Genomic DNA, 54835 nt, shown 5'->3' with positions numbered 1-54835 from the left:
GACCTGCCTGGCTGCCCCGACACAAATTACCGAATCTGAGAATCGCAGAGCTATCTTTATTATGATCCTCTCCGATATCTTTGATACCGTCTGACCATTTCCGGGCAGGCGGAATCCGCCACCTTTCCGGGCAGGCGGGTTCGACAGTCAACAAACGTTGACACTGGTTTGGTAACGCCTTCCCCGTCATCTCTGACGGACGGGCGATTTCGGCGGTGCTCGCTGCTCCGCCATGGCGACACGATCATACTCCCCAGCGATGGCTCGTCGCTATTCTTCTCGAACGATCAGCCACACCGCCAGCGTCAGCGCGGTCGCCTCGAAGGCCGCCAGCATCAGGAACACCGTCGTCTGGGTGCCGTAGGTCAGCGCGGCCCCCGCCAGCGACGCGCCGAGCGCGCCGATCCCGAAGATCGCAAGATAGGTGTAGCCGAACGACAGCCCACGGTAGTCGGGCGGCGAGTATTTTGCAATCGTCGCCTGACTCAGCGGCTGGAGGCCGAACAGCGCGAAGCCGAGGGCGGCACTCACCGCCAGCAACGTCGGCAGCGACCCCGAGGCGGGGACGAACAGCAACGCGATTACAACGAGCAGGGTCAACATCCCCGCCAGCCCGCGCTCGGGCTCGATAGCGTCGGTCAACCGCCCACCGACGTACTGGCCGGCAACGCCGACCGCCAGCAGCCCCGCGAAGAGGTACCGCGAGAGGTCGAACTCACTGGCCGCCGGCGTGTCGGCAATGGGGTCGATGATAGCCGCAGGATCGACCGCCAACAAGGGATCGAGGAAGTCACTCAGCAGTCCCGGCAGAAAGGTCAACATCCCGCGGTAGTACAGCCCGTTGAACAACACGAGGATGAACACGGTGAGAAAGCCGGCGGTGAACAGGCCACGCGAGGCGGTGATGAACTCTCCCAGCGAGTCGACATCCGGCGATTTCGTGTCGCCGTCGTCGCCATCGTCGCCGTCGACCGCCGCGGTTTCGTCGAACTCGACGGTCAGGCCGACGACCCCGGCGACAAACGCCGGAACAGCGAGCAGCACCACCGCGAGCTGCCATTCGACGACGACCAATAGCAATGCGGTGAGAAACGGCCCGCCGGCGATGCCGACGTTGGCGGCCATCCCGTGGTAGGCGAAGGCCGCCCCGCGCTGGTCGGCTCCCTTGCTGATCAGCGTCAACCCGGCGGGGTGGTAGACGCTGGCAGCCAGCCCCCAGACCGCGAGGGCGACGGCGATGCCGGCGACGCCGGGCAGCAGGCCCAACAGGACGAACGCCGCGCCCATCCCAAAGAGGCAGGCGACGATCAGCCGCCGGGAGCCGAAGCGATCGACCAGTATCCCGCCGGGGAGCGCGCCGACGCCGAACAGGCCGTAGCCGACGGCGACGACGCTGCCGAGCGTCGCCGAGGTGACCGAAAACTCCACCAGCCAGACGGTCAGCAAGATGGGGACGGCCAACTCGTAGGTATGCACCATCGCGTGGCCGGCCATCGTGAACCCGGTGATCGCCCGATCGTTGGCGTTCATGTGTTACTGAATCCAGCCCGCGTCGTCACCGACAACTGACGAGGATCTACTATCCTCAACTGACCCGTCGATCATGAAGATGGCTGTTGGGCGCGTCGCCGGTTCAGGATCGACGTTGAGCCTGGCTTCGTGTGAGCAACAGTCACACAAACCGTGGTTTGAGTCTCCCGCGCGTATAACTCATGGCTCCTGGTAGATTCACTCTGCGGCCAGGTCGGGGCGTGTGCCACCGACAGCAGCCGGATGACGTATCGGTCAATGAGACAACAACCGCAGGAAGACGAAGGTTCACACGCATGACGAACTCGCAGACACGGCCGAACCGACGGACGGTGCTGGCAACGCTTGGAACAACCCTTGCTGTCGGCAGTGCTGGCTGCAGCGGTGGTGATCAGACCGCGGACGAGGAGACATCGCTCTCGCTGCCATCAGTCGTCACGACAGGCGAACTACCGGACGGCGACGTGGTACTCGTCCCCGACGACACGGTCACGCTGCTCAATTTCTTCGCAACGTGGTGTAAGCCGTGTGTCGACGAGATGCCGGCGTTCCGCCGACTCCGCAGTGAGTACGATCCCGAAACACTTCACATGGTTTCGATCACGCCCGAGGTCGACGAGGAGCTCATCGCGGCGTTTTGGGAGAAACACGACGGCACGTGGCCGGTCGTCAACGACCCCGCGCTGAAAGCGACCGACAGGTGGGACGCCAACAGCTATCCGACGAACCTCCTGTTCGATCAGGATGGCACGCAGGTCAGCGACGGCCACGGCATCCTCGCACGGGAGTTCGAGGCACTGAACGCGAAAATCAAACCACTGGTCGAGGAGCAATGACGACGCTCGATACCGTCTCGCTGCTGTCGCTGTCGTTTTCGGCAGGGACGGCGACGTTTTTCGCGCCGTGTGCGTTCCCGCTGTTGCCCGGCTACCTTTCGTATTTCCTCAGCGACACCGCGTCGGCAGCCGCCGTCGACGAGCCGAGCGATGGCACACTCGTTGCGCGACTCACCAGCCCGCTGGCGCGGGCGGGGGTCGTCAGCATCGCCGCCGCCCTCGGGATGACGCTCGTCTACGTCGGCTTGGCCGGCACAACGATCACGCTCGGTGCGGCAGCCCTCGCCGATATCGCGGTACTTGAGTTGGTCGTTGGCTCGGTGTTCATCCTCGGCGGGGGTGCGATGGCACTTGGCTGGAAGGTGGATCGCTCGCTTGTCCGACTGCCGGAGCGTCGCCGCTCGCTTGGCGGCTTTTTCGTCTTCGGCGTTCTGTACGCGGCGGCGGCCGCCGGCTGTACCGCACCGCTGTTCATCGCGGTCGTGGCACGCGGAATCGCCGCCGGGCCATCGGTCGGCGTCGGGCTGGCACTCGCCTACGCCCTCGGGATGAGCGTCGTCTTGATCGTCGTGACGGTCGGCTCCGCGCTCGGCGGGGCGTCGCTCGTGTCGACGATCAGCCGGCACACGAACACGATCTACCGGCTCTCCGGCGGCCTACTGGTCGTTTCTGGGATCGCGGAGATATACTACTACTTCTACGGCTTTCCGGCGGTGGTTTCGCTATGAGCGCGCGCCGTGTGGGAGCCGTACTGGTCGTCTGTCTCCTCCTTGCAGGGTGTGTGGGCCAGACAGCGTCGACACCGACACCACCTGGGATCACGACCGACGGCGTTGCCGACACGTCAGCCTTGATCGACGCCCATACCGAGGCTCTCCAATCGACTTCGTTCACCGTCACCTCAACGCGAACGATGCGAAGCACCGATCCCGAGTTTTCGGTGACAACGAACCGAACATGGCGACTGAACGGGAGCACTCCGGTGGGAGGGCGTTCGGTGCAAACGATCTCCGCCTCGAATACCGCCCCCGAACAGTACAGGGCTGGCCCGAGCCGGATCGAAGCCTACCGGAACGGTTCGATGGCGGTCGAGCGCGTGACGACCCCCAACGGCAGTAGCATCCGGCACGTCGATCTTCTCAATTCGTCGGTACGGTTGAACCCAGCCCTGCACCGATCTACGATCAACGAACTGACGACCAGCACGAACGTGAGCGTTGACCCCGTCTCACAGAACGGAACGACGCTGTACCGGGTTTCCGCGGACTTGGCGGACACCGGAATCCGGTCGAACGCGTCACTGACGCTGTTGGTGACGCCGGAAGGAGTCGTTGAAGAACTCCGAACCGCCCGGACGGTTCGCTACCGGTCGGGGCCGCGTCGGATCACCCAACGAGTTTGGATCTCCGAGGTCGGCACGACGACTGTCGAGCGACCGCAGTGGGCGTCGGTGACCGCCGACCCGATAGGATGACAGCCATGCTCCGTGAGCGGTCGCGTCTGCCGTGCGTCTGACATCTCCAGTACAGCTTTAAGAATACAGACAACATACATTCGACAATGGGTTCCTTTGATGACGTTCTTGCGGACATCATGGCGGATATCGACAGCGTGTTCCTCTTTTCGCCCAACGGGGCGTTCTACGAACGGTTTGCCGACGAAGAGAACGTTGTCGTGGTCGCCGGAGAGAACACGGTTGATGCCGAGACGTTCGTCGAACTCCCCATCGAGTTCACCGATATCAAAGATCGGATCCGGTTCGGCATCGAGGGCGCGATGGATCAGGATCTCGTCGAGGAAGGCAACACCGTCGCCTGCTTCGGCTCGATCTTCAACGGCGAGGTCGATTCGGCGGTCAGAGTGCGGGTCAGCGAAGACCTCCGCTCGGGGCTGTACGACCTCTTTACGAACTCCCGGGCCGATCCCAACGTCATCCGCGACGTGTTCGATGTCGCCCTCGAACTCGGCCGCAAAGGTCAGAAGGGCAGCCCGGTCGGCGCGCTGTTTGTCGTCGGCGACGCGGGCAAGGTGATGAACAAATCCCGCCCGCTGAGCTACAACCCCTTCGAGAAATCTCACGTCCACGTCGGCGACCCCATCGTCAACGTGATGCTGAAGGAGTTTTCGCGCTTGGATGGTGCGTTCGTCATCTCCGATTCCGGCAAGATCGTCTCGGCCTACCGCTATCTCGAACCGAGCGCGGAGGGCATCGACATCCCGAAAGGCCTCGGTGCCCGCCACATGGCCGGCGGCGCGATCACCCGCGACACGAACGCGACGGCGATCGTCCTCTCGGAGTCCGATGGGCTCGTCAGAGCGTTCAAGGGCGGCGAGCTAATACTCGAACTCGATCCAGAGGAGCACTGAACAGATGTCGGCCCTGCAATTCGCAGTCCCCGAGTGGCTGGCGGTCGTCTCACCGCGCTGGTGGATCGCTGTCGGCATCGTCCTCCTGGGGATCGGTCTCGGCTATCTGACGATGCGTCTCGGTCGGCGGCTGCTCCACCGACTCGGCATCAACGAGGCCGTCGAGGGGACGGCCGTCGAGCGGGCCGCCGGCGAGTACGGCACCTCGACGGTCGGCCTGCTCACCAAGCTGGCCGGCTACTTCGTGATCCTCCTCTCGGTGTTTATCGCCGGCACGTTCACCAACATCCAGTTTGCTGACCTCTTCCTGCGGGCGGCGGCGGTGTTCCTCCCACAGCTCGCTGTCGCGTTGCTCATCCTCGTCGTCGGTATCATCATCGGCGACAAGATCGAGGTGTTGGTCGCCGAACGCCTTCGTGGGATCAAGCTCCCCGAGATCGGCGTCATCCCAGCCACCGCCCGTTACAGCGTGTTGTTCGTCGCCACGCTGATCGCCCTCGGCCAAGTCGGCGTCGCCACCACCGCGTTGATCGTCCTGCTCGGTGCCTACGCCGTCGCGTTGATCGTCTTCACCGCGATCGCCACCCAGGAGCTACTGGCCTCGGGGGCGGTCGGCGTCTATCTGTTGCTCACTGAACCGTACAGCATCGGCGACGAGGTGGCTGTCGCCGGTCAACGCGGGATCGTCCAGGAGATTGACCTCTTCGTAACGCGGATCGACACCGACGACGAAGAACACATCATTCCGAACCGAACGGTGCTTCGGGACGGGATCGTTCGAATACACTAATCGAATTTCTGCCGCTGGTTCCTCCCCTCAGAGCACCGACTGTGCCAACCCAAGGAAGATGAAAAAGCCGAGCACGTCGGTCGCCGTCGTGATGAAGATCGTCGCCGACGTGGCGGGATCCTTGCCGACCCGCTCCAAAACGAGCGGGATGAGCGTCCCGAAGAAGCCGGCGATAATGAGGTTCAACACCATCGAGACGCCAAGGACGAGCCCCAACAGCGGGCTCTGATTGAACACCGACGCGATCGCGGCGACGAGCAAACCGGTGATAAAACCGTTCGCGGCTCCGGCGATGATCTCGTTGCGGATCGCCCGACCTCCCGTCGTCAGTGAGATCTGTTCGAGAGCGAGACCGCGCACCGTCACCGCCATCGACTGGGTGCCGGCGTTGCCACCCATCCCGGCGACGACGGGCATGTACACCGCAAGCAGCGTGAACGCGGCGATCGTATCCTCGAAGAAGCCGACCATCCCGGCGGCCAAAAACGCCGTCCCGAGGTTGATGATCAGCCACTTGTAACGGTACCGAACCTTCGAGAGCGGGCCGTCGAGGATGCTCTCCTCCTCCCGAACACCCGTAAACTCATACAGCGTTTCGCCGGCCTGCTCGTCGATCACCCGCAGGAGATCCTCGGCGTGGATGATCCCCATAATCGAGTTGTCGTCGTCAAGGACGGCGACCACGCCTTCGGGGTGTTCGCGGAACACGGTGGCGACTGCGTCGTCGTCGGTATCGTAGGCGACCGCCGGAATCTCCGTGACGTGTTCACGGAGATCAACGGCGTCGGTCTCGCCCATCCCCAACACCTGTCCGGGAAGTTCGCCGAGCAGGTCGTCGTCCTCGGTGACGAGGATCGTCGGTACCTCACCCGTTTTCGCTTCATATTGCTGGACGCGGTCGGCGACAGTGGCTAGATCGCGGTCGACGCCGACGGTGACGTAGTTGAGCCGCATCAACCCCGCCGCACTCTCGGGGCCGAAATCAAGCAGGAATTCGGCCTTCTCCCGGCGGTTTGTGTCCAGCTGTTCGAGGGCGGCTTGTCGCCGGTCGTCGTCGACGAGGCCAAGCACGTCGGCGACCTCGTCGGGATCGAGTCGGCGGACGAACCGCTGGAGCCCCTCGTCGTCCATATCCGCCAGCAACGTTTCTCGCAGCGATTCCGGCAACAGGAAAAACACCTGTCGTCGCTGGCCGGGCGAGAGCGCGTCGAACTCGGCGGCTGGCGTCGGCGACGACGCGATCGACTGTTGGGCGGTTTCGAGTGCCGCGTCCATACCCGGCGGACAGCCGGAATCGCTAAAATAGTTCGGTCACCGGGCGCAAACCGGAACCTACTCGGTGTTTTCGCCGAGCAGCTGTTTCGAGGCTGCCTCGGCATCACCCTTCCCGATCGCGGAGTTCGCCAGCAGCCGGCCGCCGATCTCGGCGGGGCTGATGACGCGATCCGCGCCGGCATGCCGGAGTTTGGCGACGTTCTCTCGTTGCATGGCGGCCGCAAGGATGGTCAGGTCGTCGTTGAGCTGTTTGGCGGTCAGGATCGACAGCGCGTCCTGGGCGTCGTTTTCGGTGGCGGCGATGGCCGCCCGGGCATCGCTGATCCCGACCTGTTTCAGTGGGGATTCGTCGCTCGGTTCGGCGGTCAGGACAGGAATATCACGGTCGGCGAGTCGTCGGGCCGCGCTTTCGTTGGTCGTGACGACGGCGAACCCCGTGTCGTCGCCGAGATTTTCGATGATCGGTTCGGTCAGATCCCCGTAGCCGAGAAGGATCACGTGGTCGTCGAGGAGGTTGAACTGGCTTTCTGTCATACGTCCGAGTGCTTTCGAGAGTTGGGCTTCGATCGCGGGCGTCAGCAGGACACCAAGGGCGACTGCGAAGGCAGCGACGTTGATCAACAGCACCGAGATCGAAAACAGCTTGCCGAGCTCGGTGCTGGCGGTCACGTCGCCGTAGCCGACGGTGCTGGCGGTGACGATGGTGTAGTAGAAGGCGTCGGTGAGCGTGGCGATACCGTTGAACTCATCGCGGAGCGCGTAGGAGCCGAACGTGCCGTAGGCGATCGCCGTCACGAGGGCAACCCCGGCGGCCAACTGCGTCGGCGATGGCGAAAACGAGCGGTCGAACCGCTTGCGATTGAACACCAACGCGGGCACCGAGATAATCGAGACGGCGACCAGCGGCAGCGAAAACGCCGAGACCTGCAACAGGCCCTGAACTACCGTGATCGGCAGCAACACCACCGTCGCATACCAGCCGACACGAAACCGCTGTTTCAGCGCGTACGCGCTGCCGAGCATCGTAAACCCGGTCAGCGTTCCCGTGAAACCGACCGTCCGTCGCACCGCCGGCGGCACGATGGCGACGAGCTCGCTGTCGACGCCGCCGGTCGTGATGTGGACGAGGCCGACGATGATCGACAGGATGGCGACCGCGAACGTCAGCAGGATCGACGCCCTGACGGTCACCCACTCCCGTGTCTCGTTCATCGGAGTTGCCTCGGGCGGCGGGCTACTAATACACCAGGGATCGGGATGGGGCACACGGCGACCGGGGGAGACGAACGATTTAACCAAACACGATGGCATACCTCGGCAATGACCGCGCTTCCGTTCGATATCCTGCTGGGGATCTATCTTGGCGTCCTGACGGGGATCATCCCCGCCCTCGTCTCCGGCGTTCTCGGCTTTCTGTTCAAATACGTCACCGACGTGTCGATCCCCGGGCTGGGTGTCGTCGTCCTCGCCTTGGCTATCGCCGGCATCAACGGCGGCCTGCTCGCGCTCAACGATCCGACGATCCGCTCCTCGGAGAACGCCGCCTCGATCCTCACCGCGATCATCGTCGTGTTGATGCTTGCACTCTACGCCCACGCACAGGGCGACAAGCTCGGCGCGGCCGCGCCCAAGCGGCTGACGATCAAATCCTTGCGGGATCGAACGCTGAACACCGACGTGATCGAACTTGTCGGTGGCCGAAACCAGGTGCGGCTCACCGTACTCGGCGAGCCAAGCGACATCGAGGGCTACCCGCCGCTGCCGGCCGACCTCCGCCAGGAGATCGCCGACGGCGAGTGGACGTTCCCCGCTGATCTCCCGATCGCGGAGCTGGAAACCCGGTTTGCCGACCGCCTGCAGTCGGAGTTCGATCTCGCCGACGTGACCGTCGATCTCGACGAGGCCGCTCGTGCCAGAGTGGCGGCCGCGCCGCCGATGGGCAGCACCTCCCGCCGCGTTCCCGCTGGCAAGCGTGCCGTCTCGCTGTCGGCGTTGGTGCCGACCGGGATCGCCCGCGGCGAGTCGGTACGGATCGTCACCCCGGAGACGAACGTGACCGGGACGGTGATCGCCGCCCGCTCGGGGACGCCACCCGGCGGTACGACAGCCGCCGCGGCGACACCCGCGGGCGACGATGATACGCTGGCGACCGATGGCGGCGAGGAGCCGCCGGCTCCGCTGCCCGCGGCCGCGACGACCACCGGCGGCGAGGGCCGGATCACGGTCGCCGTAAGTCGATCAGAAGCGACGACGTTGCTGTCGGCGACCGATCCACAGGTCGTCGTCTGCTCCCGCGGGACGCGCCGGGAGTTCGAGTTGGTATCGCTGCTGCGTCGCTCCGGCGTCCAGTTCAAGAAGGTGACCGTCGCCGCCGGCGGCCCGCTGGACGGCCACACGATCGGCGAGGTCGGCGTTCGGGACAGCTACAACATCCTCATTCTTGCGGCCAAACACGAGAAATGGCAGGTCGCCCCGCGCGGCGAGCAGCCGTTGTCGGCCGGCGATCAGCTGTACGTCATCGGGACGAGTGAGTCGCTGGATCGGTTTGCGGAGGCCGCAACATGACCGCAAGTAACACGCTGCGGGAGGCGTTCACGGCCGGCCCGCCGTCGCCGGTCACCTTCGAGGCACCCACTGCGGCGCTGATCAATCTCCTCGTCTACGCCGTGTTGTCGGTCATCACCACCGGCGGGCTCGCGGTCGCCTACCGCTGGTATTTCAAACAGACCGTCCCGGAGGGCGTCTCCGGCTTCGTCGGCGTCTCTGCCGTCGCGCTCTACATCAACACAACCTCGCTTGGCGTCGCCGTCAGCGACATCTCCGTTGATCTCTTCGAGCCGGGCGTGGTCGTCTTCAACGTCGTCGCGTTGAGCATCGCGGCGGTCGCCGCGCCGGTCGGCCGCCGGCTGGGTGATGCGGCCAGCAGCAACCTGTTTTCGCTGGCCGGGCTCCGGGAGTTCGACGGCGAGGTCGGGGCTGTGGTTCGCTCGGCCGGCCGGGTGACCACGCTGACGCTGCCCGAGGAGATCGCCGACATGGAGAGTTACGATCCCGTCACAGCGGAGACCAAGGCCGAACTCGCCGGGAAGACGCTGGTGTTCCCGCGGCGACTCACCGTCGAGGAACTCCGGAGTCGACTGATCGAGCGACTGAAGGAGGATTACGAGGTCGGCTACGTCGATGTTGATCTCACGGCCGCGGCGGACGTGGAGTTCCTCGCAGTCGGCTCTCGAGCTGCCGGGATCGGCGCGACGATCGCCCCCGGCACCGTCGCCGTGGCGATCCGTGCCGACCCGCCGAACAACGCCTCGCCGGGTGATACGGTGCAGGTGTGGACGACAACCGAGGAGCCGAAACGCCTGGTGACGGGCGAACTCCGCGGTGTCGCCGGCGACACGGTGACGCTTGCTATCGACGACGAGGATGCGACGCTGCTGTCGCCGACCGAGGCCTATCGGCTGCTGACGCTGCCCGCCGAACCGCAGGCCGACCGCGAGTTTGCGACGCTGTTGCGGAGCGTCGATGAGACGATGGGGACAGTGACGATCGAGGCCGGTAGCGAACTCGTCGGGTTGACGCCGCGCGCGCTGACGGCGACGGTCGTCGCAGTCCGGCCCGACGGCGGGAAGCTGACGGCACTCCCGGATCGGGATCGCGGCTTCGAGGTCGGCGAGACGATCTATGGGCTCGGCCGGCCGGACGTGCTTCGGGGACTCGAAGAACGGGCGAAAGCACCTCCAACTGAGGAACCTCCAGCAGCGACCGAGAACGACGAACCGAACGAGACCGAGGAGCAAGCGACGTAACCACGCTCTCACGCGTCGGTATCCGCCGACCTATCACGTGTCAGAACCGGCCGCATCATCATCGTGCGCATCGTCATCGTGCGCGTCGTCGGAGTCGGTCGCGCTATCGCCGCGGTCAACGACCGCCGCCGGCACGCCCGCGACGGTCGCGTCGGCCGGCACATCACGCGTCACCAGCGAGTTGGCTGCGACCTGCGCGCCGTCGCCGATCTCGACGCCAGGCAGCACCGTCGCACCCGCGCCGATCATCGCCCGCTCGCCGACGACGACCGCGCCCGTTCGGTACTCCTCTTGGAGAAATTCGTGACAGAGCAGCGTCGCGTCGTAGCCGATGATCGCGTGGTCGCCGATCGAAATCAACTCCGGCCAGAACACGTCCGGCGTCGCCTCCAGGCCGAAGGCAACCCCGGTGCCGACGGTTGCACCCAACCGCCGCAGCAGCCAGTTTTTCAGCCGCAGGCTCGGCGAGAGCCGGATCAGCCAGACGACAAGGTAGTTGCGGACAACCCGCCACGGCGCGCGGATCGACGCCCACCCCCACAGCGAGTTGTGCGGGCCGGCGGTCGGCCGTCGCTGGAGGCGATCATGGCGGTTCACGTCGTCGCTGTCGTGGTCGGCTGGCGGCACACCTCGCTCTTCGGGCGGTGGCTACAAAAACATCGAGTCTGGCCGTGGCCGGCTACTCGCCGCGAAGCTCGTTCATGTGGTCGATCCGCGACTGAACGAGATCGGCCTTCCCGATGTCGTGGCGGATGTGGAACCCTTCGCCGGCGGCCGCCAGCGCGTCCTCGGCGATCGCTTCGGCGGCGGCGATCGAGTCGGCGCGGCCGACGACCGCGAACGACCGGGAGGTCGTCGTGTACAGCCCGTCCTCGCGGGCGTCGACACTTGCGTAGAAGAGCAGCCCGTCGCCGACCGTTTCCTCGTTGACCTCGATCTTCGCGCCCGCGTCGGGATCGGTCGGGTAGCCGTCCGGTACGGCGTACTTACAGACCGTCGCCTCGCCCGAGAAGTCGAGTTCAGGCAGGTCGTCGCCGTCGCGGGCGGCGGTCAGCACGTCGAGGAACGGCGTGTCGAGGATCGGGAGCGTGTTCATCGCCTCGGGGTCGCCGAACCGGGCGTTGAACTCGACGACCTTCGGGCCTTCGGTTGTCAGCATGAACTGACCGTAGAGTACGCCCTTGTAGTCGGGCATCGCCGCGACGGTCTGTTCCATGATGTCGACGGCGGCCTCGTAGTCGCCGTCCTGCATGAAGGGGAGCTGGAAGCCGATGTCGCTGTAACTGCCCATGCCGCCGGTGTTGGGCCCCTCGTCGCCCTCGTAGGCGCGTTTGTGATCCTGGACGGCTGGCGTCGTCCGCAGGTCGCCGTCGGCGACGAACGCTTGGATCGTGAACTCCTCGCCGATCAGTCGCTCTTCGAGGACGACGCCCTCGTAGTCGGACTCCTGCAGGTAGTCTTTGGCCTCCTCGCTGGTTACCTGATCGCCGATGACCTTGACGCCCTTCCCACCGGTCAGACCGATCGGTTTGACCGCGAGGTCGCCGTCGTAGTCGTCGATAAACTCGCAGGCGGCGTCCATGTCGTCGAAGGTCTCGAAGACCGGACAGCCAGGGATGTCGTTGTCCTGCATGAACTCCCGCTGGAACGCCTTGTCGGTCTCAAGTTTCGCTTCCTCGGCCTGAGGCCCGAAGGTGTAGACCCCCGCCGCGTCGAGTTCGTCGGCGACACCGGCCTGCAAGCCGGCTTCCGGGCCGACGATAGCGAGGGTTGCGTCGATCTCCTCGGCGTACTCGGTGATCGCTTCGGCGTCGGTACCGTCGATCTGTTCGAACCCGTCGGCGAGGTCGACGATGCCGGGGTTGCGGTTGCCGGCAACAGCGTACAACGAACAGTCAGGAGCCAACGCACGGGCGATCGCGTGTTCGCGGCCGCCACCGCCGACTAACAGCACGGTTTCACTCATATCCGAGAAAGACCGCGGCCTGCGTGTAAGTGTTACTTTGTCCGCTCAACAGTCAGCAATTTTGTCCGCTCAACAGTCAGCAATTTTGTCCGCTCAACAGTCAGCAAGCGATCCCGCGGACTATTTTTCGAAGGGGTTGTCGAGCACAACCGTCTCGTCACGGCCAGGGCCGATACCGACCGCATAGATCGGCGCGCCGACCTCGCTGCTGATGTAGTCGAGATACTCGCGGGCGTTGGCCGGGATCGCGTCGTAGCCCTCCTCGGCGACGGCGGCCCAGTCAACGTCGTCCCACGGTTCGAAGGATCTGAGTACGGGCTCACACTCGCCCCACCGTTCGGTCGTCGCCGGCATCGTCAGCAGTTCCTCGCCGTCGAGTTCGTAAGCGTGGCCGACATTGATCTCCTCAAGCCCAGCGAGCACGTCGATGTGGTTGACGGCGATCCCGGTAAATCCGTTGGCGCGGGCAGCGTGTCGCAACATCGGCATATCGAGCCAGCCGATCCGCCGGGGGCGACCCGTCACAGTCCCAAATTCGCCACCCTTCTCGCGGATGAAGTCCGCGAGTTCTTCCTCGCTGTCAGTCCCATCAAGTTCCGTCGGCAGCGGGCCGGTGCCGACACGCGAGAGGTAGGCCTTCACGATGCCGACGACCTCGCCACTACCAACGACCGTCGGGGCGACACCGGTGCCGACGGCCGCGCCGCCAGCGGTCGGATTTGAGGAGGTGACGTAGGGGTAGATCCCGTGGTCGATGTCGATCGATGTTCCCTGCGCGCCCTCAAAGAGAAGTTCCTCGCCGTCAGCGTGTTTGTTGCTGAGGAACTCCCCGGCGTTGACGGTCATCGACTCCGATTTGAGTCGCTCGCCATACTCCCGATAGGTCTCAAAGAGGTGTTCAACGTCGAAGGCGTCGGCGTGCTCGCTGTTCTCGACATCGAGCCCGTAGACCTCCTCGGCGAGCGCTCGTTTCTGTGGGACGGCGTATTCGAGTCGATCGCGCAGCACATCCGGATCAAGCAGGTCGCCGACCCGAACCCCGCGGCGACCCGCCTTGTCCTCGTAGGTCGGGCCGATCCCGCGGCCGGTGGTGCCGGCCGCGAGGTCGTCGTCGCTTTTGACCTCCTCTTCGATCCCGTCGAGCACGCGGTGATAGGGGAGAATAACGTGCGCCCGTCGGGCGAGTCGAACATCCGGCTCCAGCCCCTGTTCGCGGAGCGTGTCGAGCTCCTCGAACAGCGTCTCGGGGTTGATGACACAGCCGTTGCCCAACACGCCGACCTTCCCGCGGACGGCACCGCTGGGAACCAAGGAGAGCTTGTACTCCGTCCCGTCCTGAACGACGGTGTGGCCAGCGTTGTCGCCGCCCTGATACCGGACGACGACATCGCTGTCCCCGCCCCAGATGTCGACGAGCGCGCCCTTGCCCTCGTCGCCCAACTGAGACCCGACGATAGTTACGGTCATAACGACTGTGGGTTTCCAACCACCGGGTAAACAGATTACGGTACATCGCCTCGGGCGACCACACCGACCCCGCATCCACGCTACCCGGCAGTGAACGCCTGCTCGCCGCCACAACGAAGGGATCGTCGTCCTGATTTCCGATCTCTCGCAGGTGGTCTCCCGTTGCTATCGGTGAAACCCGAAGTGTTAACTACTCTCACGTCGATCACTCAACAGTTACAGCCACCGGGTCGACAGCAACACTTAAATCACCGCAAGACAAGTTAGCACATGTCATGATTGACCGACTCGAAAAAGAAGTCGACATGCTCGAACGGCACCTCCAAGTGCTTCGGATGGTCATCGAAAACGAGCCCATCGGCATCGTCAAGATGTCCAACGAAACGGGCTATCCACACCACAAGGTTCGCTACTCCCTGCGCGTCCTCGAAGAGGAAAACCTCATCGAGCCATCCAGCCAGGGGGCGATCCAGACCGACCACACCGAGGAGTTCGTCGACGACCTCGACAACAAGATCGACTCCATCGTTGACAAGCTGCGAACGATGCGCATCGACGACACCGCCGAGATCGAAAACTGATTGCGGGCTGTCTTTTGGACGACCGCGGACCACTCACCCACTATCGACCAGATTCGACTACAGCTCCGGTTTCTGGAGCTCGAACCCGCCTTTGATCCGGTCGACCAGACAGAGGTGGAACCCCTGTTTTCGGGAAATGTTGACGAAGCTCTTCCCGCCGCTGCGGCTGAACAGGCCGCCGCCGGTTGCGTCGTCGGCGATCTCGTAGGCGTCCTCGGTGAAGTAGCTTGATGTGACGCCGAAGCCGGCAGCGAAGCTGTCGTTGCGCTCCCGGAGCGCGTTCCCGTTCCGGATCAGCCCTTCGATCAGATCGGCACCGACCGGTTGTTTCGAGTCGTCGAAGTCAGCAATAAATAGCGGTTTCCCCCGCTTGTCGCGAACGACAACGTCGAATGTGCGCTCGATCGGCTCGTCGTCCTCGTCGGTGCCGAGCTCGATCATCCCCTGGAGCTCGATCCGGTCGATCTGCGGGATAGCGTCGTAAACCGCCTTGAGGGCTGTCGTCGCACCCGTCGACCGAAGCTCGAAGAGGAGGTCAGTCACCAGCCACTCCGCGAAGGCAACCTCGATCCGGTCGGCGAGAAACGCCTCGAATGGGGTGTCATCGACCGTTACCCCCTCGGTGTCGAACGTGGTGTGGGTGTCGATCCGGAGGTTGCCGTCGATGTCTTCCGGTGTCGCCTCGCCGTCGTGGGCGTCAGCCAGCGTCGCCGCCCCCTTTGAATCGTACCGCACAAACAGATTGGTTCCCCCCAGAGCGTCCGCCGGGGTCATCGACCGTGTGGTCTGTGGAGGCTGTGTCGCGTTGTCAGCAGCCTGAGTCGATTCAGCGGCTGTGTCCGTCGCCGCCAGCTCGGCTTCAAGCTCCTCGATCCGGTCTTGGGCGGCCGCCAGCTCGGCTTCAAGCTCCTCGATCCGCCCCTGTGCGGCGTCCCGCTGTTCGCGGGCCTCGTCGCGTTCGGCCGCCAGCTCTTCGTGGCGTTGTTCGGCCTTCTCCATCACTGTCTCTGCTTTGTCGAGTCGTTCTCGGAGCTGTTGGCGCGATAGCTGGCTCTCCGAGCGGGTGACCGCCTGCTGGCCGCCACCACCCTGCGTGCCATCGTCGGCCACCTCGTCGTCGCTTGGATCAAGCGACGGGATCGTCGTCGTGTTCCGCCACTCCGCCTCCTCTTCGAAGGGCTCGCCGTTCGCCGTGTCGGGATCGCCCGAGCCGGTGTCAGCAGGGCTGGCGGTGTCGACCGCTGTTTCGCCGGTGGCTGCCGTGTCGGCGGTTCCTGTTGCCGGATCGGTGTCGATCGCGGTGTTGTCGTAGCCGGTCTCCTCGGTGGGTGCCGTTAGCTCGGTCGACTCACCGCTGTAATCGGTCGGTTCGGTCGACTCAGCACTGTCGTCGATCGATTCTCCCCTGTTGTCAGGCTGGGTGTCGGCAGCGGTGGCTGGCGTATCGTCCGAGCTGTCGGCTGTTGTCGTGGGCTCCGGCTCCTCATCGCCCGCGGGCTCGGTGTCGCCACCGCCTGCCTGCGGGATATCGATCGATCCAAGGCCGCTGTCCTCGGTTGCGGCCCCGTCATCTGGCTCCGTGCTGTCTGCTGGGGTCATCGACTCGTCGCCGACCGGGTTGAGTGTCTGGTCGTCAGCCGAGTCGGGCGTCGGGTCGTCAGCCGTCGACGGCGACGATTCTCGCTCTGGGAGGTCGATCACGTCGATATCGGCCGCGTAGACGTTGTAGATCCCGACCTCGTCGTTTGCGCGCTCGAAGGCCTCCTCGTCGGTCAGCAGCCGGCGGCTGTTGCCGACGAAGGCGACGCTCATCGAGCGACCCCCGTAGTAGACGACGTAGTAATTCCCTGACAGCACGTTCTCGGAGAGCTCGATGTAGCCGGTGAAGTTGCCGTCGGCGAGCGTGGTGTCGGCCTCGGAAATCGCCGTCTCATTGGTGTAATACTCCGCCTGCTTTTCGCTATCCTGTGATTGCATCGTATACAGCAGCGGCAGGGCGGGCGACGGGGCCTCGTAGGCGGTCAGCTCCGCCCCGTCGAAAGCCGCCAGTGAGCCCCCCGGAATCCCGACCAGCCGGCCGTTCAGCATGAAGCCCCAGGTGGTGCCGGCGGTCACCCCCCCGGAGAACTCCGCATCGGCGAGGTCGTGAAGGCCGTCGTACCCCCGCCCGACCGGAACGGTCTCCCACTCCGTCACCGAACCAACTATCTCACTATCCATTTGGTGTACCGACGCCCGAGACGCATAAAATTCTTTCCAGAGCGTCCGACGTTGGATTCAGTCACCAACTGGAAGAAACGATCTCGGCGATCGCCCCGCGTGGCTCAAAACTGCTGTCGAACGTAGGCCCTGATTCGTTCGACGCGGTCGCGGTCGTATGTCCACATGCTCCGCCAGACGTTCGATCCGGTTTCGAGGGCGACGAGCGCAACCGGGTTGCAGGCGTCGGCTGCGGCGATATCCCCGCTGTTGACAGCACCGGTCTCTGTGTCGGGGGTAAACACCACGACCCACGACCGGCGGTACTCGTGGGTTGTCCCGCCGTGGACGATCACGTCGAGTCCGTCGACGACATCGGGATCGTCCCGAACCCCGTAGACGTGTGTTTCGACGTTGCTGTCGCCGAGCCACTCGTACATCTTCCGGGTGCCGTACTCGTCGTCGAGCCGGGAGAGCCGCTGGAACGTGCTGTGGAACTCGCCGTGGCCACAGGCCAACGCGCGATCCTCGATGAACCGCGAGATGATGATCAACAGTAGCTTTTCTTTGTTGGATGCCGGATACCCTCGAACCGTGAACTCGATGTCGTCGAGGCCGGTCAGCACGTCCGGGAACGAGCCGGTTTCGGATCGCCCGGTGCCGGTTCGGTACCGATCAGCGTTGACGAGCAGAAACGTCTCGCTGAGATCCGCAAACAACGTTGTCGCCGTCACCTGTCCGTTCTCGACGAGACAGACCTGATCGGTGTCGCTCTCGGGGATGTGTCGCTCCTCGATCTCCACCGACTGATTTTCGAAGGCGCGATCCAACAGGTTCACGAGCGGCTGGGGCTCGGTTCGGTTGATCAGGAGCAGTGTCTTCTCCGTGCTGCCGGCGGTTTCATCGAGAAACCCCGACAGCGAGTCCGGCAGCTCGTGGCGCATACGCTCGATAGGGTCTGTAGACGGATAAAACAGCCGCGGTCGCCGGCTTACATCGGTTCCTTCGGCGCGCGGTCGATCGCGTTGAACGCGGCTTCGAAGTCGTCTAACTCCTCGATGAGCTCGCTTTGTTCGGCCCGGAGCTCCTCGATGCGTTGGGTGAGTGTCTGGTACTCCTCGGAGTCTTCGAGCTCCTCGGCGGATTTCTCGGCCTCAAGCACGCCGACCTTCGAGGTCGCCCGGAACAGCTCCTGAACCGTTTCGCCGTACTCGCGGGAGGTTAGCTGGTGGGCGACTGCCTCCAGCAGCGTCTCCTTGCCGATCGGCTTACAGAGATAGTCGTCGAAATCCATATCAACGATATCGACATCGGGATCGATCGCGGTCACCATCACGACCCGGCAGTCGTGGCTGTCCTCGCGGACACGCTGGAGCACCTCATCGCCGGTGAGCCCTGGCATTCGTCGATCCAACAAGATCACGTCAATATCGCTGTCGAACGCCTCAAGCGCCTCCTGTCCGCCGTAGGCGGTCTGAACAGTGTAGTGTTCCTCAAGCCGGAAGGCGTACAGATCGGCGACATCGCGTTCGTCGTCAACAACGAGCACCGTCGCATCATCAGCGGAACTATCAGACATGAATATCGGAGGCCTTGGTCACTCGTCACATGACGAGCTACAACCTTTATACTTCCGCTACGGCGCGGTGTTGCGTGTCATGTCGCTAACACGGCGTAGATGAGCAAAAACCCAAAGTACAGCCCCACGAGCCCACCGAGGGCGATGATCCGAAACCGGGTGAGTGACTCTTCCTCCTGTTGGTAGGTCTCACGGAACGCCGCTTGATCGCCGTCATCTAGTTGCTCGTAGTGATTCAAGCCGAGATGGAGGCGGTACTGATCGTCGGCCGGCAGTTCGAACCCGCAGTACGGACAGACCTGTGGTTCCGCGCCTTCGGGCACACGCGTCGGTGGCTGCCCCCCGGCAACTGCGCGACCATCGGTGTCGCTTCGGTCGGATTCGCCCGCTGACTCATCCTCTGGGGTCGATTCGGTCGTCGTCATACCCCGCCCCCACCGAGGAATGGCGGCTCGACGGTCGGCGTCGTCACGATCCAGAGGCTGATGATCGTGTAGGCGATCATCACCAGCGTGATCCCGTACTGGCTTTTGATCGCCTCCAACCGCCCCGGAAGCAGCTCGTAGGCGGCGGCGTGGGCGATCCAGACAGCGATGAAGTGGCCGACCAACACGAAGGCGAGCTCAAGCCCGGAGATCCAGCCCGGCAGCGTCGCCACCACCGGCGGCTGTTGCGGCGGCGACAGCGGGCTCGCGCCGACGACAACGAGTGAGGGCAGCAAGCCGATGATAAAGCCGAGATTGTGGGCAATGTGGTAGCCGGCGGCGATCGCCAGCAGCGACGGCGCGAACCGATCGGCCAACGCCGCCCGGGTGATGTAGGTGCGACCAAACCGCCGGGCGAGACCGATCGCCCACCGGAAGGCGGCGACAAAGAGCCCAAAGCCGGCGAGATACGCGCCCAGATAGCCGGCCAGCGGCGGGACGCCGCGGTCGACGACGGCTGTGATACCCGCCGCCCACAGCCCGGTGCCGACGAAGCCATCGAAGGTCGTCACATAGAGAACGGCGACGACAAAGACCGTCTCGGCGCGGCCCGAAACGGCATCGGCGTCGGTGAGCGCGCTCCCCGGCAGGCGCAGTGCGAGACCCGTCTCCGTCCGCGCGAGCGGAGCGAACCGACCAAACAGCGAAAACACCCGCGAGATCGGATCAACCCGGCCGAACCACGTGTCGGTGCCGTAGACGACGCTTCCGGCGACGCTGACCGCGGTGTAGGCCAGCAGCGTCGTCGCCAACAGCCGTGGGTCGTCGGCCAGCGGGCTGATGACCTCGATCCAGATCAGGGCGAGCAGGCCGGCGACGCTGGGCCACGCGCCGAGTCGATCAGGGTACGGCCGATTGAGCGACGGCAGGATCGATGCGATCGTTCGGAACGGGTTCAGCGTCGGCCACGTGTTTCCGATGAGGTACGTCGAGGCGACGTAGCCTCCCCACCAGCCGACCCAGACGACGAGGATCGCCAGATTTCGATACCCTGTCTCCGGCCCGAGATAGCCGACGGCGACGGTGATCGCAAGGAGCGCGAGGCCGACGAGTTGGCCGCTGAGTCTGAGCAATCGCCCCGGCGCGGGAAGTGAAAATCCCCAGTCGTGAACTGACCGCATGAACGCTCGGTCGGTGACAAAGGAGGCCAGCAGAAACGACGCCCCGACCGTCCCGCCGCCGGTCGTCAAAAACAGCCACGTCGGCACCTCGACGGAGCTCGTTGATCCGCGGAGCGCGGCCGCATGCGCGAGAACAGGCTCCGATAGGAGCGCGACTAATGGGATCGCCGACGCAACGACGATCAGCAGCCGTCGGAGTCGTCGCCACCGGTGTTCGGTCGCCGGACCCGGACGCCTCTCACCGCGTTCGGTCATTATCTCGGCTACGGTGAGCGGCCACGAGTAGCTTGCGGAACAGCCTGACACCGCGTCGGCAACGCGGTTGAGAGGATTTTTAATCACACGCTTGCAACGAGGTAGTATGAGCACCGAAACGGAAGACGGACACGACGACCACGGCCATCACCTGCCGGCGGTCGAAGACTGGCCGCGTGGGTTCGGCGAGGCGAGTTGGTGGCCGTTCGTGACCGCACTCGGCGCGGCCGGCATCTACATCGGCGTGGCACTCTGGATCATCGGCGACGCGATCAGTCCGCTTGTCGGCCCGGTGGCGGTCGCCGGCAGCGTCGGGCTGTTTTTGGTTGGTATCTACGGCTGGCTGTACCACGCCTTCATCACGAAGTTCTGGAGCCGTGAGACGAGCGAACACGGCCATGCCTCGCTCCGGTGGGGGATGATCGCCTTCCTCGGCTCCGAGCTGGCGACGTTTGGCGCGCTGTTCAGCTACTACTTCTACTTCCGGGCCGGCGCGGAGTGGACGCTCCCGGAGACGACACCGGATCTGATCAGCTCGCTGATCTTAGCCAACACGGCGATCCTGATCGCCTCCTCGTTTACGCTCCACTGGGCCCACGTCGCCCTGCGAAACGATGACCGAACCAACTTCGTGCGCGGCATGGGGTTGACGATCCTGTTTGCGGTCGTCTTCCTCGGCGGCCAGGCCTTCGAGTACTTCGAGTTCATCGGCGAGTACGGCTTCACGTGGACGCAGGGTGTCTACTCCTCGGCGTTCTTCGGGCTGACCGGGCTCCACGGGCTCCACGTCGGCCTCGGGGCGGTCATTCTCGGGATCGTCTTTGTGCGCGCCCTCTACGGCCAGTACTCCGCCGAGCGGCATCTCTCGGTGTCGACAGCGTCGATGTACTGGCACTTTGTCGACGCCGTCTGGATCTTCCTCGTCGTCGCGCTCTACGTCGGTGCGGGACAGGCGTAACGAACCGGTTGGCTGGCTATTTTTGACGTAATCGACACGCCGGGTCGACAGCGACGACTACGGCATTCGGATCAGATGATCGATGTTGTGGGCGAGATACACCAGCTCCGCGCTATCGACCTGGGCGTGTCGCCGCCGCGCCCACGCTCTGATCGCGTCGTCGCTGACGCCGCTGAGCGCGGCTGCCGGCGTCTCCGTCAGCAACGCATTTTCAACCGTGTCGACGATGTGGCGGAGAAAGATCGCTTCGTCGCCCGGATAGCCGCCCTCGCGTGGCGTGACGACCCAGTCGGAGCCGCCGGCTGCGAGATGGTCGGCACCGGCGGCTGGGAGGTCGGTAAACAGCTGTCGACCGGTCTGGCTGCCGCCCGGCCGGTCGGGGGCATCCATCGCGGCGTGAAACCCGTCCAACAGCGTCGCTGTCAACGCCGGGTCGTCGACCGGTCGGAAATCGGTGACGCCGTCGAAGGTGATCGGAAAGTAGCCCAGGCCGCCACCCGCAAGCAGCGGGAGCAAATTCTTGGTGACCTGTGCAAACGGGACAATATCGAGAAACGCCATCCCGATCAGCAGATCGAACTGCGGCTGGGCGGCAGCCGGATCGCCGCGGTCGGCCGCGAACGCGAAGGCGTCGGCGGCGTGGAGTTCGACCGTCAGCATCGCGTTGTCGCTTACGAGTGAGAACTGTTGGCTGCCAGTTTGCTCGAAGTCGCCGTCGGTCAGCCGGTCGGCTGCGGCCGCGATGTTTGTTTCGTCGATGTCGACGCCGACATACTTGACGCGGTTGGGGAGGGCGTCCCAGGCGCGGAGCCGCTCCAGCATCGTGCCGATCCCAAATCCGACTTCGAGGATGCGAACCGGGTCATCACCACGGGCGGCCGCTCGCTCGTCGAGTTCGGCGACAAGGCGGTCGAGCGTCGGCCGGTGGAGTGCGCGGTCATCGACCGATCGCTTGGCGTCGAGATACCTGACAAAATCGTCGAACGAACGCGCCACGTTGGGGGGTCAGTCGGCGTCGGCGGGGGTCGGGTCATCCTCCGCGTCGCCGGGGGTTGGCTCATCCCCCGCATCGGCGGTCGGCGCGTCCTCGGGGCTCTCGCCCTCGGCGTCGTCCGCCAGCGGCGGCAGCGGATCCTTGGCCACCTGCGTTCCCCACATGCCGGGGTATTTCTCGACGGTGACATCGCCCATGACCTTTGTCTGGCAGGCCAATCGGAGATCGTAGTTCGGGTGGTGTGGCGGCACCAACAGCCGGCCCTTCTCGCGGATCCCCTTGTCGCTGACCTCGCCGTCGACCTTGACCGCACAGGTGCCACAGTTGCCAAACCCACGGCAGTTGAACACCGTCGCCTTCCCGTTGTGTGGGGTTAGATCGGCATCCAGCAGTACATCGCGGAGCGTCGCGCCCTCTCGGCATTCGATCTCCTTCCCGCGGAAATGAACAGTCGGCATACTCGGCCAAACGGGGTGGCTCCTCAAAGACCTACCGACGGCAACCGACAGTCGCTAACGGCAACCGACTGCCTCGACCCTCTTCTCATGGCGTTCACCGTCTCAATGGGTCTTCCACCTCGTCTCAACGGCTCTAAATATCGTCACGACAACAGAGAGGTATGCAACCAACGCGACGCGCGTATCTCACGACCATCGGGACAGCCGCCGCCGTCGGCCTCGCTGGCTGTGCCGGTGGTAGCGGGGGATCCGACCCAGCCTCCGAGACGACGATCGACACCTCCTACGAGTGTGAGCTCACCGAGCGTGATCCCGTGACCGAGCTCTCACAGCCCGTTGAGGGGCCGAGCGACGCCACGGTCACCGTTGATGTGTTCGAGGATTTTGCCTGTCCGCACTGTGCGGATTTCGCCACCGGCGGGCTCAGTCGACTCAAAGACGAGTATCTCGACGGCAACGACGTTCGGATTCGCCACTTCGATTTCCCGATCCCAGTCTCGCCGTGGTCGGGCCGCGTCGCCAACGCCGCTCGGAGCATCCAAGAGACACAGGACGACGCGGCGTTTTTCGAGTTTAGCCTCGCGGCCTACGAGAACCAGGCCGATTACTCCTGGCAGGTCGTCGGCGACCTCGCCGAGGAGGTCGGTGCTGATCCCTGTCGCGTGTTGAGCGACGCCAGCAACGCCACCTACGAGGAGGTGCTGAGCGCAAACCGACAGACCGGCATCGACCGCGGCGTCCAGTCGACACCGGGCATCTTCGTCAACGACACGCTGATCGAGCCACCCGAAACCGGTGGCTGGTACGATCCGGTGAGTAGCGCGATCGACGACGCCCTGTAGCCTACGCCCCACCCTGCGGCGTCGGAAACGCCCGCAACGACCGCGGCGGGATCAGGAAGTTCCCGCGGTTTTCGACGAAGATGTAGCGGAAGATCCCGTTTCTGACCCGCGGATCGATCTCCGGTTGGTCGGCGACGATATCCGTCCCGTTCATCGCTTCCTGCACCGCCTCGAACGTGCTGATCTCTTGTTGGTAGGACGGAAAATGCAGGCTTGCGTTGTCGTTGTCGGTTGATTCGACGTGGCGGCGGAGTGTTTGGACGGTGCCCTCGCTGTCGCGGTTGCCGCGGGCGGCCTTTTCCGCGTGACCGACCAACCCGAACTCGTCGGCGGTCTCCTCGATCGCCTCATAGATCTCTCTGGTGATCCCGCTGTCATCGCCGAGATTCTCGCCGACACCTTCGACAGCCCCGGCCTCGGCGAGACGGGGACTAAACAGCTTGGCGACCATCTCCTCGTGGCTGTTTTCGTTGTACCACTTGTCGAGCTGTTGGCGGATTCGGGCGACGTGCTTGGTGGTGCCGCCGGCGAAGGGGCCTTCCTCGATGGTCACATACTCTTCGGTGGCCTGATTGGCCGCAAAGCCGGCCTTGAATCCCATAAACAGCGGTGCCGCCTCGGGAACTGGGCCGTTTTCGGGGATGCCGCCGACACCCTGATTCGCTGCGGGTAGCCCCGGCCCGATGAACCCGGTTCGGCGGTCATCGATCCGGAACACGTCGCTGAGCCGGCCCGCCACCTCGACGCCGTTGAGCGTCTCCGGGGCGTCATCGCCGTCAGCAAACAGCGTTTCCTCGATCGCCAACAGGGCGTCGCTGCGATCCGACGCCAGCTGGAGGAGCGCGTCCTGTTCGTCCAGCGTGGGCGTGTCGACCGGGGTGAGCCCCCGTGGCGGCGGCAGATCGATCGATTCCGGCAGCGACGCCGCAAACCGATCGAAGTACGCCGGCGAGTAGCCGAGATCGAAGACGACGCCGCGGTTGCTCCGCTCGTAGGCGCGTTCGATCGTGCGAAGGGCGGCGTTCAGTCGCTCCCGGTCGGCGTCGGTCGGGGTGCCATCGCTCCCGGCCTCGCCGTCGTGAGTGAGATACAGGAACAGGTGGTGTTCGGGCAGTACGACGTTGCCACTCTCGTCGCGGTCGAGATTGTCGTTCCACCCAAACTGGCGATCCGGGAGCGTCTCGGGATCGTCGACGCCTTGCGGGATCGGCTCGTCGTCGACGGCCTCCAGACAGGCCGACAGCGCGGCCGCGCCGCCGGTCGCCAGCGCGGCCTTCAGTACCTCCCGACGGGATGCGGACGTGTCGGGCAGCTTCATACCCTGCGTAGTCGATTGGGCCAGATATGGGTTCTGGTGGCCGTTTTTCGGGTTCGTCGCCCACACCAGAAGCGGTTTGTGCGCTCGTTGCCTACGACAGCTATGGATCGACGACAGGTTCTCGCCGGAGCAGCGGCTGGGCTGGCGGTCGGTGCCGCCGGCTGCGTCGACTCGTTTACCTCCCTCGATGGCGTCAGCTACGGCCGGGAACCCGCGTTGGTCGCCGACCGCCCGGACGCGATCTACTACCCGACCCACACCGAGGAGATGGCAACCGGCGGGATGGCGATGACCGACGACGGGCTGGCCGTCTCGGTGTCCTACACCTTCCCCCACCGGTTCTGGCGGGTGTTCAACCGTGACGGCGGGTACGAGGCCGAGCAGTTCGGCGTCGAATCCGACGATGCGGTTCACATCATGGCGAATATCTGGGATGCCGAGACCGGTGTCGTGTTGCCGGTTTCCAGCGTCGACATCGCGGCCCGCGGCGGCAACAACGTCGACGAACGCGAGACGGTGTACGCGATGCTCTCACAGCGCATGGGCTTTCATTACGGCGATAACTACCATCTCGACGGCGACGACACCTACACCGTCGATATCACCATCGGCGCGACGACCGCCCGACGGTTCGGTGACTTCGATGGTCGGTTCGGCGACCCCCAGACCGTGACGATCGATCTCGACTACAGCGAGGCTACCCGCAACGAGCTTACCTACGAAACCTACGAGGATCGACAGGGTGAGCCGGGCGCGCTTGATCCGATGTCGATGGAGATGGACGGGATGTCGATGCCGACCGGGCGTGTCCGCGAGCTCGACGGCACCGCCCTCGGAACGGGGCTGGCCGACGATATCCGGTATGCGGCTGCCGTCCTGACCGCCGATCGGTTCGGCGACGCGCCGTATCTCGCGGTCACCGCGGCGACGCGGTACAACGAGCTGGTGATCCCAAGCATGGGGCTGGCCGGCACGCTCACTGACTCCGATGGCGAGGCGGTCGTCGACAGCGCGTCGCTGGAGCCGGCGTTGGATCCCGAGCTTGGCTTCCACTACGGGACACCCGTTCCCGACGCGACCGGCGAGGAGACGGCGACCGTCGACGTGACGACGCCACCCCAGGTCGCCCGCCACGAGGGGTACGAGACCGCGTTCTTCGAGACACCGACCGTCGAACTGTCGTAGCCCCCACCGACGCCGGGCCCACGACAACAGCTTCATTCCGCACACCGCCCAAACCAAGATGATGCGATGGCCCCTCCCACGGCCACGGGTTCGACTTGCGGCTGTCGTCTGGGCGGTGCTTGTCTCGCAGGTACTGCTGTATCCGGGCCTCGATGGCCTGATCGCCGCTCTCGGTGCGCCCGGTGGGATCCGCGCAGGGATGTGGTTCCTCGTCGCCGAGGTCGCCGCATTCGTCGTGTTTGCTGTCGTTTGGGGAGCCGCCAGTGACAGCCTCGCTCGACGAACGCCGCTGGTCGTCGTCGGCGCGGTCGGCGGTGCGGCCACCTACCTCCTGTTGCCGCAACTGCCCGTCCTCGGAGTCGGCTTCGGCGGCGTGTTACTGTTGCGAGCCGTGGGTGGCGCGTTCACCATCGGCGCGTTCTCGCTGTCGATCACGATGCTGATGGATCTCGGCGGCGGCAACGGGCGGAACATGGGCGCGGCGGGGATCGCTATCGGCCTCGGGGCCGCCCTCGGCTCGGTGGTCGGCGGCCAACTCGCCGCAGTCGATCCATTTGCGCCCGTCTACGCCGGCGCGGTCGTCCTTGTCGTCGCCGGCGGCGTGGCGGCGACTGTCGGGGATCGTGTTGCCGAAACGGGTGTCGGGGATCGCGTCGCCGAAAGTGGTGTCGGCACCGTCGATAGCGACGCTGACGCCGACCTCGCCGCGCCGGATCTCGGTGTCGCCCTCGCCACGCTCCGCGCGCGGCCGTCGCTCGCCGTCCCCTACGCCTTCGGGTTTATCGATCGGCTGACGGCGGGCTTCTTCTCGCTTGTCGGCGTCTTCTACTTCGGCGACGTGTTCGGGCTTGATGCTGCCGGCGTCGGCGTCGCCCTCGCGCTGTTTTTCCTCCCGTTCGCGCTGCTGCAGTACCCGCTCGGCAGCCTCTCGGATCGGATCGGCCGGTTCATCCCCGTCGTCGTCGGCTCGGTTGGCTACGGCGTGGCGATCATCGCCGTCGGCGTGGCCCCGACCGTCGAGGTGGCGATGGCGTTGATGGTACTGGTCGGCGTCGCCGGCGCGTTCGTCGCCCCCGCAACGATGGCTCTCGTTTCGGATCTCTGCGCGCCCGCCGAGCGCGGCGTGGCGATGGGCGGCTTCAACGTCTTCGGGAGTCTGGGTTTCCTCGCGGGCTTTCTGCTCGGCGGGAGCGTCGCCGACGCGGCGGGCTATCTGACGGCGTTTCTCGTCGTTGGTGGGCTGGAGATCGGAATTGCGGTGGTCGCGTTGCCGGCGGTGCGGCGGTTGACGCGTGAGTCGTCGTCACCGACGCAGTCTCCGAGTAAGGTCTAAGAAAGCGACAAAATCAGTGAACGGGCTGCTCGCGGAGCCGATCCGCAAACTTCTCGCGCACCTTGTCGAGTTTCGGCGGGATATGCATCGAGCAGTAGGCCTGTGAGGGGTTCTTTTCGTAGTAGTCCTGGTGGTGCTCTTCGGCGCGATAGAACGTCTCCAGCGGTTCGACCTCGGTAACGATCTCGTCGTCGTAGGCGTCGCTGGCCGCGAGTTCGGCGATGAACGCCTCGGCGGCCTCCTGCTGGTCGTCATCGTGAGTGAAGATCGCAGATCGGTACTGCGTGCCAACATCCGGCCCTTGTCGGTTGAGTTGGGTCGGATCGTGGACGGTAAAGAAGACTTCGAGCAGGTCACCGTAGCTGATCACGTCGGAGTCGTACTCGACTTGGACGACCTCGGCGTGGCCGGTCGTGCCGGAGCAGATTTCCTTGTAGCTCGGATCGGGGGTGTCGCCGCCAGCGTAGCCGGAGACAGCCGATTCGACGCCTGCAAGCTCCTTGAACGGGGCTTCGATACACCAGAAACAGCCGCCGCCGAACGTCGCTTTTGTAGTTGCCATGGCGTTGATAGGGGCTCAGGCGGCTAAGAAGCTACGGCTGTTTCAACGGTAGTGTTCAGATACGAGGTTGCGTGAGAGGAATAGATGTAGAAAGCCCTCGGCTCTCTCGATTCCCGCGGCTCGCTACGCTCCTCGTTCGCTTCGCTCACTGCGGTGCTTACGTCGCCGGGGTTCATCGAGAGAGCCTCGCCCTTTCAGTCCGCCAGGGCGGCAGTTGGTCGGCCAAGCGATCCACCTGCTGGCTACTCTTGTGAATACGACCGATGGCAAGGTGTCAAAATGTCGCTGTCGACACAGCCGCCAATCAGCCGTCACCAGCCCAGCCACCATGGTGGCTGAGCGTGCCGAGATTCACCCGGGAGTCGACACTGGAGCCACGGACGCCCGCGCCGAGCGCGTAGATGGTGCCGTTGTCGCTGGTGACAAACACTGTCTCGTTGACGACGACCGGTGCGGTGTCGACCCAGTCGCCGGTATCGGAGTGCCAGTCGCGTCGCCCGGTCGTTGTATCGATCGCGTACACATAGCCGTCGTTGCTGCCGACGTACACGTTGTCGCCGGCGACCGTCGGCGACGACCACACCCGGCCGTCGGTCTCGAAATACCACCCCTGGTCGCCGGATGCGGCGTCGATCGCATACAGCGCGCCGTCGTCGCTGCCGACGAAGACGCTCCCCTCGGCGACCGTCGGCGAGGAGTTGATCGCGTCGCCGGTGGCAAACTCCCAGCGTTTGTCGCCCCACTTCGCATCCAGCGCGTACAGCGTGCCGTCGCCGCTGCCGACGAAGACGGTGTCGCCGGCGACCGTCGGCGAGGAGCGCACCGGGCCGCCGGTTTCGAACGTCCAGCGTTGCTCCCCGGAGGCCGCACTCAGCGCGTAGACGTGGCCGTCGTCGCTGCCGATGTAGACGGTGCTGTTTGTCACCGTCGGCGAGGCGTAGATCGGGCCATCGGTGTCGACGACCCACCGCTCTCTGCCCATCTCGGCGTGCAACGAGTACACCGAGCCGTCGCCGCCGCCGACGAACACGGCGTTGCCGGCGATCGTTGGCGACGACTCGATAAATCGGGGCGTCTGAAACGCCCACTGTTCGTCGCCGGTGTCGGCATCGATCGCGTAGATGTGGCCGTCGTCGCTGCCGACAAACACCCGTCCGTTGACAACCGTTGGGGTGGATTCGACGAAATCGTCGGTCTCGAACACCCACTGTTCGGCCCCGCTGTCGGCGTCGATGGCGTAGACGCTATCGCCGTCGCCGCCGGCGACGACCGTCCCACCGACGATCGTTGGGGCAGAGCCGCCGAGACCACCGGTGCTGTACGACCACCGGATCTTGCCGGCGGCCTCTTCGAGCCGCAGCTGGTAGCTGTCGTCTTCCTCGTCGTCCTCGGTGATCGAATCCGGAAGCTCTGCATCAACCTCGAACTCCCAGTAGTCACCTTTGGCTTCCAGTTTCTCCTCGTCGTCGCTCACACCCATGTTGTATACCCCCGCCCGCAAAAATGGGACGGACGACCGCCGAGTTAGCCGGAGAGCCGGTCGACGACGGTCTCGCCGTCGACAACGAGGTTGTAGGCCGCCTCGTCGTCGTTCCACAACACGAGGACGTTCTCAAAGGCCAGCACCGCGCCGTACTCCGCACTCGCCAGCGCGCGGTTCAGCGCGGAGTCCTGTGTTAGCACCGCGTAGTGGTCGGTCGTCTGGCTCCCGTCGCCGATCCGGAAGACGGCGTTGTCGCCATCGCTGAGGTCGTGACTCAGCTTCACCGCCAGCAGGTCGATCCGGTCGGTGACGTGGTCGTCCATGGCGGCCATCTTGGCGTGGCGATCCCGACTCGCTCGGAACGGATAGCGTCGCTCGCCGTCACGGCGCAGCAGACTGTACGCAAACTGCACGTCGACGTTCCGAAATGCGTCCGGATCGTCCTCGCCGGCTTCGCCCGCCGCCTCGGCGAGTCGATCCTGAAAGGCCGGGGTCGCAAGCTCCGGGCGCACGTCGAACGACCAGCCGCGGTCGTCGGGCTCGGCCCCATCCCAGAGCCGCAGCGTCGGCGCGTAGACGGTCACATCGCTGTCGGCACCCGTGACCGCCCGCTCGATCTCACGCAGCTCGATCGCGGTGTTGCGGTCGGCGGGCTCCAACAGCAGTAGCGTCCCGTCGTCGGCCAGGTGTGATAGCGATTCTTCGACGACGGTGACGGGATCGTCGAGTTCGTTGCAGACGTTGCCGAAGATGATTAGATCAAACGGGCCGTCGTCTGCGTCGCCCGCATCGTAGTCGAAACTCTCGATCGTCGACCGATGAATCGTCGACCGGAAGTTGCGGCTGGTCTCGCCGAGTACGCGGTCCAACACGTCGGCCGCCGCGCTTGGCTCGACGGCGTGGTAGTCGACGAGACCGGCGTCGGGCTCAGGGTCGTCCGCGTCACCAAAGACAAAATCGTGGAGGCCGAGTGCGGGCCCGCCGACGCCGGCACCCACATCGAGGACGCGCATCGACGCCGGCAACAACCCGCGTTCGGTGAGCGTTGCCAACACGTAGCCGATCGCGGCGTAGTACGCGGGCAGATGGTAGATCGCGTAGCCGGCGGCGGTCGTCGCGTCGTACTCGATGTCGTCGCCGGCGAGGTAGTCAGCTTTCAGCTTCCGGATCGTCGACCGAAGCGTCGTCCCCGAGTCGCCACGATGCCAGTTGGCTCCGTACTGTTTGACGAGGAAATCCTCGACAGCACGGCTGTAGTCGGCTGGCAACGCCGCCGGCGACCACTCACGGTGGGCAACCGTTTCCACCTCAAGCGGGACAAAGGTTCCATCCGCGCGTTCGACGAGGCCGAGATCGAACGCCTCCTCCCGGAGTGTCTGGGCGACGACAGCGGGATGAGGCTGGCCCTCGATGTATTCGGCGATTTCCTCGGGGTCGATCGGTCGCACCTGCTGGAGATACTTTGCGTTCGAGCGAACCGCCTCTCGGTCGATCACTCGTCGCTCACCCGGCTGTCGGCACCGACGTTGCGCTTGGCCTGCTCGTAGAGGTCGGCGAAGGTCTCGCTGTCGGCGTCAGCGATCTCTTGGGCGGCCGCCGCGATGTCGTCGGCCCCGTCGAAGGCCGCCTGGATCTCGCTGTACACCTCGGGGCTGCCCTCGGTGACCGTCGCCGCCAGCGATTCGAGCTGTTCGGACACCGGGGTGGCGAACTCCTCGCGGATGTCGCCGGCGACGAGCGCGTAGGCCAGGACGGCCGTGTGCGCCCCCGCCTGGATCGTCTCCATCGCCGCGTCATGTTCGGCTGCCGTCGTCTCGAAGACCGTGTTGCCGGCCTCGACCATGGCCTCCTGGATCGCCGCCAGCGTTGGCCCGGCCGCCTCGGTGACGACCGCGATGTTGCCGGGCACCCGCGGCGGCGCGAACAGCGGGTGAAAGCTCGCCCGTTCGCGGTCGGGCGCATGCTCGGCCATCGCCGCCAGCGGCCGATCCATCACCCCGGAGATATCGAAGATCGCGGTCTCGGCCAGCGGCGCGTAGGTGGCGACCGCCTCGTCGACGACCGACATCGGCACCGCGAGCCCTACAGCGTCAAACGTCTCGTCGGTATCGGCCGGCACCGCCCGTGCCGATCGGGGTTCGGCTGCCGCCTCGGCGACGGCTGGATCGGCATCGGTGAACGCAACGTCGGCGTCGACGGTGTCGGCCAGCCACCGTCCCATCTCGCCCGCGCCGACGACGAGTAGCTTCATACCCGCCCTTCCGGACGGTGTTTCAAAAGGTGTTCGATGGGGGCTACCCGATTCTGTTGGTGACTGTCCCCTCATCGCGCTGTCGCCACCCGACTGGCCTAGTCTATATTAGGTATATAGTTGTATTCATCCGAATTCTTAAACGATTCGTAACTCAATCAACTGATAGGCAGTACGAAAAACGAAGATAGCTGCTCAGAAATGAATAATCAACTAATACATTCCGGGCGCGATGAATCGAACAACGGCCGCGGTGCTGCCGGGCTGGCAGCCGCTGACCGGGAGGCTCTCGAAGCCTTTGTCCGCGACGCCGACGCCGGAGCCTACGACGACGGCGACGCCGAGAACCTCGCGGCAGCCGTCGAAACTATCCGCTCGCTGCTGGAGCCGACCCCGACAGCCGGGCCGACGACCGAATCGACGACCGAACCGACGCCGGCGGCAACGAAATGGGCCGACGCAGCCGACTACAGCGGGCCGACCGGTGAGAGCACCTCGGCAACGGGGATCGACCATCCCATCGACCGGATCGAGCTTCCCGATGCCGTCGACGCCGCGGCCGCACGGGCGGCCTACGATGCGGTCGTGGAGTTTCTCGTCGCCACTGGGCCGGCGACCGCCAGCGAGATCGCCGGCGGTGTCATGCCGGAGCACCCGCTCGGCTACGCGCCGCCGTCGGCGACAGATCACGAGGCGGCGACGTGGTGGCACGAGGTGATCAAACCCACACTCGATGCTGATCCGACCGTGAGCGACGACTCACCCTACGGCTACGAACTCGGTGGCCGAGGTGTGTGACGACGGATCCGCTCACAACTCACCACGTTCGGCTCAGTGCTGTCGTGTCGCCGAAACGGTATTGTATATTCGTCCGTATACACTCTTGTATGAGCAAGAGTATTCGTGTCGATGATGACACCCATGCCGCGCTCAGCTCGTTGAAGGGTGAAGAGGAAACCTTCGATGAGTTGCTGTCTCGGCTCCTGTCGGATCGCCGCGAGCAGATCCGGGCGGGTGCCGGCCTGTGGGCTGGCACTGACGCCGCCGAGGGGGCACGAAAGGCGCGGCAAGAAATGAAAGACAGCATCGGCAACTGATGGTCGTCTACGACAGTAGCGTCCTCATCGACTACTTGGATGGTGACACCACAGCCGTCGAGTACGTCGAAACCCACGCTGACCAACAGGCGGTCGCGCCACCACTGGTGCTGTTTGAACTCTACCGGGGCGAGATATTCACCGCCGGCGAGCCGGAGTTCGATACTGTTGATGCCGCGCTCCAGTGGGTCGACATCATCGAGACGGATCGGACGCAGGCCCGCGTCGCCGCGGCGGCCGAATCCGAACTTCACCAACAGGGTATCCCGCTGTCAGCCCGTGATGCCTTCATCGCCGGCACAGCAAAGCGGCTCAATCAACCCCTTGCCGTCTCGGATGGGGATTTCGATGTTGACGGAATCAACGACGTGCTTACGGTCGATATGCTGTGACGCTCGTTTTTATCACTCAACCGCATCAAAACGCACCGCTTCATCCGGGATCGTCTCGCCGTCGTGATCCTGGAGTGTTTCGAAGGTAAGCGTGATCGATGTCGGCGGGACAGCCTCGCTGAACCGGATCGTAAACAGCGACGCGGGATCACTGAGCGCGCCCGCCTCGCCGGTCATATCGACCGCCCGAACTCGGACGAACGCCGAGCCCACGCCGCCGTCGACGACCTCGAAGTAGCGTTCCAACACGCCCGGCTCGACAGCCTCGATGGTGATCTCGCCGGCCGCATCGCAGGCGATCCGGGCGGTGTACTTCTGCACGCCGGCCGGCGCGTCGGTGATGACGACGCTGACGGCGGTCGTTGGGTGCTCGTTGCTCATGCCGACCGATGGCTCGCAGCTGGCCTGTGGGTTTCGGTTCGCCGTCGAAAACGAGGGTCTTCGCAGCCGACTGCCGCGTACTATCGGCTGGGATCAGTGTCGTCAGTCGTTGGCTCCGCGTCGGGACACAGCCGCATTTCTGCCGTTCCATCCTGACACTCCACGGTCAACTCGAAGGCCGTTGTAGTGTATTCAAGCCGAACGTGTTGGGTCGGCGCACACCGCGTGTATCCGACGAGGAGCTGATTGAGCGCGTCACAGTTGATGACCTCATACAGCGGCGGCAGCTCGATCCCTTCGGCGTTCTCGCAGGCCTGGAGTAACAGGACAACAGCGTAGGTCGGCTCGGTGTCGGCTGGATCGATCGTCGTTACATACCCCTCGGTCTCTGGGCCGTGTCTGACCGAGGGCTCGTCGTCACTCATCGGGATCGACCTCGGTATCGACGAGGTGGTGATCGAAGCGATCGACCGGAAGGGTGCGGGAGGGGTTGCTGATCGTTGCATCGACAGCCGCCGATCCAAGCGCGCCCAAGTCGTTGATCCGGTTTCGGTCGGTGCCCGCTGACACATCGATCCGGTCGATCACCCTGCCCACGCGGCATGCATCCCGCTGTCCGAGATCGCGGCTGTCTCGGGGAGCCCCATCGATAATCATACCATTGTTGATATTCCGGGTGAAAATAATTATTTTGGTGTACTGACTATCTGATTGCTAGATTTGTAACTATAGCTTCACAATAGCTAGCAGTGATACCTATTTTGGGGCACAAAGTTCGAATCCACCACAGTCCGATGTCGGTGCCAGCACCACACATCACGATCGGCCATGCTCGGCCGTGCCCGCCCTCGCGGGCTGCTCAGTCGACGACAAACGTCCGTGGGTAGTCGGTCAGATTCTCGTAGCCGTTCTCGGTGACGACGATGATGTCCTCGATGCGAACGCCGCCCACATCGGGATCGTAGAGCCCGGGTTCGACCGTGATGACCTGGCCCGCCGCAAGCTCGCCGCCCTCGGTGCTGAGCCGCGGCTGTTCGTGGATCGCCAACCCGACGCCGTGGCCGGTCGTGTGGATGAAGCCGGTTTCGGTCGACGGATCGGTGCGGAAGGTTGGCAGGCCGGCGTCCTCGTAGATCTCGCAGGCGGCGGCATGTACGTCCGCGCCGCTCGCGCCGGCTTCGACCGCACCGAGGGCCGCATCGAGAGCGCGCTCGGTGAGGTCGTACCACTCGCTGATCGTTTCGCCGGGCTCGCCGACACAGAACGTGCGGGTCATGTCGGCGTGGTAGCCCGTGGTCTTATCCTGCGGGAAGATGTCGATGATGATCGCCTCGTCGCCCCACAGCGGGCCGCTGCCGCGCTCGTGGGGATCGGCGGCCTGCGCGCCGCCGGCGACGATCGTCGAATCGAGCCCGTAGCCGTCTTCTAGTAGCGTCGCCTCGATCTCGTGTTTGACGCGCTCGCTGGTGAGGGGGTCGCCCTCGTGGCTGAGTCGCCCGTCGCTGTCGACGCTGGCGGCCGCGAGCAGCGATTCGGCGGCCGCCATCGCCGCCTCGTTGGCGCGTTGGGCTGCGCGGATGTGGTCGATCTCCTCGGGCGTTTTCACCGATCGGATGTCCATCAGCACGTCGTCAGTGTCGACGCTGACGGTGTGGCCCTGCTCGCGGAGTCCGTCGGCCGTCGACAGCGGGAACCGATCGGGAACAAAGACGCTGTCGACGCCGCAATCGGCCAGAAACGCGCTGTTGACCCGATGGCTGGCTTCGGTCGGGCCATGTTCCGAAACAAGCTGGCGGCGGTCGTAGTCGGCCGGTCGTTTCACCGTGTCGGCGCGGCTCTCGGTGACCGCGCGGCCGTACTCCAGCCCGGAGACGAGGACGGCGAGGCCGTCGGGTGTATAGCAGGTCAGAAACGGATCCGGGGCGTCGAACCCAGAGAGGTATCGCTGGTTCGGGTCGGTGCTGTCGGCGTCGATGAGATAGCCGTCGACACCGTGGTCGGCGAGGTGATCGTCGAGGGCGGACAGATCCGGCTCCATATTGGTGTTTAACGGCCCCGATACGTAGTGGTCTCGTTTTGAACGGCCAATGTAGTGTGTCCAGACAAGCAGTTGCATGAGATGGAGCAGTGTAGAAAGCCCTCGACACGCTCGACTCCCGGGACTCTCACGACTCCCTTCGGTCGCCGTTCGAGAGGGTCGCGGTCTCCCTGCGGTCGACCGCGCGCTCGCTGCGCTCCTCGTTCGCTTCGCTCACTGCGGTGCTTGCTTCGTCCGGGTTCGCCGAGCGCGTCTCGCCCTTTCAGTCCGCCAGGGCGGCAGTTGGTCGGCTGGCCATCGCGCCAAGTTGCTTGCTCGCTTTCAACGACCGGTAGCTGCATAACAAACGCTAAGCCGCCGGCTCCAAACCCTCGGATATGCGCTTAGAGGAGTTTTGGGGCATCGGGCCGAAGACGGCCGCGCTGCTCCGTGAGTCGATCGGCGAACCCGACGCCATCGCCGCCATCGAGAACGCCGACATCCGGACGCTCGCCGCCGCCGGCGTCCCCCGCGGCCGGGCGATCAGGATCCTCCGGCGGGCCAGCGGCACCGACGGCATCGAGGTGCTCGGCACCGGTGACACCCGCGATGTCTACGACGAGCTGCTGTCGGTCGCCAGCGAGTACGCTCTCACGAACCACGCCGCCGACCGAATCCGCGTGATGACGCCGCTGTCAACGCGGGAGGCGATGGCCGACCGCCTCGATCGCGTGTTGGCCGCGAAAGATGCCTGGATCGAGCTGGGCGATGACGACCGCGAGCGGGTGATCGACGCCTTCGACGCCTACGACGACGCCGGCGGCACCGACAGCGCGGCCGTTGAGGCCGCCCTCGAACTCGATGCTGTCGGGCTCGCGGGCGAGCCGTTCGACGCCTTAGCCGGGATCGACAGCGACGCCCTGCAAGAAGCCAAAGGCGCGCTCGGGGCCGTCCGGGAGACCGACGATGGCGTGGTAGTCGCCGAGGGAGCCGACGACGAACTCGACGCGCTCCGGGCCGAGCGCGACGCGGCCGCCGATCTCAACAACGCGGCCTTCGATATCATCGAGACGGTACGAAGCGATGGCGTCCGCGATATGGACGCGCTGCAAGCGGGTGTCATCGAACACATTGCGAGCGAGACCGGGATCGAACCGCCCCGGGTGCGGTCGGCCGGGGCCGACGACGCTGTCGACGCCGCCGATTTCGTCAGCCAGACGCTGCGCGCGCTGGTCGACGACCTCGAAACCGCGGTCGACGAGCGAGAAGAAACGGTCGCCGCCGAGCTACAGGATCGCATCGCGGCGGCCGACGCCGACGTGACCGCCGCCGTCACCGCGATCGGCGACATCGCCCTTGATCTCTCGCTGGGGCGGTTTGCGGCCGCTTTCGATCTTCGGCGACCCGATCTCGTCGACGACGGGCTGGCGGTGCGAAACGCCCGCAATCTCTTTCTCGATGGCGACGTGCAGCCGATCACCTACGCGGTTGGGAATCACGGCCTCACCGACACCGCCCGGTCGCTGTCGCCGCCGACCGGCGATCGCGTGGCGGTGCTGACGGGCGCGAACTCCGGCGGAAAAACGACGCTGTTGGAGACGCTGAGCCAGGTCGCCCTGCTGGCAGCGATGGGGCTGCCGGTGCCAGCCGACGAGGCGGAGGTTGGCCAGTTCGAGACGATCGTTTTCCATCGCCGCCACGCCTCGTTCAACGCTGGCGTGTTGGAGTCGACGCTGAAATCCATCGTTCCGCCGCTGACGGGCGATGGCCGGACGCTGATGTTGGTCGATGAGTTCGAGGCGATCACCGAACCCGGCCGGGCGGCCGACCTGCTCAACGGGCTGGTGTCGCTGACAGTCGACCAGTCGGCCCTCGGCGTCTACGTGACTCATCTCGCCGACGACCTGAGCCCGCTACCCGAGACCGCCCGGATCGACGGCATCTTCGCCGAGGGGCTTGATCCCGAGCTCGAACTCCAGGTTGACTACCAGCCGCGGTTTGGCACCGTCGGCAAATCGACCCCGGAGTTCATCGTCTCACGACTCGTCGCCAACGCGACCGACCGCGCCGAGCGCGCCGGCTTTGCGTCGCTGGCCGCAGCGGTCGGCGAGGAGGCCGTACAGCGCACGCTGTCGGATGTTGAGTGGCAGTAAGGCGTCGACACCGACAGACTCTCAGAAGCTGTTTTTGATCTTCTCGAAGAAGCCCTCGGAGACATCGACCTGCTCGCCGCCAGCCTCGGCGAAGGCTTCGAGGGCCTCCTTCTGGTCGTCGTTGAGGGAGTCGGGGGTGACGACCTGAACGGTCACGTAGAGATGGCCGTTACGCCGGCTCCGCAGTCGCGGCATGCCGAGGCCCTTCAGGCGGAACCGCTCGCCGCTTTGGGTGCCATCGGGGATGTCGAGCTTTTTCGTGCCGTCCAGCGTCGGCACCTCGATCGTATCGCCGAAAACCGCCTGTGGGAAGGAGATCGGCTGATTGTAGTGGAGGTCGTCGCCGTCGCGTTCGAACTCCTCGTGCTCTGCCACCTCGACATCGATGAGGAGATCGCCGGCCGGGCCGCCGTTCTCGCCGGGGCCGCCCTCGCCGTCCATCCGGAGGGTTTGACCGGTTCTGATGCCGGCCGGCACCTCGACGGTCAGCGTCACCTCGTTTTCGACGATACCGTCGCCGCCGCAGGTGCCGCAGGTCTGATCGGCGACCTCGCCTTCGCCGCCACAGCGTCGACAGGTCGATCGCTGTTGGACGCGGCCGAACGGCGTCTGTTGGACCTGCCGTACCTCGCCGGCACCGTTACACTCCGGACAGGTGCTCACGTCCGCTTCCGGCGGGTGACCCTCACCGCTACAGGTGTCACACTCCTCGGGCCGGGTGACGGTGAACTCCTTGTCGACGCCCTCGTAGGCTTCTTCGAGGGTGATCTCCATCGACGTGCGAAGATCCCGTCCCTGTCGGGGGCGGTTGCCGCCACCGCCGCCACCGCCGCGGCCACCGCCGAAGAACTGCTCGAAGATATCCTCGAAGCCGCCGGCACCGCCGGCACCGCCACCGCCGAAACCGCCCATGCCGCCCATCCCGCCGGCTCCGCCGCGGCCGTCGTCGAAGCCGCCGCGCTTTTCGGCCTCCTCGAACCGCTCGTGGCCCATCTGGTCGTAGGCCTGGCGTTTCTCCTCGTCGGTCAACACCTCCTTGGCCGTCTTGATCTTCTTGAACTTCTCCTCGGCGTCGGGTTCGTCGCTCACGTCAGGGTGGTATTTCGAGGCTTTCTCCCGATAGGCCTGCTTGATCTCGTCTTCTGAGGCGTCACGTGAGACGCCCAGGGCATCATAGAAGTCCTCGCTCATCAGTTATCCTTCGCTAGTTAGCGCGACTACTTGAAAAACGCGGCTTCCGGACTCACCCCCGAGACGCCCGCAACGACGCCTGCTGGCTCGGTTCGGCTGTCTCCGGCGGTGTGCGTGTCTTCGGTGTCGACGACGAATAGGATTCATTGTCGCCGACGAATGGCGTTCCTCGTCGACGACAAATGGTGTTCACCGTCGACGACGACTCAGCCGAACCCGCTGTCGCCGAAAGCGTTTATAAGGGGGCCTTTTATCCGTTCGGCCCTTCGATACAGACCAATGAGCGCGCCGGCTGACTCCATCGAGATCCAGAACGTTGTCGCATCGACGGGGATCGGGCAGGAACTCGACCTCGAAGCACTCGCCACCGACCTGCCAGGGGCGGACTTCAACCCCGACAATTTCCCCGGGTTGGTCTACCGCACCCAAGAACCGAAGGCAGCAGCCCTGATCTTCCGGTCGGGCAAGATCGTCTGTACCGGCGCGAAAAGCATCGCCGACGTACACGACGCCCTCGATATCATCTTCGGCAAGCTTCGGGATCTGGGGATCCCGGTCGAAGACGCGCCCGAGGTGACCGTCCAGAATATCGTCTCCAGTGCGGATCTGGGCCACAGCCTCAACCTCAACGCGCTGGCGATCGGGCTCGGGCTCGAAGATGTCGAGTACGAACCCGAACAGTTCCCCGGGCTGGTCTACCGGATGGACGAGCCGGAGGTCGTCATCCTGCTGTTCGGCAGCGGGAAGGTCGTTATCACCGGCGGGAAGACCGTCGACGACGCGAGTGCGGCTGTCGAGCGGATCGTCGACCGCATCGACGAACTTGGCCTGCTCGGCTAAACTTCCGGGAAGACGGTCGGGGCCACCCGATGTTGCATGAAAGCTTATATTCCTCCCTGTGATACGTTCACGTAGTGGCATCCAGACAGCCCAGTCCGGGTGTCGAGGAGACGCCCGGCGGTAGGTCGCTTCCCGAACCGACGGCGTACGCCGACGCGGTCGGCCGCGCCGAACCGAGTGCCGCCCCGCCAAGCCGGCACCGTTCTCCCGAGGATCCCCCACCGCGAACGCCCGCGGTGTATGCCCACACAGACCACTTCCGGCAGCGACTGCACCAGCAGGGCCGGTATGTGTCCGTCCCGATCGTCGCCGAGGCGATCAAACAGGGACAGCTTCGGTGGAACACGACCGACGGCTGGCGGTTCGCGCTCGTGAAACACGGTGTTAGATACGTGATCGTCGTAGGCGACACCGAAACGCAGTCGCCGGTCGTTGTCACCGGCTGGACGGCGATCGACGACTGGGAAACCGCGCGTGCGGAGGCCAGATGGAACGAGACGGATCTCCAAACGATCCGGCTACGGGCGGATCTCAGCGGCCACCGCGACGAGCAGATCCCGGATCGCATCCGCCCGCGATCGGTCGATCGCGCCTTCGAGATCGGCGGCCACCGCGTCGTCACCGCGGCCGGTGAGAGAGCTGTCAGCTGTGTCGACTGCGACGGTCAGTTTCGCTCGAAGGACGACCTGAAACGGCGACACTGCCGGCGGTAGGTCGTCGATCCCTCGGCCGCCCACCGTCGGTCACAACGGGTTTGTGGCTCGACAGCCTTGCTCACCCAATGACCGATCCCGACCGCGATGTCGACGACGGCGAGTCATCTCCCGATATCTCTCCCGCAACTGATGGCGACGATGTCGACGTTGCTGACGAGGCTGCCGACGCTACCGACGACGCTGCCGATGAAGGTGACCGTCCGGATGACGCCGAGATAACTGACCTCCCGGCGTCGTCGCTCTCGCTGGATGACTTCTACGAGGTCGTTGACGCCGAGGAGCGACCGGTGCTTACGGCCAGCCAAGTCGCCCGTCGGCTCGATTGTAGCCGCGAGGAAGCCCAAGAGGGACTCGCCGCGCTCGAAACCGCCGGCAAGCTCGACAGTGCCGACGTTGAACACGATCCTGTCGTCTGGTATCCCGCGACCGTCGGCGACCTCGCGGGCCGCGAGCGCGTCGTTCTCTTTCCGACCCGCCGGGAGATCGTCGTCGACGAGCCAACCCAGTACACCCGCGCGCAACTCGCGCAGTTCGCCCATCTCGTCGATTCGACCGGCACCGAACCCGGCACCCGCGGCTATCTCTACCGAATTCGTCAAGAGGACATCTGGGCCGCGCCGTACGACGAACTTGAGGAGTTGTTGGCGGCGATGCACTCGGTGTTGCCCCGTGAGTCGCCGCATCTCGACGAGTGGGTGACCGCCCAATGGGAGCGCGCCAGCCAGTTCATCCTGCGAACCCACGATGACGGCTATACGGTTCTTGAAGCGGCCAACGAGAACTTGATGGGCAACGTCGCCGAGCAGAAACTCCCTGAGGACGCGTTGCGCGCACCGATCTCCGACACCGAAGCGTGGGTCAACAGCGACGAGGTCGCCACCGTCAAACGGGTGCTCTACGAGGCGGGATACCCGGTCGCCGACGACCGCGAGCTCGACACCGGCGACGCCCTCGACGCGGAGTTGACGGCGACGCTCCGAGAGTACCAGCAGGCGTGGGTCGACACCTTCCTCGATCAACAGGCTGGCGTTTTCGTCGGCCCGCCCGGCAGCGGAAAGACCATCGCTGCCATCGCCGCGCTCGTCGCCGTTGGGGGCGAGACGCTGATCCTCGTGCCGAGCCGCGAACTCGCCGCCCAGTGGCGCGAAGAGTTGACGACGCACGCGACGCTGACCGACGCCGACATCGGTGAGTACCACGGCGGAACGAAGGAGATTCGCCCGGTCACTATCGCCACCTACCAGACGGCCGGCATGGATCGCCACCGCCAGCTGTTCGATTCTCGTGGCTGGGGGCTCATCGTCTACGACGAGGTGCAGCATATCCCGAGTCCGATCTTTCGCCGGAGTACCCAGCTACAGGCCGCGCATCGGCTGGGTTTGTCGGCAACACCCGTACGGGAAGACGACAAGGAAAAAGAGATCTTCACCCTCATCGGCCCGCCGATCGGTACCGACTGGGCCGCACTGTTCGAGGCCGGCTTCGTCGCCGAACCCGAGGTGCAGATTCGCTATGTGCCGTGGCGCGACGACGACGCGAAAAACGCATACAGCAGTGCCGACACCAACGACCGCCACCGCATCGCGGCCCAAAACCCCGCCAAAATCGACGAGATTCGCGCGCTCCGTGGACGACATCCTGACGCGAAGACGCTGATCTTCGTCGACTATCTCGATCAGGGCGATGAGATCGCCGAGGCACTCGACGTGCCGTTCATCAGCGGCGAAACGGCCCACCACGAACGCCAACGCCAGTTCGCCGCGTTCCGCGACGGCGAGCAGCGAACGCTCGTCGTCTCGCGGATCGCCGACGAGGGGATCGACCTCCCGAACGCCGAACTCGCTATCGTCGCCTCCGGGCTCGGCGGTTCCCGGCGGCAGGGCACCCAGCGCGCCGGCCGGACGATGCGCCCCGTTGGCAACGCGGTGCTGTACGTGCTGGCGACCCGCGGCAGCCGCGAGGAGGATTTCGCCCAGCGACAGATGCGGCACTTAGCTGGTAAGGGCGTTCGAATCAGCGAAACGACGATCAGCGAGTAGTTGCTTGATAGGTCGTTCAGTAAGCCGGAACAATTGAAACCACTTCGAAAGCCCCGAGTCGCTCCGGTCGAGGGCCTCGCTGCGCGCCTCGTTCGCTCCGCTCACTGCGGTGCTTGCGTCGGCCGTCTTCCCGGAGCGACTCACCGGGAGAGCTCCGCTCTCCCGAGCTCACGGTGCGTAGCACCGTGAACGCCCCTTTCAGTCCCACCCGACCGCAGTCGCTTGGGTCACCAACGCGGCGGGACTGAAAGGGGCCGACGGCTCGACTCCCGGGACTCGCTGCGCTCCTCACTCGCTTCGCTCGTTGTGGTGCTTGCATCGTCCGGGTTCGCCGAGTCGTCGGGGGCTTTCGAGCTGTTTTCGATCTAATCACAGCGATCTAAACAGTATCACTCGATAGCGGCTGTGAGCTACGCGATCACATCGCCAATCGCGTCCATCACGCGGTCGACTTTCTCGACATCCGCGTTGTAGCCCATGTGGCCGACTCGCAGAATGTCGTCGGCGAGATCGCCGAGGCTCGTCGCCAACACTATGTCGTGGTCGGCCTCGACCCGCTGTTGAATCCGCTGCGCTTCGCCGGGCACGTGGAACGCCGTCACCGTCGGTGACGACCGCGAATCGTCGGGATAGATTGACAGCCCCAGGTCGCGGCCGCGCTGTCGACACCGTTCGGCCGCGCGTTCGTGGCGATCTATGACGCTCTCGACACCCTCCTCAAGCACGCGTTCGACTGCCACGTCGAGTGCGGCGACGTTGGCGTCGAGATGCGTGTACGGAAAGCCGTCGCTGGTATCGCGCCACGGCAGGAGGTTCGTGTACAGCGAGGTCGGTTCGCGGTCTTCCATCGCGTCCCACGCGCGGTCGCTGACGGCGGCCGTCGTGAGGCCTGGCGGCGCGCTGAAACACTTCTGTGAGGCACCGAGACAGACATCGATCCGGTCGGTCGGTACCGGCGTTCCGCCGAGCGAGGAGACGGCGTCGACGACGCTCAGTACGTCGTACTCATCGAGGAGGTCGAGCACCGGTGAGAGGTCGTTGAGCGTCCCGGTCGGCGTCTCGCAGTGAACCAGCGTTGCCAGTTTGAACGGCTCGTCGGCCTCCTCGTCGGCCGAGAGCGCGTCCTCGATCGCATCGAGATCGAAGCCTTCGTGGTAGGGCGCGGAGACGAGTTCCGCCTCGCCGTCGTAGTCGGCGACGAAATCCGCAAACCCGTCACCGTAGATCCCGTTTGAGACACAAAGCACGCGGTCGCCAGGCGCGACAAGCGAGGCGATGGCGGCCTCCAGTCCGAGGATTCCCTCGCCGCCAGGGACGATCACGTCGTGGTCGGTGTCGTAGATCTGCTGGAGATTCCGACAGAGGCGGTCGTATCGCTCGGCGAACTCCGGTTGGACGGCCGAGTTCGGTTGCGGTTGGGCCATCGCCTCCCGGACTTCGGGCGGGACGGCGGTCGGCCCCGGCGTGAACAACATAGTAGCCTGTCGGCGGGCGACCCAGTAGTGGGTTGTGGTCTACAGCGGCTACTCGATCTCCTCGGGTTCGTCCCACTTCGCCTCGCTGTCGACTGGCTCTGTCGCGTGGCTGATCTCGGCCTCCGAGTAGTCGATCTCGTCGAGCACCATGCTCAGGCGTTGCCAACGTGCGCTTTGCTCGCCTTCGCCCTCGGGGCCGACTCTCGCGCCGCGAGTCTTGAAAAAGCGCGCGCCGCGGTCGCGTTTGGCGCCCTCGCCCGTGTGGCCGTCGAAGATCGCGTCGAATGTTCCCTCTGGTTCGAGGTCGCCAGCCGGAAAGTCGACCGAGGGTTCTTCACCGGCCTCGCGCGCAGTAGCGCGTTCGTCGGCGACCTTCCGAAAGTATTCGTCGGCATTGGCGGCCTCCCGCGTTGAGGTCGATCGCGCGGCCGCGAGTGCGGCGTGGATCGCACAGAGACGTTGCCGCCAGGCATCGTTCTCCCAGCGATCAGTTGCCAGTTCCTCGTATCGCTGGATCGTCAGCGCGACTGACTCGCCGGCTTGGAGATCTTCGACAACGTAGAGGTTCAGGCGATCCCAGAGGTTCCAGCCGTAGCCCGACCGCTGGAGTTCCCACGCGGCCCACGCGGCGACCTCCTCGTCGGAGCGGCGGACTGCCTTCTGTAGCAGGCTGGAGACGGTATAGCGGCTGTAGCCGCCGTCGGTTTCGTCGGCCTGCTTCGGCTCGCCGAAGTCGTTGTCCGTGTCGGCGTCGGGATCGCGCTCGGTGTCGAGGTCGCCGTCGCTGCCGAACGTCGCTTGCCGGGGCTCGTCGTCGGCCATATCGGCCCTGGGAGTGGCGGCGGCTAAAACGCGGCGGCTGCCGCTGGCTATGTCGGAAGGGGGTCGTCAACGAAATCGACGCGCTTGATGACGCGCTCGCCGGCCGCGTTGACGCCGACGAGGATCGCCACCGCGACGACGATGATACCGACTTGTCGCGGGGTCGACAACAATCCAAGCGAGACGATCAGCGTCGTCGCACACGCCGGCGGGTGGACGGCGTCGGTGGCGATCATCGCCCAGCTGGTCAGCATGATCGACAGCGTCGCACTCGCTGCCAGCCCGAGGCCCGCAGCCGACAGCGGCGGTGGCGTCGCCGTGATCGGGACTTGGCCGCCCAGCAGCGACCACGCGAGCAACCCGGCCAGCCCGCCGATGAGGTGGCTGGCGACGATGCGGGCTGCGTCGGGGCGGTCGCTGTGACCCTCGAAGGCGAGGACGAACGCGGTCGGGCCGAGACTCGGAAAGACGAACGGCTGGCCGCTGGCCCACGCGATCACGCCGAGGGCGGTGAACAGCAACCCAGCGTACAGGCTCGTCCCGAGGCGACGGCGCATGTCACGCCTTCGAAAGTCGCTACATAAACAAGTCCTGTTTTGTCATGCTTCGACCCGGAAATCACAGTCGAATCTGCCGATTCTTCAAATTTGGCCGTGTCGCCGCGTTCTGAATCGGCTCTCCTACAGATCCAACTCGGCAAGGAGGCGTGCAGTAATCACTTGCTCGACGATCTCCAGCAGGCTGTCGTCGTTGGTCGTGAAATCCGCGAACAGGCCCAGCGGGATCTCCCCGCCGGCAACGTCGTGGTGGCCGCCCGCGCTGCCGACATCGTCGAACGTCTCCCGCAGCAGGTCGCCGACGTGCACCCGCGGGTCGGGAGCCCGCGCCGAGAGGTGGATCGACTCGCCGATAAGCCCGAAGACGATCACCGTCTCGACGCCCTCCAGCGTGGCGAGGTAGTCGGCGGCCTGCGGGACGGCGTCGCGCTCGCTCGTCCGGCCGACATGGGAGATGAGCACCGCCGAGGTCGTCGTCCGATTCGTGATCGCGGTCGCAATCGCATCCAGCGTCGCCCCCGAGACCGACGGCGTTGACAGTGTCTGCAACAGATCGAGATCCGCGTGATCGTGGAGGAAGCCGGCGGCGTCGTACTCGGCGGCCGTTGCCCCGCGGAGGAAGTTCAGCGTCTCCCGCCGGATGGCGAACAGCAGCGCGGTCGCCAGTATGGGATCGACCTCCATATCGAGGGCTTCGACGTATTCGGCGAGGATCGTCGCCGCCGCGCCGATCTCCTCGCGGTGGTCGACGAACCGGGCCTCGATGGACTCGGCGGGGTGGTGGTCGATCACGATGTCGATGGCCGTCTCCGGATCGACATTGTTGTTCGCCCCCGGGATTGCGTGATCGACGAACGCGACGAGAGAGTCGTCGGGCCGGTCGCGGAGTGCGTCGGCGTCGAACGGTTTGAGGTCGATTTCGAGCAGATTGACGAACGCGCGGTTTTCCTGGTGGGAGATGTCGCCGCTGTAGAGGATGTGTCGCTCGTCGATCCCGGCGTTGGCGGCGATCCGGCCCAACGCGAGCGCGCTGGCGAGGCAGTCCGGATCGGGGTTGTTGTGGCAGACGATGTTGAGTTCGCTGCCGTCGGCAAGGAGCTGGTGGAGGTCGTGGACGGAACTCATTGGGTAGGTTTCCGGTGCCACCCACTTAGGAATAGGCAGCGTTCTACTGATTCGATGCCTGAGCTGCTATCTTTGATGGGAACGATGACGCCACTCTCTCGGTCGAACCCATCGGTTTCGATACCGGATTCGGTCGTGAAATGCTACTGTGATCCGCTCTCTATCCGCGTTCCGTCAGGCCGCTTCTGCCCCTCGGAATCGTGGACGACGACGCCGTCGACATCGCGGGACTCGTAGTTCTCTCGCACCGCGATTGCCTCCTCGATCTCGCGGATCGCTCGCTCTTTGAGCGCGGCCGCTAACTCCTCGGCCTCTTCGCGCGAAATATCGCGGCCGAGGCCTTCGCACTCGTGAGCGCGAACCATCCCCTCGCCGTCGCCGGTTTCACCGGCTTCCCGTTGCGCTGGCAGCGCAACGCTATCGACGGCTTCGCCCATCGGCTGACTCGTTCCGCCGAGGGCGACGCTGAACGGGTACGTCTTGCAGATCAGCGGCCGATCCTCGTGGACGCCGCAGTGGCCGGTGCCGTCGTCGCTCTCCTCGTAGAAGGTACAGTCGCCGCAGGCATCGGTCTGGAGTGCCCACTCGAATGTTTCGCCTGCGTCGTCGCCGTCAAGTCCGTACGGCATCGGCCGTGCTACGTCGCGCCAGTCGTAGTCGCCAGCATCCTGCAATTCTCGGATTTCGCCGGGAAACACGGTCGCTGTATGTGGTTCACGGTCGGCCGCATCCGGCTCTTTCTCTTCCCCGTCGCCATCGCTGTCAGGGTCGTACCCTTTACAACACGCGCCACACCGGGTACACTCGAAGCCAATCGACTCGATAGCGTCGGCGAGGTCGTCGACAGCGAGGCCGCGGGCGCGGTCGAGTTCGGTTTCGAGGCTGTCCATCAGTCTGAGGGCTGACTCGCTCCCGAGCCGGTCGTCACGAACGCCGAGAGGTCGATCTCGCCGCCGACGGCCTCGGGCGTCTCGTATGGTCGGTTGACGACGAGATCGCCGGCACGCTGCTTGCCGATGCCTGGCAGGGCTTCGAGTTCGGTCATGCTCGCGCTGTTGATATCCAGCGGGTACGGCACCGCCGTCACCGACCGGTAGCCGTGATCGACGATGACGGCATCCACTGTCCGACCGAGCGGTCGCTCCTCAGGGAAGCCGACGAGCAGCGGGTAGGTACCGAGCTGGCGGCCGAACGTCCGGCCGTCCTCGTGGTATTCGAGATGCACGTCCGGGAGGACGGTGCCGGCGGGCGCAACGCGCTCTAACATCGGCTGGTCGATTGTTTCGCGGACTTCCTGTTTGTAGGATTTGAACAGATCCTTGTGCTCCTCGGCGATGGCCGCGCCGGTCTCCGACATGTCGGTGCCCTCGAAGGCCATCACCTGCCGGATGTTGATGCGGCGGAGCATCAGGCCCGCGTCGTAGACGCGCTGGAGGAACGCCCGGTTGTGGTCGTACGTCGCGCGGCGTTCTTCCTGGAGGCCGTGCAGCAGATTGATTCCGGGTAGCAGTTTCGGCAACCGATTCGCCGCGCTATCGCCGTGGGTTGGCGCGTCGCTGCGGTCTTCGCCGGGCCGCCAGCCGGCCTCCTCGTTGACGATCTTGACTGCCTGAAAACATTCCTCGGCGGTGACGTTGAGGTTGTTGGCCTCCTGCACCACGGGGTCGGCCGATTCCAGCCCGAAGGCTGCCGTATCGCCAGGCGTGTTGTGCTCGGCGATGATCCGAATTCCTTCTCTGCTTTTCTCGGGCCACTCGACAATCGTGATCGGGTTCATGTTGTCGAGGTGCAGCGTTTCGAGGTCGGGGGCGACCTCCCGAATCCCGCTGTAGAGCCGCCGGAGCGCGTCGGGGTTGGGGGCCTCGCCGTCGCCACCGAAGGCGAGGATGTCGGCCTGGCGGCCGAGCCGGAAGTGTTTGACGCCGTAATCCGAGAGCGTGTCGACTTCGTCGACGACGGCGTCGGCGGTGCGGAAGGCTGGATTCCCGTAGAGGGGTTCGGTGCAGAACGAACAGCGGTAGGCACAGCCGCGAGAGGTTTCCATCTCGCAGATCAGGTAGTTGGGGTGGTTGGGATGCTGTTCGACGATGAACGCACCGTCTGGGGCCCACCGGCTGAGTTCGTCGTTATCGCGCATCCGGTTGTTGAACCCCTCTAACCCTGAGTCGACGAGATCGTAGGCGGCCGCCTCAACGTCGCCTTTCGCAACGAAATCAAAGTCGAGATCCTTCCGCTCGGTCTCGGTCGCGCCGGCGTTTTCATCGCCGACGCCGAACCGAACCGGTCCACCCATGAGCGACGTGCCCTCGGCAACCCACGCGAGTTCCTTCACCTCGTCAGGCTCGGCGGGCGTCCCACCGACGTAGCTGCCGGGGACGGTCATCCCACCGACGTAGATCATCAGGTCGGCGTCGGCGACCGCACTCCATTTCTGGCGATCGTCGCGGAGTTCGTCGATCGTGTGGTAGGTGATATTGGCCTGCGGGACGCCGGCGTCGACGAGCGCGCCGGCGGTAAACCGCGGATACGTCGAGATGTAGGGCGGCACGCCGAAATGTGCCGGCTCGTCGACGTAGCCGTCGACGATGGTGATGGAGAGATCCGAGGGCCGGGTCATACCCCGCTGTTCGGCACCAAGCGGCTAAAGCCGTGTGATCCGCCCTGCGGACGTGTGCGGTGTTCGGCAGTGTGCCACGTCATTTAACTTCGTGGCACCCCTCCGCTCAGGTATGCCAGAAACCGTCGAAGTCGAATGCGACAACGGGGACTGCGAACTCGATATGTTCGAAGTTCACTACACTTACGATGTCCCTGACGACCACGGCGTCGCCGACCTCATCTGTCCGTACTGTGCCGACAGCGCGAGCCTCTCGGAGATCGTCCTATGACAAAGCTCGAAACCTACGGCCGGGAGGCCCTCAACACGGTGCTCGAACGGATCGGCCGCGGCGTCAGCCAGGTTCAGTCCCGCAAACCGCTCTCCTATGACCTTCTGGAGAGCGACACCGAGTACCTCATCGTCTTCGACGCGCCGGGGGCGACCGCCGAGGACGTACAGGTGCAGTTCGTCAACGGCGACGTTGAGGTGCGGATCGATCGCTTCCGGGCGTTCCACAAGGGCTTCGAGATGCGGTTCCCCGGTCGCGGGCTGACGCTTTCGGGGACGGCCGAACTCCCGGACGCCGCGAGTGTTACCGGCAGCGACACCACCCCGGATGCGACGCTGACCCAGGATGGCACACTCCACGTGACGATCCCGAAAGCCGAGACGGCCCACACGGTTGCTGTCGAAGATGATGACGCCGACGCCGAGCACTCTGGCGACGAGCAGTCCGGCGACGACACGGGAGACGACACAGAAGACGACGAGCAGTCCGACGACGACGCTGCCGATACCCACACAGACGACACGTAACAACCCCTGAGCTGCTGTATCTCTCTTTGCATCCGTCTTTCTTTTTCCACATAGCGGGCTCTCTTTCCGTGTTAGCGACCTGTCTCCGCTGTGTCGAATGGCCTGATGCTGCTGAGTTATGATATTCTGAATTATCTGTTCTTCTACGTAGTTCTAAATATCCGTACGAAATGTCCATTAGTAACCGGTTTTTAATGACGTACAAACTCTATTATCGCCAATACGTTTTTACACTTCAATCAGTAACACGCAACTGAACTGAACCGTCGCCGCAAGCGACTGGTTCCATCATCAGCTATGAAAGACCTCACAGCGTTTCAGCGAGACCTTCTGTACGTCATTGCGAGTCTCGACGATCCCTACGGGCTTGGGATCAAGGAAGGGCTCGAATCGTACTACGACGACGATGTTAACACCGGGCGCGTCTACCAGAATCTCGGAAAGCTGGTCGACAGCGGCTACGTCGAGAAGGCCGCTATCGACAAACGAACCAACTCTTACACGCTCACCCCAACAGCCACCGCCGCCATGGACGACCGTCAGACATGGGAGACCAAACAGGTGCGGCGGATCGACGCTGCTGACCCAACCCCGTCAGCTGAGGCCGAAACCCACTCGTAGCTACATCGGAAGATCGGCGTCGGCGTCGACAACGCGGTCGGCCTCCGGTGGGATCTCCCACTCGGTCGTCAGCTCCAGCAGCTGCGCCAGCATGCGACCGGTCGCTCCCCAGACGGTGTAGCCATTCACGTGGAAGAAGTGGATGCGGATCGGCCCGTAGTGGGGGTGATCGCGGTGTTCGGACTCGTAGTTCGATAGGTCGGTCAGTGCCGCCACCGGCAGCTGAACGATCTCGGCGACCTCGTACTCATCGCGGATGTACGCTCGATCCGGGATCCGGCCAACGAAGGGCCGGACGATGTATCGCGTGACGGTCTCGATGTCGTCGATCCGGCCGACAACCTCGCTTTCGTCGGGCCGAAGGCCGATCTCCTCGTCGGCCTCTCGGAGTGCGGTGGCTTGGAGATCCGTGTCGGCCGGTTCGCGCCCGCCGCCCGGAAAGCTCATCTGACCGGGGTGGTCGCCGAGGTGTTCGGCGCGTTTCGTAAAGAGGATCGCCGGCTCGCCGTCGCGCTCGATGATCGGCGCGAGCACCGCGGCTTCCTTTGCTGGGTCGGCGATCGCCGACGGCGTATACCGACTCACCCCCGTCAGATCCATACCTACTCCTTGGGGCCAGTCCTCTTAGTCCTGCGGGAGAGCCGCCGATAGCGACGCTCGGACCCCCTCGGTCTCGATGTCGGCCCACGCTTCCAGATCGTAGCTCACGTCGAGTAATGCCGCAGCGCGGTCGGCGTCGTCGGCTGCAACGGCCTCGTCGGCTTCGGCTTTCAGCCGCGTTCGTACCTGCTCGGCCAGTCGATCGCGGTCGACAGCCCGCTTCTCGTAGTCGAGAATGTGGGGCAGATCCTCGGCGTTCGGCGGCAGCATCGGAAACGCCGCCGGCCCGATCGTGAGCAACGACTCGGCGGCAGCGTCGCTCGCGTCGTTGTCGTCGTTGCCGCTTGCCTCGGGTTCGTACTCGACGAGGACGTACTCGCTGATCGCAGTCTCGATAGCGTCGGTGACGGCCGCGTCGTCGACTTCTGACCCCTGTTTGAACGCCAACTCGGTGAGGGCGTCGGCGAGTTCCGCGCGTGTGAGGGCTCCGAAGAGGTCGACGATCCCCGCGAGTTCGTCACCTGTCGCGCTCATACCGGTTCCTGTGACCGCAGTTATTTCAGTGTATCCGACGCCGAGCTGTCCGGTTCGTCGGTCGCTTCGTCGGTCGCCGCCGCCAAATCGGCGGCGGCAGCCTCGGCGACCGCCTCGGGGCTGATCGGCGCGTCGTTCCAGGCCGGCAGGCGGCTGTCGTCGCCCGGTTCCCGCAGGGCGTCGGCGTAGGTGTCGATCTGCTCGCGTTCGTCGCTCCGATCGTAGGCCAGCCCGTTGTAGGCGGCGTCGACGGCGTACTGTCGGCGAAGCCGCTCGGCAGCCGCCCGGTAGCGGTCGGGCAGCGTCGCGTAGTCGATGTCGATACCGTGGTCGCTGACGACCCGGAACAGCGCGTCGCCGACGGCCGCGCTCATCTCCGAGAGGCCGGTCGGGCCGCCGACCGCGCGGTGGTCGTGTTCGTAGGCACCGAGATCGACCTGCGCGCTGCCGTCGACGCCAGCGTGGGCGAACGCCTCCCCGAGGGTGCCGACCTCAAGCCCCCACGATCGCTGAAATCGCATGTTTGCGATGAGTTCGCCCGTGGCGGCGAACTCGCCGGCCAGCGCGTACCGAAAGGCAGCGAGGTACTGGAGTATCTCGGCGTCGGGCGTCTCGTCGACTAACGCCCGGACAAGTGGAGCGTAAAACAGCCGGAACAGCCGGCCGTAGAGCTGCCCGTTCTCGACGCGGGCGTAGTACCCCTTCGAGAACTCGTGGCCGTGTTCCAGCGGGAACAACAGCCGCGGGACGTAGGAGCGATCGTATGTCTTGGTGTCGGCGTCGTGGCAGACGACGTAGTCGGCATCGAGCACCTGGCCCAGGGCGAGCCACATGTCCCGCCCTTTGCCGGCTGAGCCGTTGAGCCCGTTGTCGGCCAGCAACTCGGCGAGCGTGGGGCCGTTACACCACAGCACTTCCAGTGGGAGATCGAAGCCGGCGAGCCAGTCCCGAAACGGGCCGACCTTCTCGGCGGGTGCGCGCAGCGGGACGACGACACGGGCGGGGTCGACGGCTTCCAGCTCCGAGAGGACGCCCTCGGCGGCCAGCCCGGCGTACTCCCGTTCGGTCATCGGGACGACGACCGCCGCCCGATCGGTCGGTGCGGTCGGCGTGGTCTCTCGGAGGTGGTGGAGCGTCGTAACCCGCTCTTGGACGTACTCCATTTAGGATCTATTGTGGCTGTGCGGACATAGACCCCGCGATCGCGGTCGGTCTCGCGTCGATTGCAGGGTTGATCTTGCGTTGATTACAGGATCGATCTCGCGGCGATAGTCGGGTGTCGACAGCGCGGAGTCGCCGACGCGGTGGCAGCCTACCACCGCACCTCGAATCCCCCGATCCCCTCGGCTGATTCCATCGTCACGTCGACGCTCTCAACGTTGGCGGCCTGGCTGCCGGTTTCACACCACTCACACATCGCTTCGACGCTCTCCTCGTCGCCTTCGAAGACGGCTTCGACGCGGCCGTCATCGAGATTTTTCACCCAGCCGTCGACGCCGCGCTCGCGGGCGGCATCGCGGGTGCTGGCGCGGTAGTAGACACCCTGGACGCGACCACTGACGAACACGTGGGCACGGACGCGATCGGAGTCGGACATATCGCCCGATTTTGCCGCGACGCTGATAAACGCTCAGTTCGTGGTCGACCCGGCCGTCCGCGACGACACCCGGCGGTCAGGGATCGACGCGATCGAGCCACTGCCTCGGCTCGGCCAACTCGGCGTCCGTTGGGAGATGTTCCGGGCGTTCCCAGACGACGCTGGCGGCTTCGAGTCCGCGGGCGTCGGCGACGGTCTCGAAGAAGCGCGCGCCGCGTTCGTACTGATCGCGTTTGAGCCCCAACCCGAGCAGCCGGCTCATCAGCTGTTTCAGCGGGCCGCCGGAGCCACGCCGGGCGTCGAGCTTTGCTCTGAGGTCGGCGTACTCCTCGTCGAAGGCGCGATCCATCAACAGCTCGGCGTACCCCTCGACGGCGGTCATCGCGGCGGTCAGCTCCTCGAAGGTCGCCTGATCGAGATCGCCGGCCGAGATCGCCGTGACGCTGTCCTGCATCCGAGTTTCGAGATACTCCGGCAGCCACGGCGCGACACCGAACTCCGCGGCGTGGGCGACCTCGTGGAACGCGATCCATCGGCGGAATCGTGGGTAGTCAACATCGAGGTCATCGGCGACCCGGCGGATGTTCGGCCGGACGAAGTACAGCGCGTGGCCGCCGTCGGCGAGCAACAGCGGGTCGTACTGCCCGAGGACGTTCCGGCCCAGAAAGCCCAGCGTAACCGCCATCGTCCCGGTGTTGATCGTGCGTGAAACCCCCGGCAGCACCGGCGTCGTCGGCTCTAAGGGCTCGACGACCCGCCGGAACGTCTCGATGTTGGCGTCGATCCAGTGGTGGCGGTGTTGGATCTCGATCGTCTCCGGGAGGTCGAAGTCGACGCCGCCGACTGCACGCAGCCGGTCGCGGGCATCTCGCACGTCGGCCCGAAAGCCGGCCTGCTCCTCGGCCGACAGCGTGAGATCGCCGGCCGGCGTCGACGCCTTTGCCGCCCTGGCGACGCTTTCCCAATCGATAATCCCGTCGCCGCCGGCGTCGGCGACCGCTTGGGCGCTCCGAAACAGATTCATATCTCCCCTGGGGTGGCGGCGAGTAAAGTCCTTGTGCGTCCCGAAATCGACGCCGACGCTCTAACCGTGACGTTGATACGGCTGCTGTGGCTGCAAGCGAGCATGCAGGAGCCCCAGCGTGCGTTTCTTGAATCGCTGCTGACGACGGCTAGCCCCTCCGGGTTTGAAACCGACGGCCAACGCGTCTGGGTTGACTACGTCAGCGAGTTTGCCGACGAGGTCACGACCGACGACTACGGTAACGCGGTCGCCGTCCACGAGGGGTCGGGCGAGGGCCCCGAGATCGCCTTCAGCGGTCACGCCGACGAGGTCGGCTTCATCGTCCGCGATATCGACGACAACGGGTTTATTCGGATGGGGCGGATCGGTGGCTCCGACCGCACCGTCTCACAGGGCCAACACGTCACGATCCACGCCGCCGACGGCCCGATACAGGGCGTTGTCGGCCAGACAGCGATCCACCTCCGGGACACCGGGGGTGAGGAGTACGCCGATATCGCCGCGCAGTTCATCGATATCGGGGCGACCGACGATGATGAGGCCGCCGAACTAGTCGAGGTCGGCGATCCGATCACGTTCTCCAGTGAACTGTATGAGC

General features: G+C 64.9%; 57 protein-coding genes (1 of these 57 cut by a window edge). 23 read left to right on the top strand and 34 right to left on the bottom strand.

Annotation, left to right across the window (positions count from 1 at the left end; translation table 11 throughout):
* Window positions 1-270: 270 nt before the first annotated feature.
* The gene (locus tag EWF95_RS10860) at window positions 271-1530 is read right to left on the bottom strand and encodes an MFS transporter (RefSeq protein ID WP_142444100.1); all 1260 of its coding nucleotides are present in this window, start codon (window positions 1528-1530) and stop codon (window positions 271-273) included.
* A gap of 296 nt (window positions 1531-1826) precedes the next feature.
* Between EWF95_RS10860 and EWF95_RS10855 the strand changes: the two genes are divergently transcribed.
* From EWF95_RS10855 to EWF95_RS10835, 5 genes are all read left to right on the top strand, one after another.
* Entirely contained in the window at window positions 1827-2366 is a 540-nt protein-coding gene (locus EWF95_RS10855) for a TlpA family protein disulfide reductase (protein WP_185911772.1), read from the top strand.
* Window positions 2363-3094, top strand: a complete 732-nt coding sequence (locus tag EWF95_RS10850; RefSeq protein ID WP_142444098.1) for a cytochrome c biogenesis CcdA family protein — start codon at window positions 2363-2365, stop codon at window positions 3092-3094. The genes EWF95_RS10855 and EWF95_RS10850 overlap by 4 nt, the downstream gene beginning before the upstream one ends.
* Entirely contained in the window at window positions 3091-3840 is a 750-nt protein-coding gene (locus EWF95_RS10845) for a hypothetical protein (RefSeq protein WP_142444097.1), read from the top strand. Before EWF95_RS10850 ends, EWF95_RS10845 begins: the two co-directional genes overlap by 4 nt.
* 86 nt (window positions 3841-3926) lie before the next feature.
* A complete protein-coding gene (dacZ, locus tag EWF95_RS10840; RefSeq protein ID WP_142444096.1) occupies window positions 3927-4733 on the top strand; it encodes a diadenylate cyclase DacZ in 807 nt (268 codons plus the stop codon).
* Between the two features lie 4 nt (window positions 4734-4737).
* The gene (locus tag EWF95_RS10835) at window positions 4738-5523 is read left to right on the top strand and encodes a mechanosensitive ion channel domain-containing protein (RefSeq protein ID WP_142444095.1); all 786 of its coding nucleotides are present in this window, start codon (window positions 4738-4740) and stop codon (window positions 5521-5523) included.
* A gap of 27 nt (window positions 5524-5550) precedes the next feature.
* Here EWF95_RS10835 and EWF95_RS10830 read toward each other — a convergent pair whose 3' ends face one another.
* The gene (locus EWF95_RS10830; RefSeq protein ID WP_142444094.1) at window positions 5551-6798 is read right to left on the bottom strand and encodes a magnesium transporter; all 1248 of its coding nucleotides are present in this window, start codon (window positions 6796-6798) and stop codon (window positions 5551-5553) included.
* A gap of 57 nt (window positions 6799-6855) precedes the next feature.
* Window positions 6856-8010 carry an NAD-binding protein gene (locus EWF95_RS10825; protein ID WP_142444093.1) on the bottom strand — a complete coding sequence of 385 codons (1155 nt, stop codon included), beginning with the start codon at window positions 8008-8010 and terminating at the stop codon, window positions 6856-6858.
* Between the two features lie 108 nt (window positions 8011-8118).
* Here EWF95_RS10825 and EWF95_RS10820 point away from each other — a divergent pair, with 108 nt between their 5' ends.
* Window positions 8119-9363, top strand: coding sequence for a TrkA C-terminal domain-containing protein (locus EWF95_RS10820; RefSeq protein ID WP_142444092.1), 1245 nt, complete (start codon window positions 8119-8121; stop codon window positions 9361-9363).
* Window positions 9360-10604: a potassium transporter TrkA gene (locus EWF95_RS10815; RefSeq protein WP_142444091.1), complete on the top strand. Its 1245-nt coding sequence runs from the start codon at window positions 9360-9362 to the stop codon at window positions 10602-10604. Before EWF95_RS10820 ends, EWF95_RS10815 begins: the two co-directional genes overlap by 4 nt.
* A 33-nt stretch (window positions 10605-10637) precedes the next feature.
* Here EWF95_RS10815 and EWF95_RS10810 read toward each other — a convergent pair whose 3' ends face one another.
* The 3 genes from EWF95_RS10810 to EWF95_RS10800 form a co-directional block, all read right to left on the bottom strand.
* On the bottom strand, window positions 10638-11231 hold the full coding sequence (locus tag EWF95_RS10810; RefSeq protein WP_142444090.1) for an acyltransferase: 594 nt from the start codon (window positions 11229-11231) through the stop codon (window positions 10638-10640).
* 52 nt (window positions 11232-11283) lie between these two features.
* Entirely contained in the window at window positions 11284-12570 is a 1287-nt protein-coding gene (gene purD, locus EWF95_RS10805; protein WP_142444089.1) for a phosphoribosylamine--glycine ligase, read from the bottom strand.
* Between the two features lie 120 nt (window positions 12571-12690).
* Window positions 12691-14037 (bottom strand): adenylosuccinate synthase, encoded by a 1347-nt coding sequence (locus EWF95_RS10800; protein ID WP_142444088.1) that lies wholly within the window; start codon window positions 14035-14037, stop codon window positions 12691-12693.
* A 275-nt stretch (window positions 14038-14312) separates the two neighbouring features.
* Here EWF95_RS10800 and EWF95_RS10795 point away from each other — a divergent pair, with 275 nt between their 5' ends.
* Complete coding sequence (locus EWF95_RS10795; RefSeq protein ID WP_120083464.1) at window positions 14313-14618, top strand: hypothetical protein; 306 nt, start codon at window positions 14313-14315, stop codon at window positions 14616-14618.
* 57 nt (window positions 14619-14675) lie between these two features.
* Here the strand turns inward: EWF95_RS10795 and EWF95_RS10790 are convergent, their stop codons facing one another.
* The 5 genes from EWF95_RS10790 to EWF95_RS10770 all read right to left on the bottom strand — a co-directional run bounded on the left by EWF95_RS10790 (window position 14676) and on the right by EWF95_RS10770 (window position 20257).
* Window positions 14676-16838 carry a DUF7527 domain-containing protein gene (locus EWF95_RS10790; protein WP_142444087.1) on the bottom strand — a complete coding sequence of 721 codons (2163 nt, stop codon included), beginning with the start codon at window positions 16836-16838 and terminating at the stop codon, window positions 14676-14678.
* A gap of 104 nt (window positions 16839-16942) precedes the next feature.
* Window positions 16943-17761 (bottom strand): histidine kinase, encoded by an 819-nt coding sequence (locus EWF95_RS10785; RefSeq protein WP_246055699.1) that lies wholly within the window; start codon window positions 17759-17761, stop codon window positions 16943-16945.
* A gap of 47 nt (window positions 17762-17808) precedes the next feature.
* Window positions 17809-18396, bottom strand: a complete 588-nt coding sequence (locus EWF95_RS10780) for a HalX domain-containing protein (protein ID WP_142444086.1) — start codon at window positions 18394-18396, stop codon at window positions 17809-17811.
* A gap of 77 nt (window positions 18397-18473) precedes the next feature.
* The gene (locus EWF95_RS10775; protein WP_142444085.1) at window positions 18474-18821 is read right to left on the bottom strand and encodes a hypothetical protein; all 348 of its coding nucleotides are present in this window, start codon (window positions 18819-18821) and stop codon (window positions 18474-18476) included.
* Entirely contained in the window at window positions 18818-20257 is a 1440-nt protein-coding gene (locus EWF95_RS10770) for a hypothetical protein (RefSeq protein WP_221886652.1), read from the bottom strand. Before EWF95_RS10770 ends, EWF95_RS10775 begins: the two co-directional genes overlap by 4 nt.
* A gap of 106 nt (window positions 20258-20363) precedes the next feature.
* Here EWF95_RS10770 and EWF95_RS10765 point away from each other — a divergent pair, with 106 nt between their 5' ends.
* Window positions 20364-21215 carry a cytochrome c oxidase subunit 3 gene (locus EWF95_RS10765; RefSeq protein WP_142444084.1) on the top strand — a complete coding sequence of 284 codons (852 nt, stop codon included), beginning with the start codon at window positions 20364-20366 and terminating at the stop codon, window positions 21213-21215.
* A 57-nt stretch (window positions 21216-21272) separates the two neighbouring features.
* Here the strand turns inward: EWF95_RS10765 and EWF95_RS10760 are convergent, their stop codons facing one another.
* The gene (locus EWF95_RS10760) at window positions 21273-22211 is read right to left on the bottom strand and encodes a class I SAM-dependent methyltransferase (protein WP_142444083.1); all 939 of its coding nucleotides are present in this window, start codon (window positions 22209-22211) and stop codon (window positions 21273-21275) included.
* Between the two features lie 9 nt (window positions 22212-22220).
* A complete protein-coding gene (locus EWF95_RS10755) occupies window positions 22221-22667 on the bottom strand; it encodes a 2Fe-2S iron-sulfur cluster-binding protein (protein ID WP_142444082.1) in 447 nt (148 codons plus the stop codon).
* Between the two features lie 161 nt (window positions 22668-22828).
* Between EWF95_RS10755 and EWF95_RS10750 the strand changes: the two genes are divergently transcribed.
* The gene (locus EWF95_RS10750; protein WP_142444081.1) at window positions 22829-23509 is read left to right on the top strand and encodes a DsbA family protein; all 681 of its coding nucleotides are present in this window, start codon (window positions 22829-22831) and stop codon (window positions 23507-23509) included.
* A gap of 1 nt (window position 23510) precedes the next feature.
* Here the strand turns inward: EWF95_RS10750 and EWF95_RS10745 are convergent, their stop codons facing one another.
* Window positions 23511-24821, bottom strand: a complete 1311-nt coding sequence (locus tag EWF95_RS10745) for a DUF7405 family protein (RefSeq protein ID WP_142444313.1) — start codon at window positions 24819-24821, stop codon at window positions 23511-23513.
* Between the two features lie 108 nt (window positions 24822-24929).
* On the opposite strand from EWF95_RS10745, the gene EWF95_RS10740 reads away from it, so the two are divergent.
* Window positions 24930-26012: an iron transporter gene (locus tag EWF95_RS10740; RefSeq protein ID WP_142444080.1), complete on the top strand. Its 1083-nt coding sequence runs from the start codon at window positions 24930-24932 to the stop codon at window positions 26010-26012.
* Between the two features lie 61 nt (window positions 26013-26073).
* Complete coding sequence (locus tag EWF95_RS10735) at window positions 26074-27345, top strand: MFS transporter (protein ID WP_185911771.1); 1272 nt, start codon at window positions 26074-26076, stop codon at window positions 27343-27345.
* Window positions 27346-27358: 13 nt separating this feature from the next.
* Here the strand turns inward: EWF95_RS10735 and msrA are convergent, their stop codons facing one another.
* The 4 genes from msrA to EWF95_RS10715 all read right to left on the bottom strand — a co-directional run bounded on the left by msrA (window position 27359) and on the right by EWF95_RS10715 (window position 31641).
* Entirely contained in the window at window positions 27359-27907 is a 549-nt protein-coding gene (gene msrA, locus EWF95_RS10730; RefSeq protein ID WP_142444078.1) for a peptide-methionine (S)-S-oxide reductase MsrA, read from the bottom strand.
* A gap of 304 nt (window positions 27908-28211) precedes the next feature.
* Window positions 28212-29381 carry a beta-alanine-activating enzyme beta-propeller domain-containing protein gene (locus tag EWF95_RS10725; protein WP_185911770.1) on the bottom strand — a complete coding sequence of 390 codons (1170 nt, stop codon included), beginning with the start codon at window positions 29379-29381 and terminating at the stop codon, window positions 28212-28214.
* Between the two features lie 50 nt (window positions 29382-29431).
* On the bottom strand, window positions 29432-30886 hold the full coding sequence (locus tag EWF95_RS10720) for a small ribosomal subunit Rsm22 family protein (RefSeq protein WP_142444076.1): 1455 nt from the start codon (window positions 30884-30886) through the stop codon (window positions 29432-29434).
* Window positions 30883-31641: a prephenate dehydrogenase/arogenate dehydrogenase family protein gene (locus EWF95_RS10715; RefSeq protein WP_142444075.1), complete on the bottom strand. Its 759-nt coding sequence runs from the start codon at window positions 31639-31641 to the stop codon at window positions 30883-30885. The genes EWF95_RS10720 and EWF95_RS10715 overlap by 4 nt, the downstream gene beginning before the upstream one ends.
* A 201-nt stretch (window positions 31642-31842) precedes the next feature.
* On the opposite strand from EWF95_RS10715, the gene EWF95_RS10710 reads away from it, so the two are divergent.
* The 3 genes from EWF95_RS10710 to EWF95_RS10700 all read left to right on the top strand — a co-directional run bounded on the left by EWF95_RS10710 (window position 31843) and on the right by EWF95_RS10700 (window position 33130).
* Entirely contained in the window at window positions 31843-32439 is a 597-nt protein-coding gene (locus tag EWF95_RS10710; RefSeq protein WP_142444074.1) for a hypothetical protein, read from the top strand.
* Window positions 32440-32528: 89 nt separating this feature from the next.
* Entirely contained in the window at window positions 32529-32738 is a 210-nt protein-coding gene (locus EWF95_RS10705) for a DUF7557 family protein (protein WP_142444073.1), read from the top strand.
* Window positions 32738-33130 (top strand): PIN domain-containing protein, encoded by a 393-nt coding sequence (locus tag EWF95_RS10700; RefSeq protein WP_142444072.1) that lies wholly within the window; start codon window positions 32738-32740, stop codon window positions 33128-33130. Before EWF95_RS10705 ends, EWF95_RS10700 begins: the two co-directional genes overlap by 1 nt.
* Window positions 33131-33142: 12 nt before the next feature.
* On the opposite strand, the gene EWF95_RS10695 is transcribed toward EWF95_RS10700, so the two are convergent.
* The 4 genes from EWF95_RS10695 to EWF95_RS10680 form a co-directional block, all read right to left on the bottom strand.
* Window positions 33143-33511, bottom strand: a complete 369-nt coding sequence (locus EWF95_RS10695) for a hypothetical protein (RefSeq protein WP_142444071.1) — start codon at window positions 33509-33511, stop codon at window positions 33143-33145.
* Window positions 33512-33591: 80 nt separating this feature from the next.
* The gene (locus tag EWF95_RS10690) at window positions 33592-33936 is read right to left on the bottom strand and encodes a HalOD1 output domain-containing protein (protein WP_142444070.1); all 345 of its coding nucleotides are present in this window, start codon (window positions 33934-33936) and stop codon (window positions 33592-33594) included.
* On the bottom strand, window positions 33929-34168 hold the full coding sequence (locus tag EWF95_RS10685) for a hypothetical protein (RefSeq protein WP_142444069.1): 240 nt from the start codon (window positions 34166-34168) through the stop codon (window positions 33929-33931). The genes EWF95_RS10690 and EWF95_RS10685 overlap by 8 nt, the downstream gene beginning before the upstream one ends.
* Before the next feature lie 202 nt (window positions 34169-34370).
* On the bottom strand, window positions 34371-35549 hold the full coding sequence (locus tag EWF95_RS10680) for a M24 family metallopeptidase (RefSeq protein WP_142444068.1): 1179 nt from the start codon (window positions 35547-35549) through the stop codon (window positions 34371-34373).
* A 377-nt stretch (window positions 35550-35926) separates the two neighbouring features.
* On the opposite strand from EWF95_RS10680, the gene EWF95_RS10675 reads away from it, so the two are divergent.
* The gene (locus EWF95_RS10675; RefSeq protein WP_142444067.1) at window positions 35927-37681 is read left to right on the top strand and encodes a DNA mismatch repair protein; all 1755 of its coding nucleotides are present in this window, start codon (window positions 35927-35929) and stop codon (window positions 37679-37681) included.
* A gap of 21 nt (window positions 37682-37702) precedes the next feature.
* Here EWF95_RS10675 and dnaJ read toward each other — a convergent pair whose 3' ends face one another.
* Window positions 37703-38872 (bottom strand): molecular chaperone DnaJ, encoded by a 1170-nt coding sequence (gene dnaJ / locus EWF95_RS10670; protein ID WP_142444066.1) that lies wholly within the window; start codon window positions 38870-38872, stop codon window positions 37703-37705.
* A gap of 279 nt (window positions 38873-39151) precedes the next feature.
* Here dnaJ and EWF95_RS10665 point away from each other — a divergent pair, with 279 nt between their 5' ends.
* The 3 genes from EWF95_RS10665 to EWF95_RS10655 all read left to right on the top strand — a co-directional run bounded on the left by EWF95_RS10665 (window position 39152) and on the right by EWF95_RS10655 (window position 42467).
* Entirely contained in the window at window positions 39152-39712 is a 561-nt protein-coding gene (locus EWF95_RS10665) for a TATA-box-binding protein (protein ID WP_142444065.1), read from the top strand.
* A 74-nt stretch (window positions 39713-39786) separates the two neighbouring features.
* Window positions 39787-40425: a hypothetical protein gene (locus EWF95_RS10660; protein WP_185911769.1), complete on the top strand. Its 639-nt coding sequence runs from the start codon at window positions 39787-39789 to the stop codon at window positions 40423-40425.
* A gap of 68 nt (window positions 40426-40493) precedes the next feature.
* Window positions 40494-42467: a DEAD/DEAH box helicase gene (locus EWF95_RS10655; RefSeq protein WP_142444064.1), complete on the top strand. Its 1974-nt coding sequence runs from the start codon at window positions 40494-40496 to the stop codon at window positions 42465-42467.
* Window positions 42468-42877: 410 nt separating this feature from the next.
* On the opposite strand, the gene EWF95_RS10650 is transcribed toward EWF95_RS10655, so the two are convergent.
* From EWF95_RS10650 to EWF95_RS10625, 6 genes are all read right to left on the bottom strand, one after another.
* Window positions 42878-43942, bottom strand: a complete 1065-nt coding sequence (locus EWF95_RS10650) for a pyridoxal-phosphate-dependent aminotransferase family protein (RefSeq protein ID WP_142444063.1) — start codon at window positions 43940-43942, stop codon at window positions 42878-42880.
* 48 nt (window positions 43943-43990) lie between these two features.
* A complete protein-coding gene (locus EWF95_RS10645) occupies window positions 43991-44764 on the bottom strand; it encodes a hypothetical protein (protein WP_142444062.1) in 774 nt (257 codons plus the stop codon).
* Window positions 44765-44811: 47 nt separating this feature from the next.
* Entirely contained in the window at window positions 44812-45321 is a 510-nt protein-coding gene (locus EWF95_RS10640; RefSeq protein WP_142444061.1) for an HPP family protein, read from the bottom strand.
* A 123-nt stretch (window positions 45322-45444) separates the two neighbouring features.
* The gene (locus EWF95_RS10635; RefSeq protein ID WP_142444060.1) at window positions 45445-46446 is read right to left on the bottom strand and encodes a DHH family phosphoesterase; all 1002 of its coding nucleotides are present in this window, start codon (window positions 46444-46446) and stop codon (window positions 45445-45447) included.
* A gap of 143 nt (window positions 46447-46589) precedes the next feature.
* Complete coding sequence (locus EWF95_RS10630) at window positions 46590-47336, bottom strand: YkgJ family cysteine cluster protein (protein ID WP_142444059.1); 747 nt, start codon at window positions 47334-47336, stop codon at window positions 46590-46592.
* On the bottom strand, window positions 47336-49063 hold the full coding sequence (locus tag EWF95_RS10625; protein WP_142444058.1) for a radical SAM protein: 1728 nt from the start codon (window positions 49061-49063) through the stop codon (window positions 47336-47338). Before EWF95_RS10625 ends, EWF95_RS10630 begins: the two co-directional genes overlap by 1 nt.
* A gap of 112 nt (window positions 49064-49175) precedes the next feature.
* On the opposite strand from EWF95_RS10625, the gene EWF95_RS13605 reads away from it, so the two are divergent.
* The 3 genes from EWF95_RS13605 to EWF95_RS10615 all read left to right on the top strand — a co-directional run bounded on the left by EWF95_RS13605 (window position 49176) and on the right by EWF95_RS10615 (window position 50482).
* Window positions 49176-49334, top strand: a complete 159-nt coding sequence (locus EWF95_RS13605) for a DUF7559 family protein (protein ID WP_185911768.1) — start codon at window positions 49176-49178, stop codon at window positions 49332-49334.
* Entirely contained in the window at window positions 49331-49861 is a 531-nt protein-coding gene (locus EWF95_RS10620) for an Hsp20/alpha crystallin family protein (protein WP_142444057.1), read from the top strand. The genes EWF95_RS13605 and EWF95_RS10620 overlap by 4 nt, the downstream gene beginning before the upstream one ends.
* 297 nt (window positions 49862-50158) lie before the next feature.
* A complete protein-coding gene (locus tag EWF95_RS10615; RefSeq protein ID WP_142444056.1) occupies window positions 50159-50482 on the top strand; it encodes a PadR family transcriptional regulator in 324 nt (107 codons plus the stop codon).
* Here EWF95_RS10615 and EWF95_RS10610 read toward each other — a convergent pair whose 3' ends face one another.
* The 5 genes from EWF95_RS10610 to EWF95_RS10590 form a co-directional block, all read right to left on the bottom strand.
* Window positions 50483-51082 carry an NUDIX hydrolase gene (locus EWF95_RS10610; RefSeq protein ID WP_142444055.1) on the bottom strand — a complete coding sequence of 200 codons (600 nt, stop codon included), beginning with the start codon at window positions 51080-51082 and terminating at the stop codon, window positions 50483-50485. It abuts the gene before it with no gap.
* A 24-nt stretch (window positions 51083-51106) separates the two neighbouring features.
* Window positions 51107-51616, bottom strand: coding sequence for a DUF7109 family protein (locus tag EWF95_RS10605; protein WP_142444054.1), 510 nt, complete (start codon window positions 51614-51616; stop codon window positions 51107-51109).
* 20 nt (window positions 51617-51636) lie between these two features.
* Window positions 51637-52779, bottom strand: a complete 1143-nt coding sequence (locus EWF95_RS10600; protein WP_142444053.1) for a glycosyl transferase family 2 — start codon at window positions 52777-52779, stop codon at window positions 51637-51639.
* Between the two features lie 149 nt (window positions 52780-52928).
* A complete protein-coding gene (locus tag EWF95_RS10595; RefSeq protein WP_142444052.1) occupies window positions 52929-53213 on the bottom strand; it encodes an acylphosphatase in 285 nt (94 codons plus the stop codon).
* Between the two features lie 76 nt (window positions 53214-53289).
* Window positions 53290-54237 carry a zinc-dependent metalloprotease gene (locus EWF95_RS10590; protein WP_142444051.1) on the bottom strand — a complete coding sequence of 316 codons (948 nt, stop codon included), beginning with the start codon at window positions 54235-54237 and terminating at the stop codon, window positions 53290-53292.
* Window positions 54238-54339: 102 nt separating this feature from the next.
* Between EWF95_RS10590 and EWF95_RS10585 the strand changes: the two genes are divergently transcribed.
* Window positions 54340-54835 carry the beginning of a M20/M25/M40 family metallo-hydrolase gene (locus EWF95_RS10585; RefSeq protein ID WP_142444050.1) on the top strand. 569 nt of this gene lie beyond the right edge of the window, so only the first 496 of its 1065 coding nucleotides appear in the window; it begins with the start codon at window positions 54340-54342; the stop codon falls past the right edge of the window.

It is taken from the genome of Halonotius roseus (assembly GCF_006861655.1).
In the GTDB taxonomy this organism is placed as follows: domain Archaea; phylum Halobacteriota; class Halobacteria; order Halobacteriales; family Haloferacaceae; genus Halonotius; species Halonotius roseus.
The sequence above is the reverse complement of the archived record's forward strand: the minus strand, read 5'-3'. Positions and strand labels throughout refer to the sequence as shown.

Excerpts from the sequence above, each read along its gene's own strand:
- EWF95_RS10825 (WP_142444093.1), bottom strand. The coding sequence starts at position 8,010 with ATGAACGAGACACGGGAGTGGGTGACCGTCAGGGCGTCGATCCTGCTG.
- EWF95_RS10620 (WP_142444057.1), top strand. The coding sequence starts at position 49,331 with ATGACAAAGCTCGAAACCTACGGCCGGGAGGCCCTCAACACGGTGCTC.
- EWF95_RS10595 (WP_142444052.1), bottom strand. The coding sequence starts at position 53,213 with ATGTCCGACTCCGATCGCGTCCGTGCCCACGTGTTCGTCAGTGGTCGC.
- EWF95_RS10845 (WP_142444097.1), top strand. The coding sequence starts at position 3,091 with ATGAGCGCGCGCCGTGTGGGAGCCGTACTGGTCGTCTGTCTCCTCCTT.
- EWF95_RS10835 (WP_142444095.1), top strand. The coding sequence starts at position 4,738 with ATGTCGGCCCTGCAATTCGCAGTCCCCGAGTGGCTGGCGGTCGTCTCA.
- EWF95_RS10710 (WP_142444074.1), top strand. The coding sequence starts at position 31,843 with ATGAATAATCAACTAATACATTCCGGGCGCGATGAATCGAACAACGGC.
- EWF95_RS10800 (WP_142444088.1), bottom strand. The coding sequence starts at position 14,037 with ATGACCGTAACTATCGTCGGGTCTCAGTTGGGCGACGAGGGCAAGGGC.
- EWF95_RS10630 (WP_142444059.1), bottom strand. The coding sequence starts at position 47,336 with ATGGACAGCCTCGAAACCGAACTCGACCGCGCCCGCGGCCTCGCTGTC.
- EWF95_RS10605 (WP_142444054.1), bottom strand. The coding sequence starts at position 51,616 with ATGAGCGCGACAGGTGACGAACTCGCGGGGATCGTCGACCTCTTCGGA.
- EWF95_RS10690 (WP_142444070.1), bottom strand. The coding sequence starts at position 33,936 with ATGAGTGACGACGAGCCCTCGGTCAGACACGGCCCAGAGACCGAGGGG.
- EWF95_RS10860 (WP_142444100.1), bottom strand. The coding sequence starts at position 1,530 with ATGAACGCCAACGATCGGGCGATCACCGGGTTCACGATGGCCGGCCAC.
- EWF95_RS10625 (WP_142444058.1), bottom strand. The coding sequence starts at position 49,063 with ATGACCCGGCCCTCGGATCTCTCCATCACCATCGTCGACGGCTACGTC.
- EWF95_RS10650 (WP_142444063.1), bottom strand. The coding sequence starts at position 43,942 with ATGTTGTTCACGCCGGGGCCGACCGCCGTCCCGCCCGAAGTCCGGGAG.
- EWF95_RS10755 (WP_142444082.1), bottom strand. The coding sequence starts at position 22,667 with ATGCCGACTGTTCATTTCCGCGGGAAGGAGATCGAATGCCGAGAGGGC.
- EWF95_RS10740 (WP_142444080.1), top strand. The coding sequence starts at position 24,930 with ATGGATCGACGACAGGTTCTCGCCGGAGCAGCGGCTGGGCTGGCGGTC.
- EWF95_RS10715 (WP_142444075.1), bottom strand. The coding sequence starts at position 31,641 with ATGAAGCTACTCGTCGTCGGCGCGGGCGAGATGGGACGGTGGCTGGCC.
- EWF95_RS10855 (WP_185911772.1), top strand. The coding sequence starts at position 1,827 with ATGACGAACTCGCAGACACGGCCGAACCGACGGACGGTGCTGGCAACG.
- EWF95_RS10610 (WP_142444055.1), bottom strand. The coding sequence starts at position 51,082 with ATGGATCTGACGGGGGTGAGTCGGTATACGCCGTCGGCGATCGCCGAC.
- EWF95_RS10590 (WP_142444051.1), bottom strand. The coding sequence starts at position 54,237 with ATGAATCTGTTTCGGAGCGCCCAAGCGGTCGCCGACGCCGGCGGCGAC.
- dnaJ (WP_142444066.1), bottom strand. The coding sequence starts at position 38,872 with ATGAGCGAGGACTTCTATGATGCCCTGGGCGTCTCACGTGACGCCTCA.
- EWF95_RS10780 (WP_142444086.1), bottom strand. The coding sequence starts at position 18,396 with ATGTCTGATAGTTCCGCTGATGATGCGACGGTGCTCGTTGTTGACGAC.
- EWF95_RS10830 (WP_142444094.1), bottom strand. The coding sequence starts at position 6,798 with ATGGACGCGGCACTCGAAACCGCCCAACAGTCGATCGCGTCGTCGCCG.
- EWF95_RS10680 (WP_142444068.1), bottom strand. The coding sequence starts at position 35,549 with ATGGAGCCGGATCTGTCCGCCCTCGACGATCACCTCGCCGACCACGGT.
- EWF95_RS10815 (WP_142444091.1), top strand. The coding sequence starts at position 9,360 with ATGACCGCAAGTAACACGCTGCGGGAGGCGTTCACGGCCGGCCCGCCG.
- EWF95_RS10765 (WP_142444084.1), top strand. The coding sequence starts at position 20,364 with ATGAGCACCGAAACGGAAGACGGACACGACGACCACGGCCATCACCTG.
- EWF95_RS10790 (WP_142444087.1), bottom strand. The coding sequence starts at position 16,838 with ATGGATAGTGAGATAGTTGGTTCGGTGACGGAGTGGGAGACCGTTCCG.
- EWF95_RS10795 (WP_120083464.1), top strand. The coding sequence starts at position 14,313 with ATGATTGACCGACTCGAAAAAGAAGTCGACATGCTCGAACGGCACCTC.
- EWF95_RS10775 (WP_142444085.1), bottom strand. The coding sequence starts at position 18,821 with ATGACGACGACCGAATCGACCCCAGAGGATGAGTCAGCGGGCGAATCC.
- EWF95_RS10695 (WP_142444071.1), bottom strand. The coding sequence starts at position 33,511 with ATGAGCAACGAGCACCCAACGACCGCCGTCAGCGTCGTCATCACCGAC.
- EWF95_RS10635 (WP_142444060.1), bottom strand. The coding sequence starts at position 46,446 with ATGAGTTCCGTCCACGACCTCCACCAGCTCCTTGCCGACGGCAGCGAA.
- EWF95_RS10640 (WP_142444061.1), bottom strand. The coding sequence starts at position 45,321 with ATGCGCCGTCGCCTCGGGACGAGCCTGTACGCTGGGTTGCTGTTCACC.
- EWF95_RS10820 (WP_142444092.1), top strand. The coding sequence starts at position 8,119 with ATGACCGCGCTTCCGTTCGATATCCTGCTGGGGATCTATCTTGGCGTC.
- purD (WP_142444089.1), bottom strand. The coding sequence starts at position 12,570 with ATGAGTGAAACCGTGCTGTTAGTCGGCGGTGGCGGCCGCGAACACGCG.
- EWF95_RS10675 (WP_142444067.1), top strand. The coding sequence starts at position 35,927 with ATGCGCTTAGAGGAGTTTTGGGGCATCGGGCCGAAGACGGCCGCGCTG.
- EWF95_RS10600 (WP_142444053.1), bottom strand. The coding sequence starts at position 52,779 with ATGGAGTACGTCCAAGAGCGGGTTACGACGCTCCACCACCTCCGAGAG.
- EWF95_RS10850 (WP_142444098.1), top strand. The coding sequence starts at position 2,363 with ATGACGACGCTCGATACCGTCTCGCTGCTGTCGCTGTCGTTTTCGGCA.
- EWF95_RS10645 (WP_142444062.1), bottom strand. The coding sequence starts at position 44,764 with ATGGCCGACGACGAGCCCCGGCAAGCGACGTTCGGCAGCGACGGCGAC.
- dacZ (WP_142444096.1), top strand. The coding sequence starts at position 3,927 with ATGGGTTCCTTTGATGACGTTCTTGCGGACATCATGGCGGATATCGAC.
- EWF95_RS13605 (WP_185911768.1), top strand. The coding sequence starts at position 49,176 with ATGCCAGAAACCGTCGAAGTCGAATGCGACAACGGGGACTGCGAACTC.
- EWF95_RS10750 (WP_142444081.1), top strand. The coding sequence starts at position 22,829 with ATGCAACCAACGCGACGCGCGTATCTCACGACCATCGGGACAGCCGCC.
- EWF95_RS10735 (WP_185911771.1), top strand. The coding sequence starts at position 26,074 with ATGCGATGGCCCCTCCCACGGCCACGGGTTCGACTTGCGGCTGTCGTC.
- EWF95_RS10615 (WP_142444056.1), top strand. The coding sequence starts at position 50,159 with ATGAAAGACCTCACAGCGTTTCAGCGAGACCTTCTGTACGTCATTGCG.
- msrA (WP_142444078.1), bottom strand. The coding sequence starts at position 27,907 with ATGGCAACTACAAAAGCGACGTTCGGCGGCGGCTGTTTCTGGTGTATC.
- EWF95_RS10665 (WP_142444065.1), top strand. The coding sequence starts at position 39,152 with ATGAGCGCGCCGGCTGACTCCATCGAGATCCAGAACGTTGTCGCATCG.
- EWF95_RS10685 (WP_142444069.1), bottom strand. The coding sequence starts at position 34,168 with ATGATTATCGATGGGGCTCCCCGAGACAGCCGCGATCTCGGACAGCGG.
- EWF95_RS10700 (WP_142444072.1), top strand. The coding sequence starts at position 32,738 with ATGGTCGTCTACGACAGTAGCGTCCTCATCGACTACTTGGATGGTGAC.
- EWF95_RS10655 (WP_142444064.1), top strand. The coding sequence starts at position 40,494 with ATGACCGATCCCGACCGCGATGTCGACGACGGCGAGTCATCTCCCGAT.
- EWF95_RS10785 (WP_246055699.1), bottom strand. The coding sequence starts at position 17,761 with ATGCGCCACGAGCTGCCGGACTCGCTGTCGGGGTTTCTCGATGAAACC.
- EWF95_RS10705 (WP_142444073.1), top strand. The coding sequence starts at position 32,529 with ATGAGCAAGAGTATTCGTGTCGATGATGACACCCATGCCGCGCTCAGC.
- EWF95_RS10770 (WP_221886652.1), bottom strand. The coding sequence starts at position 20,257 with ATGACCGAACGCGGTGAGAGGCGTCCGGGTCCGGCGACCGAACACCGG.